The 55,730-nt window shown below is 70.0% G+C and carries 53 protein-coding genes, 2 tRNA genes and 1 pseudogene (1 of these 56 running past the window's edge); 24 read left to right on the forward strand and 32 right to left on the reverse strand.

Features of this window, described 5'->3' with window-relative positions:
* Positions 1-279 precede the first annotated feature (279 nt).
* The 3 genes from AB0472_RS12515 to ugpC all read right to left on the reverse strand — a co-directional run bounded on the left by AB0472_RS12515 (position 280) and on the right by ugpC (position 2,884).
* The gene (locus tag AB0472_RS12515) at positions 280-1,011 is read right to left on the reverse strand and encodes a nucleotidyltransferase family protein (protein ID WP_366355852.1); all 732 of its coding nucleotides are present in this window, start codon (positions 1,009-1,011) and stop codon (positions 280-282) included.
* A gap of 50 nt (positions 1,012-1,061) precedes the next feature.
* On the reverse strand, positions 1,062-1,523 hold the full coding sequence (locus AB0472_RS12520) for a hypothetical protein (protein WP_366355853.1): 462 nt from the start codon (positions 1,521-1,523) through the stop codon (positions 1,062-1,064).
* A 224-nt stretch (positions 1,524-1,747) separates the two neighbouring features.
* Positions 1,748-2,884, reverse strand: coding sequence for a sn-glycerol-3-phosphate ABC transporter ATP-binding protein UgpC (ugpC, locus tag AB0472_RS12525; RefSeq protein ID WP_362324672.1), 1,137 nt, complete (start codon positions 2,882-2,884; stop codon positions 1,748-1,750).
* A gap of 230 nt (positions 2,885-3,114) precedes the next feature.
* On the opposite strand from ugpC, the gene AB0472_RS12530 reads away from it, so the two are divergent.
* Positions 3,115-3,188, forward strand: a tRNA-Thr gene (locus AB0472_RS12530).
* Between the two features lie 79 nt (positions 3,189-3,267).
* Here AB0472_RS12530 and AB0472_RS12535 read toward each other — a convergent pair.
* The 5 genes from AB0472_RS12535 to AB0472_RS12555 form a co-directional block, all read right to left on the reverse strand.
* Entirely contained in the window at positions 3,268-4,407 is a 1,140-nt protein-coding gene (locus AB0472_RS12535) for a site-specific integrase (protein WP_366355854.1), read from the reverse strand.
* Entirely contained in the window at positions 4,407-4,607 is a 201-nt protein-coding gene (locus tag AB0472_RS12540; RefSeq protein ID WP_365176762.1) for a helix-turn-helix domain-containing protein, read from the reverse strand. The genes AB0472_RS12535 and AB0472_RS12540 overlap by 1 nt, the downstream gene beginning before the upstream one ends.
* A 470-nt stretch (positions 4,608-5,077) precedes the next feature.
* Positions 5,078-6,550 (reverse strand): ATP-binding protein, encoded by a 1,473-nt coding sequence (locus tag AB0472_RS12545; protein WP_366356129.1) that lies wholly within the window; start codon positions 6,548-6,550, stop codon positions 5,078-5,080.
* Between the two features lie 2 nt (positions 6,551-6,552).
* Positions 6,553-7,392, reverse strand: a complete 840-nt coding sequence (locus AB0472_RS12550) for a bifunctional DNA primase/polymerase (protein ID WP_366355856.1) — start codon at positions 7,390-7,392, stop codon at positions 6,553-6,555.
* Positions 7,389-8,084 carry an SAM-dependent methyltransferase gene (locus AB0472_RS12555; RefSeq protein ID WP_366355858.1) on the reverse strand — a complete coding sequence of 232 codons (696 nt, stop codon included), beginning with the start codon at positions 8,082-8,084 and terminating at the stop codon, positions 7,389-7,391. The genes AB0472_RS12550 and AB0472_RS12555 overlap by 4 nt, the downstream gene beginning before the upstream one ends.
* Positions 8,085-8,218: 134 nt before the next feature.
* Here AB0472_RS12555 and AB0472_RS12560 point away from each other — a divergent pair, with 134 nt between their 5' ends.
* Positions 8,219-8,815 (forward strand): restriction endonuclease, encoded by a 597-nt coding sequence (locus AB0472_RS12560; RefSeq protein ID WP_366355860.1) that lies wholly within the window; start codon positions 8,219-8,221, stop codon positions 8,813-8,815.
* Positions 8,816-8,821: 6 nt separating this feature from the next.
* Here AB0472_RS12560 and AB0472_RS12565 read toward each other — a convergent pair whose 3' ends face one another.
* Together AB0472_RS12565 and AB0472_RS12570 are read right to left on the reverse strand one after the other, a co-directional pair.
* Entirely contained in the window at positions 8,822-9,292 is a 471-nt protein-coding gene (locus AB0472_RS12565; protein WP_366355862.1) for a hypothetical protein, read from the reverse strand.
* 203 nt (positions 9,293-9,495) lie between these two features.
* Positions 9,496-11,619, reverse strand: a complete 2,124-nt coding sequence (locus AB0472_RS12570; RefSeq protein WP_366355863.1) for an FtsK/SpoIIIE domain-containing protein — start codon at positions 11,617-11,619, stop codon at positions 9,496-9,498.
* A gap of 181 nt (positions 11,620-11,800) precedes the next feature.
* On the opposite strand from AB0472_RS12570, the gene AB0472_RS12575 reads away from it, so the two are divergent.
* Complete coding sequence (locus AB0472_RS12575) at positions 11,801-12,163, forward strand: hypothetical protein (RefSeq protein ID WP_366355864.1); 363 nt, start codon at positions 11,801-11,803, stop codon at positions 12,161-12,163.
* Positions 12,164-12,233: 70 nt separating this feature from the next.
* On the opposite strand, the gene AB0472_RS12580 is transcribed toward AB0472_RS12575, so the two are convergent.
* The 5 genes from AB0472_RS12580 to AB0472_RS12600 are packed head-to-tail and all read right to left on the reverse strand — an operon-like array spanning position 12,234 to position 14,302.
* A complete protein-coding gene (locus AB0472_RS12580; protein ID WP_366355866.1) occupies positions 12,234-12,551 on the reverse strand; it encodes a hypothetical protein in 318 nt (105 codons plus the stop codon).
* 1 nt (position 12,552) lies between these two features.
* Positions 12,553-12,792, reverse strand: coding sequence for a hypothetical protein (locus AB0472_RS12585; protein ID WP_366355868.1), 240 nt, complete (start codon positions 12,790-12,792; stop codon positions 12,553-12,555).
* A gap of 33 nt (positions 12,793-12,825) precedes the next feature.
* The gene (locus AB0472_RS12590) at positions 12,826-13,164 is read right to left on the reverse strand and encodes an RRQRL motif-containing zinc-binding protein (RefSeq protein WP_366355869.1); all 339 of its coding nucleotides are present in this window, start codon (positions 13,162-13,164) and stop codon (positions 12,826-12,828) included.
* Positions 13,164-14,036 carry a protein spdB gene (locus AB0472_RS12595; RefSeq protein ID WP_366355870.1) on the reverse strand — a complete coding sequence of 291 codons (873 nt, stop codon included), beginning with the start codon at positions 14,034-14,036 and terminating at the stop codon, positions 13,164-13,166. The genes AB0472_RS12590 and AB0472_RS12595 overlap by 1 nt, the downstream gene beginning before the upstream one ends.
* The gene (locus tag AB0472_RS12600; protein ID WP_366355871.1) at positions 14,033-14,302 is read right to left on the reverse strand and encodes a DUF6284 family protein; all 270 of its coding nucleotides are present in this window, start codon (positions 14,300-14,302) and stop codon (positions 14,033-14,035) included. Before AB0472_RS12600 ends, AB0472_RS12595 begins: the two co-directional genes overlap by 4 nt.
* A gap of 484 nt (positions 14,303-14,786) precedes the next feature.
* Here AB0472_RS12600 and AB0472_RS12605 point away from each other — a divergent pair, with 484 nt between their 5' ends.
* From AB0472_RS12605 to AB0472_RS12635, 7 genes are all read left to right on the forward strand, one after another.
* Positions 14,787-15,545 carry a GntR family transcriptional regulator gene (locus AB0472_RS12605; protein ID WP_366355873.1) on the forward strand — a complete coding sequence of 253 codons (759 nt, stop codon included), beginning with the start codon at positions 14,787-14,789 and terminating at the stop codon, positions 15,543-15,545.
* Complete coding sequence (locus AB0472_RS12610; protein ID WP_366355875.1) at positions 15,542-16,219, forward strand: AAA family ATPase; 678 nt, start codon at positions 15,542-15,544, stop codon at positions 16,217-16,219. The genes AB0472_RS12605 and AB0472_RS12610 overlap by 4 nt, the downstream gene beginning before the upstream one ends.
* A 1,004-nt stretch (positions 16,220-17,223) precedes the next feature.
* Entirely contained in the window at positions 17,224-17,493 is a 270-nt protein-coding gene (locus AB0472_RS12615; protein ID WP_366355877.1) for a hypothetical protein, read from the forward strand.
* Positions 17,494-18,678: 1,185 nt separating this feature from the next.
* Positions 18,679-18,754 (forward strand) — tRNA-OTHER (locus tag AB0472_RS12620).
* 188 nt (positions 18,755-18,942) lie between these two features.
* The gene (locus tag AB0472_RS12625; protein ID WP_366355878.1) at positions 18,943-19,359 is read left to right on the forward strand and encodes a DUF2637 domain-containing protein; all 417 of its coding nucleotides are present in this window, start codon (positions 18,943-18,945) and stop codon (positions 19,357-19,359) included.
* A 993-nt stretch (positions 19,360-20,352) separates the two neighbouring features.
* A complete protein-coding gene (locus tag AB0472_RS12630) occupies positions 20,353-20,991 on the forward strand; it encodes an RNA polymerase sigma factor (protein WP_366355880.1) in 639 nt (212 codons plus the stop codon).
* Positions 20,988-22,049, forward strand: a complete 1,062-nt coding sequence (locus AB0472_RS12635; protein ID WP_366355882.1) for a CU044_5270 family protein — start codon at positions 20,988-20,990, stop codon at positions 22,047-22,049. Before AB0472_RS12630 ends, AB0472_RS12635 begins: the two co-directional genes overlap by 4 nt.
* Before the next feature lie 444 nt (positions 22,050-22,493).
* Here the strand turns inward: AB0472_RS12635 and AB0472_RS12640 are convergent, their stop codons facing one another.
* Positions 22,494-22,787 carry a hypothetical protein gene (locus AB0472_RS12640; protein ID WP_366355883.1) on the reverse strand — a complete coding sequence of 98 codons (294 nt, stop codon included), beginning with the start codon at positions 22,785-22,787 and terminating at the stop codon, positions 22,494-22,496.
* Between the two features lie 574 nt (positions 22,788-23,361).
* On the opposite strand from AB0472_RS12640, the gene AB0472_RS12645 reads away from it, so the two are divergent.
* From AB0472_RS12645 to AB0472_RS12655, 3 genes are all read left to right on the forward strand, one after another.
* Positions 23,362-23,748, forward strand: coding sequence for a hypothetical protein (locus AB0472_RS12645; protein WP_366355885.1), 387 nt, complete (start codon positions 23,362-23,364; stop codon positions 23,746-23,748).
* A gap of 183 nt (positions 23,749-23,931) precedes the next feature.
* Entirely contained in the window at positions 23,932-24,666 is a 735-nt protein-coding gene (locus AB0472_RS12650) for a beta-phosphoglucomutase family hydrolase (RefSeq protein WP_366355887.1), read from the forward strand.
* Positions 24,663-27,026, forward strand: a complete 2,364-nt coding sequence (locus tag AB0472_RS12655; protein ID WP_366355888.1) for a glycosyl hydrolase family 65 protein — start codon at positions 24,663-24,665, stop codon at positions 27,024-27,026. The genes AB0472_RS12650 and AB0472_RS12655 overlap by 4 nt, the downstream gene beginning before the upstream one ends.
* Positions 27,027-27,081: 55 nt before the next feature.
* On the opposite strand, the gene AB0472_RS12660 is transcribed toward AB0472_RS12655, so the two are convergent.
* Together AB0472_RS12660 and AB0472_RS12665 are read right to left on the reverse strand one after the other, a co-directional pair.
* The gene (locus AB0472_RS12660; RefSeq protein ID WP_366355890.1) at positions 27,082-28,491 is read right to left on the reverse strand and encodes an FAD-dependent oxidoreductase; all 1,410 of its coding nucleotides are present in this window, start codon (positions 28,489-28,491) and stop codon (positions 27,082-27,084) included.
* Positions 28,492-28,629: 138 nt separating this feature from the next.
* A complete protein-coding gene (locus AB0472_RS12665) occupies positions 28,630-30,393 on the reverse strand; it encodes an MOSC and FAD-binding oxidoreductase domain-containing protein (protein ID WP_366355891.1) in 1,764 nt (587 codons plus the stop codon).
* Between the two features lie 800 nt (positions 30,394-31,193).
* Here AB0472_RS12665 and AB0472_RS12670 point away from each other — a divergent pair.
* Both AB0472_RS12670 and AB0472_RS12675 read left to right on the forward strand, forming a co-directional pair.
* Entirely contained in the window at positions 31,194-31,841 is a 648-nt protein-coding gene (locus AB0472_RS12670) for a cysteine hydrolase (protein WP_366355892.1), read from the forward strand.
* Positions 31,842-32,076: 235 nt separating this feature from the next.
* The gene (locus tag AB0472_RS12675; RefSeq protein ID WP_366356131.1) at positions 32,077-32,367 is read left to right on the forward strand and encodes a DUF1622 domain-containing protein; all 291 of its coding nucleotides are present in this window, start codon (positions 32,077-32,079) and stop codon (positions 32,365-32,367) included.
* Here AB0472_RS12675 and AB0472_RS12680 read toward each other — a convergent pair.
* The 3 genes from AB0472_RS12680 to AB0472_RS12690 form a co-directional block, all read right to left on the reverse strand.
* Positions 32,263-32,820 (reverse strand): hypothetical protein, encoded by a 558-nt coding sequence (locus AB0472_RS12680; RefSeq protein WP_366355894.1) that lies wholly within the window; start codon positions 32,818-32,820, stop codon positions 32,263-32,265. The two genes, AB0472_RS12675 and AB0472_RS12680, sit on opposite strands and share 105 nt — an antisense overlap.
* Before the next feature lie 173 nt (positions 32,821-32,993).
* Complete coding sequence (locus tag AB0472_RS12685) at positions 32,994-34,400, reverse strand: FAD-dependent oxidoreductase (protein WP_366355896.1); 1,407 nt, start codon at positions 34,398-34,400, stop codon at positions 32,994-32,996.
* 10 nt (positions 34,401-34,410) lie between these two features.
* Positions 34,411-35,067, reverse strand: a complete 657-nt coding sequence (locus AB0472_RS12690) for a rhomboid-like protein (protein WP_366355897.1) — start codon at positions 35,065-35,067, stop codon at positions 34,411-34,413.
* A 121-nt stretch (positions 35,068-35,188) separates the two neighbouring features.
* On the opposite strand from AB0472_RS12690, the gene AB0472_RS12695 reads away from it, so the two are divergent.
* On the forward strand, positions 35,189-35,875 hold the full coding sequence (locus AB0472_RS12695; protein WP_366355898.1) for a pentapeptide repeat-containing protein: 687 nt from the start codon (positions 35,189-35,191) through the stop codon (positions 35,873-35,875).
* Positions 35,876-35,984: 109 nt separating this feature from the next.
* Here the strand turns inward: AB0472_RS12695 and AB0472_RS12700 are convergent, their stop codons facing one another.
* The 5 genes and pseudogenes from AB0472_RS12700 to AB0472_RS12720 all read right to left on the reverse strand — a co-directional run bounded on the left by AB0472_RS12700 (position 35,985) and on the right by AB0472_RS12720 (position 43,470).
* Positions 35,985-41,138 carry a hypothetical protein gene (locus AB0472_RS12700; RefSeq protein WP_366355900.1) on the reverse strand — a complete coding sequence of 1,718 codons (5,154 nt, stop codon included), beginning with the start codon at positions 41,136-41,138 and terminating at the stop codon, positions 35,985-35,987.
* A gap of 117 nt (positions 41,139-41,255) precedes the next feature.
* Positions 41,256-41,756, reverse strand: a complete 501-nt coding sequence (locus AB0472_RS12705; protein ID WP_366355901.1) for a hypothetical protein — start codon at positions 41,754-41,756, stop codon at positions 41,256-41,258.
* Positions 41,757-42,127: 371 nt separating this feature from the next.
* On the reverse strand, positions 42,128-42,652 hold the full coding sequence (locus AB0472_RS12710) for a GNAT family N-acetyltransferase (protein WP_366355903.1): 525 nt from the start codon (positions 42,650-42,652) through the stop codon (positions 42,128-42,130).
* A gap of 17 nt (positions 42,653-42,669) precedes the next feature.
* Positions 42,670-42,841: pseudogene (locus AB0472_RS12715) on the reverse strand (helix-turn-helix domain-containing protein); the annotation flags it as partial.
* A 254-nt stretch (positions 42,842-43,095) separates the two neighbouring features.
* Positions 43,096-43,470 carry an ATP-binding protein gene (locus AB0472_RS12720; protein ID WP_366356133.1) on the reverse strand — a complete coding sequence of 125 codons (375 nt, stop codon included), beginning with the start codon at positions 43,468-43,470 and terminating at the stop codon, positions 43,096-43,098.
* A 190-nt stretch (positions 43,471-43,660) separates the two neighbouring features.
* Between AB0472_RS12720 and AB0472_RS12725 the strand changes: the two genes are divergently transcribed.
* Together AB0472_RS12725 and AB0472_RS12730 are read left to right on the forward strand one after the other, a co-directional pair.
* Positions 43,661-44,518: a helix-turn-helix transcriptional regulator gene (locus tag AB0472_RS12725; RefSeq protein ID WP_366355904.1), complete on the forward strand. Its 858-nt coding sequence runs from the start codon at positions 43,661-43,663 to the stop codon at positions 44,516-44,518.
* The gene (locus AB0472_RS12730) at positions 44,515-44,793 is read left to right on the forward strand and encodes a DUF397 domain-containing protein (protein ID WP_366355906.1); all 279 of its coding nucleotides are present in this window, start codon (positions 44,515-44,517) and stop codon (positions 44,791-44,793) included. The genes AB0472_RS12725 and AB0472_RS12730 overlap by 4 nt, the downstream gene beginning before the upstream one ends.
* A gap of 70 nt (positions 44,794-44,863) precedes the next feature.
* Here AB0472_RS12730 and AB0472_RS12735 read toward each other — a convergent pair whose 3' ends face one another.
* The gene (locus AB0472_RS12735; protein ID WP_366355908.1) at positions 44,864-45,439 is read right to left on the reverse strand and encodes a TerD family protein; all 576 of its coding nucleotides are present in this window, start codon (positions 45,437-45,439) and stop codon (positions 44,864-44,866) included.
* 184 nt (positions 45,440-45,623) lie between these two features.
* Here AB0472_RS12735 and arfB point away from each other — a divergent pair, with 184 nt between their 5' ends.
* Positions 45,624-46,052: an alternative ribosome rescue aminoacyl-tRNA hydrolase ArfB gene (gene arfB, locus AB0472_RS12740; protein ID WP_366355910.1), complete on the forward strand. Its 429-nt coding sequence runs from the start codon at positions 45,624-45,626 to the stop codon at positions 46,050-46,052.
* Positions 46,053-46,090: 38 nt separating this feature from the next.
* On the opposite strand, the gene AB0472_RS12745 is transcribed toward arfB, so the two are convergent.
* Together AB0472_RS12745 and AB0472_RS12750 are read right to left on the reverse strand one after the other, a co-directional pair.
* Positions 46,091-46,555: a GNAT family N-acetyltransferase gene (locus tag AB0472_RS12745; RefSeq protein WP_366355911.1), complete on the reverse strand. Its 465-nt coding sequence runs from the start codon at positions 46,553-46,555 to the stop codon at positions 46,091-46,093.
* A gap of 65 nt (positions 46,556-46,620) precedes the next feature.
* Positions 46,621-47,193, reverse strand: coding sequence for a flavin reductase family protein (locus AB0472_RS12750; protein WP_366355913.1), 573 nt, complete (start codon positions 47,191-47,193; stop codon positions 46,621-46,623).
* 326 nt (positions 47,194-47,519) lie between these two features.
* On the opposite strand from AB0472_RS12750, the gene cdgB reads away from it, so the two are divergent.
* Positions 47,520-49,181, forward strand: a complete 1,662-nt coding sequence (gene cdgB, locus AB0472_RS12755; RefSeq protein WP_366355915.1) for a diguanylate cyclase CdgB — start codon at positions 47,520-47,522, stop codon at positions 49,179-49,181.
* A 118-nt stretch (positions 49,182-49,299) separates the two neighbouring features.
* The gene (locus AB0472_RS12760; protein ID WP_366355916.1) at positions 49,300-50,250 is read left to right on the forward strand and encodes a carbohydrate-binding protein; all 951 of its coding nucleotides are present in this window, start codon (positions 49,300-49,302) and stop codon (positions 50,248-50,250) included.
* Here AB0472_RS12760 and AB0472_RS12765 read toward each other — a convergent pair.
* The 3 genes from AB0472_RS12765 to AB0472_RS12775 all read right to left on the reverse strand — a co-directional run bounded on the left by AB0472_RS12765 (position 50,247) and on the right by AB0472_RS12775 (position 53,444).
* Positions 50,247-51,176 carry a 1-phosphofructokinase family hexose kinase gene (locus tag AB0472_RS12765; protein ID WP_366355917.1) on the reverse strand — a complete coding sequence of 310 codons (930 nt, stop codon included), beginning with the start codon at positions 51,174-51,176 and terminating at the stop codon, positions 50,247-50,249. The two genes, AB0472_RS12760 and AB0472_RS12765, sit on opposite strands and share 4 nt — an antisense overlap.
* A gap of 103 nt (positions 51,177-51,279) precedes the next feature.
* Complete coding sequence (gene nagA, locus AB0472_RS12770; RefSeq protein WP_366355919.1) at positions 51,280-52,506, reverse strand: N-acetylglucosamine-6-phosphate deacetylase; 1,227 nt, start codon at positions 52,504-52,506, stop codon at positions 51,280-51,282.
* Positions 52,506-53,444, reverse strand: coding sequence for an ROK family protein (locus tag AB0472_RS12775; protein WP_366355920.1), 939 nt, complete (start codon positions 53,442-53,444; stop codon positions 52,506-52,508). Before AB0472_RS12775 ends, nagA begins: the two co-directional genes overlap by 1 nt.
* A gap of 137 nt (positions 53,445-53,581) precedes the next feature.
* Between AB0472_RS12775 and AB0472_RS12780 the strand changes: the two genes are divergently transcribed.
* From AB0472_RS12780 to otsB, 3 genes are all read left to right on the forward strand, one after another.
* Positions 53,582-54,841 carry an extracellular solute-binding protein gene (locus tag AB0472_RS12780; protein WP_366355922.1) on the forward strand — a complete coding sequence of 420 codons (1,260 nt, stop codon included), beginning with the start codon at positions 53,582-53,584 and terminating at the stop codon, positions 54,839-54,841.
* A gap of 17 nt (positions 54,842-54,858) precedes the next feature.
* Positions 54,859-55,092, forward strand: a complete 234-nt coding sequence (locus tag AB0472_RS12785) for a DUF3263 domain-containing protein (protein ID WP_366355923.1) — start codon at positions 54,859-54,861, stop codon at positions 55,090-55,092.
* A 386-nt stretch (positions 55,093-55,478) separates the two neighbouring features.
* Positions 55,479-55,730, forward strand: the start of a protein-coding gene (gene otsB, locus AB0472_RS12790) for a trehalose-phosphatase (RefSeq protein WP_366355925.1). Its footprint extends 600 nt past the window's final position; the window shows 252 of its 852 coding nt (coding positions 1-252); the start codon lies at positions 55,479-55,481; the stop codon falls past the right edge of the window.

Genomic DNA, 55,730 nt, shown 5'->3' on the forward strand with positions numbered 1-55,730 from the left:
CGGGGGACTGTGCGATCAACCTCTGTGGACCGGCGGTCGACGGGCTGTCGTTTGCACCCGCTTGAGGGGCGTGGGGGACTGTGCGATCAACCTCTGCGGACCGGCGGTCGACGGGCTGTCGTTTGCACCCGCTTGAGGGGCGTGGGGGACTGTGCGATCAACCTCTGCGGACCGGTAGCCGACGGGCTGTCGTTTGTACTCACTTGAGGGGCGCGGGGGACTGCGCGATCGACCCCCGCTGATCGGCAGTCGACCAGGCGGCCGCACCCCCCTTTTCGGCTAGCGCCCCAGCGAGGCCAGTTCCTTTGCCGCTTCTGTGAGGTCCTTCGCGGTGTCGATCGCCCGCCAGTACGCGCCCTGCGGGATCGGGAAGCCGGCGAGCTGTCGGCTCCGTGCCAGGTGCGGGAACGTGGTGCGCTCGTGGTCCCCCCGCTCCGGCAGCATCGCCGCGAACTCGGGAGAGAAGACGTAGACGCCGGCGTTGATCTCGAACGTCGACGGCGGTGCCTCGATGAAGTCCGTGATGTGACCGAAGCCGTCGGTCTGCACGGCGCCCCACGGAATCCGCGGGCGGGCCAGCGCCAGCGTCGCCACCGCGTCCCGCTCCGTGTGGAAGTCGGCCATGTCGCGCAGCGAGAACCGCGTCCAGATGTCGCCGTTCGTGGCGTACCAGGGCCGGTCGGGGTGGGGAAGGTGCGCGGCCGCGTACCGGAGACCGCCGCCCCGGCCCAGCGGCTCGGTCTCCACCACCGTGGTGACGGAGAGCGGCAGGTCGGCCGATGCCAGCCACTTCTGCAGGACCTCGGCGAGATGGCCGCAGGAGATCACCACGTCGGTGACGCCCTCCTCGGCGAGCCAGGTCAGCTGGTGGCCGATGATCGGCGTGCCGGTACCCGGGATCTCGACCATCGGCTTGGGCCGGTCGTCGGTGTACGGGCGAAGCCGTGAGCCCTGGCCACCGGCCAGGACCACGGCTTGGGTGGGGCGCAACGCGGCGTTCGGATGGGTCATGCCCGAACTGTACGACGCGCCCCGGGGACGGCTGTACGGCGCGTGGGCGTTCAGCTGTGCGCGGCCAGCACACCCGACGCGAAGGACGTGTCGCAGACCGGGCGGGCGTACGACTGCGCGCGCGAGGCGCCGTACATCCGCACCGCGGCCCGGCCCAGCGCGCGGGCGATGGACGTGCAGTGCTTGGCCAGCGACGGGTGGCCGTTGACCGCCTGCTGGAGGTGGGTGAGGACCTGGCCCGGGTTCCGGTCCTGGAGCTCGGTCATCAGCTGCTCGCGCAGCGCGTCCTGCGGGGCCTGGGTGACGGCCTTGGAGGAGACGTGCGCGTCGGTCACGTCGGTCGCGGTGAGCACCGAGCTCCGCGGGGACCCGGTCCAGTTGACGCGGGTGACCGCGAGGGTCCCGGAGAGCACCAGGACGACGGGCAGGACAAGGGCGAGAGTGCGGCCGATACGGCGGGCAGGGCCGCCCCGGTGGCCGCGTCGCGTCTGAGGGGTGGTGGAGTGCTTCACGCGTGTGAGGGTAGCGTGCGGTAATGATTTGGCGACATTTAGTCACCGGTTCGAGGGACGAAGAAGGGCCGCTTTTCGGGTACCGGGTTGACGCACGCGGCTCGAAAACCACCCGCTTGCCGGGGTAAATCGGGGCAACGGAAAGGGCCCCGCAGCAGGCCGCGGGGCCCTTTCCGTCAACCTGGGTGAATTCACCCTGGTCAGAGGTTTCCGGGGTTGATCGCTCAGTCGGAGAGACGCTCGCCCGTGGACGTCGAGAACACGTGGGTCTCGCCCGGCCGCGGCACGACGTGCAGCGTGGCGCCCTTCTCCGGGACCGCGCGGCCGCTGACGCGGACGACCAGGTCCTTGAGGTCGTCGCCGACCTTGGCGCTGCCGTAGACGTAGCCGTCGGCGCCGAGCTCCTCGACGACGTTCACGGAGACCGCGAGACCGGCCGGGGCGTCCTCGGTGTCCTTGGACAGGGCGGAGGCGGCCTCGCCGTTGTGCTCGACGACGTCGAAGTGCTCGGGGCGGACGCCGACGGTGACGGTGCGGTCGCCCTTGTCGGCGGCGGCCTTGAGCGCCTCGCGGTTGACCGGGACGACGCTGTTGCCGAACTTCACGCCGCCGTCGGTGATCGGGACCTCGACCAGGTTCATGGCGGGGGAGCCGATGAAGCCGGCGACGAAGAGGTTGGCCGGGCGGTCGTACATGTTGCGCGGCGAGTCGACCTGCTGGAGCAGACCGTCCTTGAGGACCGCGACCCGGTCGCCCATCGTCATGGCCTCGACCTGGTCGTGGGTGACGTAGACGGTGGTGATGCCGAGGCGGCGCTGGAGCGACGCGATCTGGGTGCGGGTCGAGACACGGAGCTTGGCGTCCAGGTTGGACAGCGGCTCGTCCATGAGGAAGACCTGCGGCTCACGCACGATGGCGCGGCCCATCGCGACACGCTGGCGCTGACCGCCGGAGAGCGCCTTCGGCTTGCGGTCCAGGTACTCGGTGAGGTCGAGGATCTTCGCGGCCTCCTCGACCTTCTGCCGGATCTCCGCCTTGTTGACGCCGGCGATCTTGAGCGCGAAGCCCATGTTGTCGGCGACCGTCATGTGCGGGTACAGGGCGTAGTTCTGGAACACCATGGCGATGTCCCGGTCCTTGGGCGGCAGGTGCGTGACGTCGCGGTCGCCGATGCGGATGGCGCCGCCGTTGACGTCCTCCAGGCCCGCGAGCATCCGCAGGGAGGTGGACTTGCCGCAACCCGACGGGCCGACCAGGACGAGGAACTCGCCGTCCTCGATCGCGATGTCGAGGCCGTCGACGGCGGGCTTGGTGGAGCCCGGGTAGATCCGGGTCGCCTTGTCGAACGTGACAGTGGCCATGGCTCAGAGGCCCCCTTCTACCGGCAGGAACGTGCCGGACGATCCGTTGTAGGAAGGTGGTTGGTGTAGTCCACTCGGGTAGTCCACGCGAGTGAACCGGATCAGGACGGTACCTGGCGTTCACCCTGTATGTCAGTACCTGGAGCCCTGTGAACTTCGCGGAAATTTTCGACGGGCCCCGCTCGGGACCTGGGTACACTGCACTGGCACGCACCCCAGGGTGCGCGTGCGCCTCCTTAGCTCAGCTGGTCAGAGCGCCGCTCTTGTAAAGCGAAGGTCGTCGGTTCGAATCCGACAGGGGGCTCTTTGATCTAGCTGGGACAACGCCCCCGCGACCTTCCGGCCATGGGGGCGCTGACGGCAGAACTTGACGGCAGTCCCGCTTAACGGCGCCGCTTGAGCAGGCGATCCATGTGACCCATCGCTTCCCGCCGGTGGTCATCGCTCACGTGGGTGTAGACGTTCATGGTCACGGCGATCTGCGAGTGACCGAGGATCTCCATGACGGTGCGGGGCGCGACGCCAGCCGCGAAGAGCAGGGACGCGCACCCGTGGCGGGTGTCGTGCAGCCGGACCTTGGGCAGCTTTGCGGCCTCCGAGATCCGCAGGAACGACCGGTACAGGTTGCGAGGCTCGATCGGTCGACCGCTCCTTGTCGTGAACACATGATCGCTCTCGTGCCAGTCCTTGCCGGCCGCCGTCCGCCGTTCCGCCTGCCGCATGCGCTGCCACCGGAGCGGCGCCACGCACATCAACGGAATGGGGATCACCCGCGCCCGCCGGTTCTTGGTCGTGTCCAGGTAGAGCTCCTTGCCACCCCGGTTGAGCGTGGTCCGGACCGTCAGGGTGCGCCGGTCAAGGTCTACGTCCCTCCACTGCAAGCCGAGGATTTCGCCGCGCCGTAGACCGAGGGCGACGGCGAGGACGAACGCGGTGTAGAGCGGATCCGTCCGCGCGGCCTCCAGGAACGTCAGGGTCTCGTCGGGCGACCAGGGCCGCAGTTCCCGCGGCTCCACTCGCGGCGCGGGAACCAACTGGACGACGTTGCGGCTGATCAGTTCGTCGCGACACGCGGCGGTGATCGCCGTCCGCAGCACGCGGTGCGCTTCCTTCGCGGTCGCAGCCGACGACTGCGCGGTGACCTTTGAGATCATCTGCCGGACGTTCGCTGTGGTGAGCGACTCCAGCCGACGACTGCCGAGCAGCGGCACGAGGTAGAGGCGCACGTGCATCTCGTACTTCACGTACGTCGTCCGCTTCCGATTGGGCCGGATGTACTCCTCCAGCCAGTACGGCAGCCACTCGGAGAGCTTTGCCGACCGCGATGGAGTGGGAATTCCCTGACGGTCGCGCCGTACGAGTTCCTGGCGCTTCTCGTCGCACTCCTCCCAGGTGGAGCCGTAGACCGTCTTGCGCTTGCGGGTGCCGTCAGGCTGCGGCACGTAGACACGGGCTTCGAACCGTCCGTCCTTCCGCTGCCAGATGCTGCCGGCGCCGTTGGGGTTCCTCTTTCGCTGGGCCATCAGGCTGCGTTCTCCTCAAGTCGGTCCTGCATGTAGTGGCGTACGGCGTCGACCGGGATGCGGCGGGCGCGGCCGGACGTGTAGCTCGGGAGCTGCTTGGAGCGGATCAGGTCGTAGACCTTGCTGCGGCTCAGCCTCAGAGCGGTCATGACCTCCGGGACAGTGAGTGCTTGGGGGTCGCTCGGGACGACGGTCAGCACGTTGAGACCTCCGGGAAGGGGGCGGGGCCTGCGAGTGGGGGTGGTTCCAGCGGCTCTCAAGAGCCCGCGTATGTCCGAGGTGGGGATTTCTGCGTCACCGCGTCACCTGCGTCATTCAGGCCCTCTGACCTGCGGGTTTTGGGTGACGCAGAGGGTTGGGTCTGCGTCATCGGTGACGCAGGCGGTGCGTCATCGGTGACGCAGGTGACGCAGGGGTGACGCAGGATTCGCCGTCTGCGTCACCGCCGTCCGCGCAGCTCGGAGCGCGTTTTCCGGGGTCTGGTGACGCAGGTGACGCAGGCCTTCCCTACTTAGGAAAAAGAGGGGGGTGTCTGTGGTGGTTGGGTGCGGCTCAGCGCGTGAATGAGGGGCCGCTTCGCGGCGCGACCTTGGGGCGGCGCGAGCGCCGAACAGCAAGAGGAGCACGCCGGCCGGTGGTGCTCCTCTTGCTTGAACAGAGGCGGTGCCGGTCAGAGCGTCTGCTGCTCGTGCGGCGGCGCGGCCTGTGTGCGGGTCATCTCGATGTAGCGGCCCGTTTTGGTGCGGCCGGAGTCGATGAGCACGCCCCGTGCGGCGAGGGTGGGCTGTAGCCGCTTGAGACGGTCGGAGAGCACCTTGCCCGTGGTCGGCCAGCCCTTGGGCAGGGCGCGGAAGTCGTCGCCGGTGTAGACGCGGCTGAGGCAGTGCAGCCACTCCGTGGACGTCATCCGCTGCCCGGTGCCCGGTTCGATGGTCGCGGCGTGCGCGAGCACGGTCTGTGCCATCAGGTCACCCTCAATGACGTCGTCGTTCAGGTCGTCCAGGCTGGCCCGGTACGCGGCGAGAGCTCCCAGACCGGTGGCCGCGTCCAGTTGCGCGCAGAGGTGGGCGAAGTCCGCCATACGCAGGTCGGTCGGGGTTTCCGCGTCCACGGCCCGGACCTGCACGGTCAGGTCCAGGAGGGAGCCGAGGATGACGGGCAGCACGTCCGCGAACTCCGTCCACAGCTCGTGCTCGGTGCGCCGCACGCGGGGCCGCTCCAACCTGAGCGGCAGGAGCCGTTCGGCGAGGTCGGGGCGGATGACTCCGACGTCGATGCCGGTCAGGAGCAGGGGGCGGCGGTAGCCGAGACGGAAGACGTCCCCGTCGGTGAACAAGGAACGCTTGACGTTCTCGGCCCCGGTGACGATGCAGCACATCGCGTCCGACAGGTCCGGGCTCATGTGGGAGAGGTTGTCCAGCGCGGTCACCCACCCGGCCGCCACGGCGGTGATCAGGTTCTCCTCATCCTTCGGGGCACGGCGCAGGTCGCCGCTCATGCCCTCGATGATCCGCACCAGCATCCGGCCGCCGGTCGACTTGCCCGCGCCCTGCGGCCCGGTGAGGAACGGGGCCGGGACGGGAACGGACGGACCGAGGCAGCCGACCAGCCACGCGATGGCCAGGCACTCCGTCTCCGCCGTGGCGAAGTTGCACAGCCGCATCAGCAGATCGATGCCCTTGCCGTCGGTGTCCTTGACCGGCATGGGCAGTTCCCCGGTGAGCTGAGTACGCCGCCAGCACACCTCACGCGGGTCCGGGACGGCGATGTCCCACCCCGTGGGATGGATACGCACCGACTGCCCGTCGGCGCGGCCCAGGTCCAGCCACGTCGCCCCGTCCAACCCAGGCGCGACCCGGATGTACACGGCCTGCGTCTCCTCGGTGAGCGCGAGCGCTTCGATCAGGTCCAACGCCTCCTTCATCGCGGTCCCGTTGAACACGCCGATCCCGTCCCGGAACAGGCCCACCATGAGTTCCTGCCGGTGGCTTCCGGTCGTTCCCTGGGAGCGGATCGGGCGGGCGACGGGGTGGCCGTTGCGCTGCGCGTACACGGTCCCGTCCGCGGTGCGGAAGTACCGGAAGTGCGCCTGCGCGTAGTCGGTGATGACCTTGCGGGCCGGAGTCTGCTCATCCTCTGCCATGGTCACAGCCCCAGCGTGGTCAGGGCGTTGGTCCACGCGTCGGTGCAGTGCCGGACGGTTTCGCCCTTGGCCTGCGCGGCGGTGAACAGCCGGCCGACATGAGCGTCGGTGAGGCAGCCGCACCGGCCGTGCGTCGACAGCACCGCGAGGAACGTCCGGTACACCGTCGCGTGGACCGCGCTGCGGGCCTCGGTGATCCGCTGCACGGCCATCGAGACGCCACGGTCCAAATACGTGAGCGTGCGGTGCGGGCATACGCCCCCACGGGCCCCCAGAGGCCCTGTGAGGCTCTGTGCCGCCCTGCGGAGCGCGGGCGGCTCCTTTACTGCCAGAGCGCGCACAGCGTCCGGCAGAGGCGCCGTGGCGCCTGTGCCGTTTGCGAGCCAACGGGCGTACGCCGCAAGGGACTTGATGTCGACGCCGGACCGTACGGCGTTGGCGGACGGGATGGTGCCCCGGTAGATCCAGTGCTCGCCGCGCGTCGTCGCGACGGTGCGGGTGGGGGGCAGCGTGGCGCGGGCCCATGCGATGGCGGCGGGGTCGTCCAGGTCGACCACGGTGAGGCCGGCGCCGCCGGGGTGGTAAGCCACGGCCGCCGCGTGCTGCCACGTCGGCGCCCACGCGGGCGAGGCGATGGCGGCGGGGTCTGTGGTCGCGGCGGCCCACGCGTGGCACGGCGCCGGGCAGGCGCAGGCCCCCGCCGCCTTCATGTTCGGCCGGCCCCCGCACGCGTTCCGCGCGCAGGCGCGGCAGTTGCCGAACGGCAGCTTCCCCCGGCGCAGCGGAAGCACGGGCAGACCCTCGGCCGCCAGACGCAGGGCGGTGCGCAGGTGCTTGCTCACGCCGCCACCCCCAGCGCGGGAGTGGTCAGGTGGGCGAGTGCGGCGCGGCCGATGTGGTGGGCGTAGGCGGGCGGGATGCATTCGCGGATGCCGTCGCGGTTCATCCACGGCACTCCCAGCACCCTGCGGGCGAGCGGGACGCCGGAGAAGTTGCCGACGAACTGCCCGTAGTGGCCGGGCGGGACGGGGCGGCCCATCTTTGCCTGCGGGACCAGGTGCGCGGGGTGGTCCGGCTGCTCCAGGGCGAAGCCGCCGCCCGGCTCGAAGTACCGGTGCCGGTAGTTCTCCAGCCCGAGCATCTGTCCGCACAGCATCACCGGGCCGCGCAGCTTGGGCAGGGCGCCGCCGACGTTCTCCATCACCCAGGGGCGCCCGGTCGTCTCCAGGGCGGTGCGGGTGGGGGCGATCAGGTCGGGGTGGGTGTTGCCCTGGATGCGCTGGCAGTCGGTGTCGTGCTGGCAGGGCGGTGAGGCGTGGATGAAGTCGAACTCTGTCCCGTGCTCCAGCGCGTAGGCGATGGCGTCCGCCTGCACGAACCGGAACGGGTACCGGGGCTGAGGTGCGATGTCGACGCCGGTCACGTCGAATCCGGCGTCCGCGTAGCCCTTGGCGGCACCGCCCTGGCAGCAGTACAGGTCCAGCAGGCGCGGCCGTGGGCTGCGCACTCGCCGGATGTCGGTGGGTTGAGTCATGCTGGGAGACCTCCAACAGGTCTGTAGAGGCTGGTTGGCAAGGGCGGCCCGGACTTTGGCGAGAGCGGGCCGCCCGCTTTCGTGTGTGGGGAAGCTGCGGACGCCGGATGATCGGCGCGGGCAGAATGTGGCCGGTGAGGACAGTCATGCGGCGAGACAAGTCACCGGGCAAGCAGTTCTGGCGCAAGTTCGAGGAGGAGGTCGAACGCGCCGTAGCCAGCCTGGGCAATGCACGCGTGGAGCGCGACGTGCGCATCCCCGGAGTCGTCAGTGGACGTCCCCGGCAGATCGATGTGCTCGCCAGAGGCGAGGTTGCCGGCTGCCCGATGACAGTCGTCTTCGAAGCCAAGTGCTACGGAGGCATCGTTCAGATCGGCAGGGTTGATGAGCTTGTCGGCAAGGCTCTCGACGTGGCAGCTCAAAGTGCCGTCCTGTACTCACCCAAGGGGTTCTCTTCGGGGGCGCGGGCGCGTGCCGCTGGTACGAAGAGCAGCCCGCTTCGGGTCGGTGCTGTCAAACTGGAGGTCGACTGGCTGGAGGCCGGGTCGGCGGCTGAGGAGACGGTGCGGACCGGGTACCGCCTTCCCGGCCAGATCTTGCGGGAGGACAGCGTCGTGTACGACGTCATCAGCAGAATCCCCGACCTCGGGTCGTATCCTGCCGGTCCGGCGGAGACGGACGACTACGGCCGGTTCTTCCGGGGCGAGGCTCCTTTGTTCGTCTCGCGCTAGCTGCGCTCAGCCGTTGAAGTGGTTGCGCTTGAAGACCGCTTTGCGGATGTGGAAGGTGTTGCCGCCCTTGCTTCCGTGGTCGTTGCCGCGGAAGACCTGGATGGCGATGAACCCGCCGAAGATCACAGCGGCGAAGATGATGAGCTGCTGGATGAGCGCGGCGAGCGCGGCGATGAACGATGTGAGCAGCAGGAGTCCGCCGCACACGGCGAGGAATCCCACCCCCCCCAAGGCGATGTTCACGGCCGCGCGGGAGATGGCCGGCTTCGCCGCGATGGGTTCGGGCTGCACGGAAGCGACCGCGTAGCCGGTGACGATCCGCCCGTCGGGGAGCACGATGCTCGCCACGGCCGGGATGCCGTTGGGCTGGACGACGACCGGGGTCGGCGCCGGGACGGCGAGCGGGGTGATGGGGGTGGGCTGGTGGACTTCCACGGCCCCGATGGTCGGGGCGTGGTTGGCGGTGTCGGGGTACATGCGGAATCCCTTCCGGTCACGGTTCAGGGAGGCGGGGACACCCCCTGCCGGGGGCGCTGTGAGGGGGGTTTCGGGGGTCTGACCTGGGGCGCCTCCCTGCCTCCCTGACGATCAATTACGCAGGTCAGGGAGAGGGAGGCGGGTCAGGGAGGGGGTCAGGGAGTTCTCCCTGCCTCCCTGACCCGGCACGGGTCGGCTCCCTGTCACTCGGAAGCGGAAGTGGAACCCTCGTTGTCGCGGTCGGCGAGTGCGCGGGCGAGCCGGTCGCGGCCGATGACCATGCGCCCGTCGGACTTGTACGGTTCGGCTCCGGTGCCGTCCAGTTCGCGCTTGAGGTCGATGAAGGACCACTTGCCGTAGGCGCTGGCGTCGAGGACGGCGAGGCGCTTGAGGACGTCCTGGGTGAGCACCCGCGCGTCCGTCCCGAGTACCGAGGCGATGTCCGCGAGCGCGTCGCGCTGCTCGCCCTGCTCGATCAGGCGCAGGGTCGGGACGCCGGAGCGCAGTGCTTTGGCGCGGTCGGCGATGGCGGTTGCTTCGTCGTGGCCGATGAAGTGTGTGCGCACCGTGATGGACGACTGGCCCTTCGGGATGTCGATCCCACTGGAGGCGACGACGAGGGTTCCTTGGTCCAGGCCCGGACGCAGCAGGTTTGGGGCGGCGCCGCCGTCGACGGCCTTGTCCCCCAGCGCCATGCGGGCCTGGGACTCGGTGCCCAGGGCGAGAGCGGCGCGGGTGTGGGCGCCCTCGCGGACCAGCTTGGGAAGGTTCTGGTCGGTGGGGTCCTGGGTGCCCTGCCACATGAGCACGTTCACGGCACGGCCCTGGTTGTGGACCTTGCGGACGGCCATGAAGTAGCGGGAGGTGGCCCTGGACCCGCCGTAGGGGTTGCCGTCGTCGTCCTTGACCGGGCACATGAACGCCACCTGCGCTTCGTCCACGATGCACAGCAGCGCCGGGAACTCGATGTTCGGGTCGGACTGGCGGGCCTCGATCCGCCGGTTCATCTCGTCCACGACGCCTTCGACCATCTCGGTCGCCTTGATGACGTGGTCGTCGGTCGGACCCTGGATCAGGACCGTGGCCAAGCCGTGGAACATGACCCAGTCACCGCCCTTGAGGTCGGCGAGGCGGAACTCAACCGTCTTGTCGAGCGCGGCCCACAGGGCGAGCGCGCGCAGGCTGGCGGTCTTGCCCTGGTTCGACAGACCCGTGATGAGCAGGTGGCGCTGGTACAGGCTCAAGGCCGCCGCGTCGCCGCGCAGGTCCTGGCCCCACGGGGCTCGGCCCTTCTTGTAGTCGGCGGTCATGGTCTCGTCGGTGACCAGCGGCGATGGGCCGATCGGCTGGTCCAGCGCGCCGGAGTCGGCGACCCACAGGCGGACCGTGCGCGCGGCCTCGGGGATCGTGATGAACACCTCGTGCTCGTGCCGGGTCAGGTTCTCCGCCAGCTTCCGGCGGCGCTGCTGCACCTCGATCGTGGACACCCCGGACGGCAGGGTGACGTCGACCTCTACGCCGCATCCGGCGATCCGGATCGGCCCGAGCATCGACGCGCCGGCGTCCCCCATCTCCTTGATGGCGTTGCGCAGCGCCGGGACCCCGAGGTCACGCAAGGCCTTGACCACGATGGACGGGGTGATGGGCTCCCCCTCGCCCGATCGCTGGTGCTCCGGCATCGACCAGGCTGGCGCGGCTTTCTGGTGCGCGCCGACCGACCACAGGGCGAGCAGGGCGAGGAACGGGCCGATCGTGAGCGCGGGCCCCCACACGACCTGAACAATCGTGATCATCAGGTTGATGAACTTGATGACGGCCATGAGCGGCGTGACGACCTCGGTCGCGTCCTTGGTGGCAATCGCCATGCACACCCCGAGGGCGACCAGGACCCCGACGCCGGTGCCGGCGGAGACGGCGGCGCCCCTGGCGGCATCGAGGGGGGAGTGGAGCAGGTCCATGCGGCGGCGGTGGCGTGCCTCGCGGAAGCGCTGCCCGCGCTCTTCCCACTCGCGTGCCTCGTCCAGGTTCCCCGCGGCTTCGGCCGCCCGCATCATCCGCTCGTACCGGGCCGGCGTGCGGGCCTCCCAGGTACGGCGGGCGACGATCCGGCCGCCGCCGTAGACGTAGAGGGCGTGCCGGGCGACCGCGCGGGCCGACGTCTTGGTGACGTCGTGCGTCAGGGCCGTACGGATGGCCCGTCCGGAGCGCACCCACAACGGCAGCCGCGGGGCCGGTGCCGGGTCGGGGACGACCGTGAGCACGGTCGGGGCGTTCGCCCCGGTGGGCGGGTCGGTGGTCTTGTGGAGGTTGATGACGTTCTCGGTCATGCTGGCAGTGCTCCTGTCTGCCCCGGATCGGGGTGGGAGTTGAGGGAGAGAGCCGGGGCGGGCGGATCCGTGGAAGAGCGGCCCGCCCCGGTGATGTGGCCAGGCGGCCCCGCGTGTCGGCTGATCGCTCCGGCCGTGCACACTGCTGGGCGAATCCAGTGGCACGGGGAGGGGAATCCGGATGGGACTTCGCAGTTGGTGGGGCAGCCGCAGGGCCAATGCTCAGATCGAGCGGATCGTGGATGCCGTGAACTCCGGGCAGGCGCTGATGGCTGACGCGACCGCCCTTGAAGCATCCGGCTCCCACCAGGAGATCGCTGGTGTCGTGGAGGTCTGCGACGTCCACCTTCACTTCAAATCGAACGCGGACCTCAAGGCCAGGGCCGACGGCTGGCGCATCGACCGGTCAGATATCGCAGGCGTCCAGGACGGAGACGAACCAGGTGAAGTGGTGATCACCTTCCGCACTTCAGAGCGCTTCCACGCCATCGTCGTGACGCCTGTGATGCACGCAGACAAGTGGCGTTCACTGGCCACCGGGTGACTCACCACGACCGGACCGAAACAGCCGGACGGGTCCTCCGGGTGAGCGGCGGGGCAACGAGCGGCCACGGTCACCACCACCCCGACGACTTCCTGGTGGCCTTGTCGCGAGCGGCCTCGGTGAGCTGCCGGCGCCGCTCGATGTACAGGGCCTGAAGCTCAGCGTTCAGCCGGGTCTCGGCAGCGGACCCGATGGAGTCCATCCGGTCCTCGGCACCGCCGGCGCTCCGGCCGCGGTAGACGTTGCGGGCGCCGCCGGCCATGGCACGGGTCATGGCGAGCCGTTCGCGGCTGGTCAGCGGCCACCACTCGCCCCGGCGGACCGCTTCCAGCTTGCTGGTGGTCTTGCGGATCTCGCGGTCGATACGGCGGATCTCGGAGTTGCCCATGTCAACGCCCCTTGGGGTGGTCGTCGGTGGTGAAGGTTGCGTAGGGGCCGTCGGTGGCCTGAGGGGCGTGCATGACGGTGTTGACAGCCGCGAAGAGAGCGGCCCCGGCGGCGGCTGCCACGGCGAGCCCCGGGTGTCCGGTGTTGGTGGCAAGGCGTGCCGCGCCCTGCGCGGCGGAGTTGACCCTGAGAGCGTTGGTCGGGTCGTTGGTGGCGCTCATGATCCGGTCGTACAGGCCCATGACCTGGGTCCTTTCGGCGGAAGAAGCGAATGATCAGGCGGCGTGCTGCTCTTCGGTGGCCAGGCAGATGCCGCAGATGCCGTGAGAGCGGGGGATGCAGTAGCCGGCGTCGCGCCGGCAGGCGGGGCAGGTGCGGCGGGCGGCATTGGCCTTGGCGAGCGCCGCCCACCTGGCCGGCGTCATAGGGCGGACCGGTTTGGCCAGGTCGACGCGGTAGAGGTAGGCGACCAGCGGGGGGCGCCGGCGGCGGGGGCGTTCGAGCTGCGCGGCCACCTGCTGGCCACCGGGTCGGAGGTTGCGGGCCCGGAGTTGGCGGCGGGTGGCGTAGCCATCCGGTGCCAGGTGCCACCGGAACACCGGCAGCGCGGCCATCAGATGACGCGCTTCCAGGCGGCCCTGAGGCGGACCTCGGAGGCGGAGTGGCCGGCGGTGCGGAAGCGGGTGGCCATCTCCCGGTACGAGAGCGGCGGTTGCTCGCTGTGCCGGATCTCATCGACCAGCGTGTCGAGTGCCGCGTCACTGAGCGCGGGCGCCTGCTCCAGCGCCGCAACCGGCTCGGAGAGGCCCCACACCGGGAGCTCCCACGAGGGTGTGACGTCGGGTGTGACGCGGCTCGTCACGCTGGTCAGGGCCCGTCCGGTGCTCTCACCCTTGCGGGCCGTCTCCAGCGTCGACCACGCCCCGGCCAGGGTCTCTGCGGTCTTGGCCTGGACGCGTGCGACGCGGGCGCCCGCCTCGGTCACGGCCGTCAGCCGCGTCTCCTCGGTGGATGCTTCGGCCCGCAGACGGGCGCGGGCTACGGCCGCGTCGTCGCGGGCTTCCTGCTGAATGCCCCGGATCGTGTCCAGCGCGGCCGGGGTGAGCGCCGTGCGCTCCCACAGTCCGTGGACCAGCCACAGCATCTTGGCGGCGATCGGCAGCCACGCCACCGCCAGCCACGCCCCCATCGACGTCTCGGCAGTCACGGCGTGGGTGACCAGGACACCGGAGGCGACCGCGCCGAACGACCAGCCGACGGCGGTCACGGCGTTGCTGTGGTCGCCCTGCGCGGCCAGGCGGCGCTCATAGGCGAGGGTGGCGAGCCATCCGCCGTCGATACCCAACCCGACGACCAGGGCGACGTACCAGGGCACGGCCGCACCCAGCCACATCATGACCACGGCCAGGGTGAGCACCATGGACACGGCGGTCATCGCGACCGCCGGCAGCACGGTCAACAGGGTCTTGGCGTTGAGGTTCCTCATGCGGCACCGCCGGGCAGGGTCTCGCTCGCGGTGCGGTTGATCAGGGCGACGCGGGCGGCGAGCGCGCGGTGACGGGCCCGGCGGATCCGGCGCGCGTCCAGCTCGGTCGGGGTGCGGTCCAGGGTGATGATGTAGGCGTCCAACAGGTCGACGTCCGCCAGGATGACGGGCATCTCCTGCTCGATCGCGTCCAGTTCCGCGTCCGTCGGCTCGCCCCAGTCGGCGAACTCGGTAACAGCGTCCTGAACTGTGACGATGTGCTTCATTGGGTCGTGTTCCTCTCCGATAGGAACGGCCCGAACAGCGGCCCCGGTGTTCCCGCACCGGGGCCGCGCGCCGTTGAAGTCGGTAGATCCGGCTCCCCTCAACGCCGCACGTACGAGACGTGCAGCGGAGGCAACCGGCCGCAGCGCTGAGCTGCGGAAAGGTCGGATAGCGCTGTACTCGCACGCAGGGACAAAACCCGCGAGCGCCGCCCTCTTGCTCGCAGAGGCGGGGCGGTCTTCCTCATCAGCTCTCTGTTGAGTTCTCAAACGGCTGTCGCTTCCTTCGAGCCCGTTTCACGGAGCCCTCCGGGCGTTTGCGCAACCCTCGGTTCACGTCCGTTTTGCACATAGGTGTGCCGAGGTTCAGCGACCGCCGTTCCCCGAAGTGACCGGCGGGCACATCCCTAAGGTTCCCTAGGGTTCCCTGCGGTGTCAAGCGGTAAGGTAGGGAACCTCAGGGAAGTAACGAAAGGGAGCAAGCGATATGGCAGGCCAGGCCGACAATCGGGCGCCGTACGCGAAGATTGCCGCCCACTACACGGAGCTGATTACGTCTGGTCAGCTAGAGCCAGGAACCCTCTTGCCCAGCATCAAGAACCTCGCGGAAGAGTGGAAAGTGAGCACCGCGACGGCCGAGAAAGCGCTGCGCAAGCTGCGCAACGAGGGACTGGTGCGCGGGATCCACGGCATCGGAACGGAGGTCTTGGACCAGCCGGCCCCGATGTCTTCGGGGGCCCAGCGTCAGGACCGAGGACACCGCACCGGGTCTAGCTGGGGATCAGGCGAAAGGTCTGACTCGCATCAGGCAGCCGTCGTGTCCGCGCCCGCCGAAGTGGCGCAAGCCTTGGACATTCAGCCTGGCTCCGACGTGATCCGCCGAAGCCGGGTCTACCGAGACCGGCACGGCATCGTCGCCCACAGCACGTCGTGGATTCCCGCTCGATACGGGAAGCTGATCCCCCAGCTCGCGGCGAGTGAGCGCCTAACCGGAGGTACCTCACTTCAGCTCATCGCCCAAGCAACCGGTCACCCCATCAGCCACCGCATCGACACAGCCTCGGCCCGCCTGCTGACGCGGGAGTACGCACAGCTCTTGGAGTTGGACCCCGAACACCCGCCGACCGACCCAGTCGTCGTCATGACGGCGAAGTTCGTGAACAGCGAGGGGGACATCGTGGAGTACGGCGTAGACCTCGGGGGCCCCGGCCGAACATGGCGCACGGAATCCGAGGTGGCCTCATGACCGTGATGGATGACACGCTCGCGAGCGTGCTCGAAGATCGCCTAGGGGCACTGCTTGCGGCCCGCAGGGCTGGCACAATCACGCTCGAAGGCGAAGCGGAGATGGCCACCATCTCCCAGACCATGGCGAGACCGATGCCACCACATCCACCGTTCTGCGTCCTGATGACCGGCCTTCCCGGCTCCGGCAAGACCACGCTCTCGCGCGCGCTCACGGCTCGTGGGTTCGTTCGGCTGTGCCCGGACGAAGAGATGTACCGGCGACACGGCGTGTACGGCGTGGACTTTCCGCGCGGCGTCTTCCCTGTTCTTGAACGTCCGGTGCTCGAAGACGTGGCAGTCGAACTCAGGGAGCACCTAAAGGCCGGCGACGACGTCGTCGTTGACCACGGCTTTTGGACCCCGGAAGTCCGTGCCGAATGGCGAACCATCGCCACCGACGCCGGAGCCACCCCCGTACTGGTCTACCTCCCAGTCGGCCATGACGAGCTCTGGGCAAGGGTCAGCAAGCGCAACGAGTTCCATGCGGACGATCCAAATTCGATCTACTTCTCGGAGAGCGACCTCCAGCGGTACCGGACCCGATTCGTCCCCCCGCAGGCAGACGAACCGCACGTCGTCTACACGGGTGACTCTGCGGCCGTGATCGCGGCCATGGAAGCCTCCCGCCCCTGACTCTCTACGGGCCTAACGCGCAGGTCAGCCCTGCGGCTCTCCGTCTCAGTTTCCGTCTCATTCACCCCGTCCGGAGTCGTCCACGACGGTTCAGGCGTCGGACCGGAGTACGGCAATGAACGGGGCTGAACGGGTCTGGATCATGCCCTGACCAGCACGAACAGATCTCGAAAGCGAGTACGGAAGCCTTCTTGCCTCGGCGAGAGCCTCCCTACTTCATCAAGCCCCGGCTGCGCTCCGCTCCGCCGGGCGCGCTTCCCGGCTCCGCTCCGGGCGCCGCTCCTGCCTTCGGCCCGCTCCGCCCGCGCTGCGCCGACGCGCGCCCACATGTGGATAGGGCCGGAAGCCATGAGTCGATCACCGCATAGAGCGGCCCGCGGTCAAGACAATGCCTCCGGCGGGGGATCGGCCGGCACCGGGATGGAGGGGGCGCCGTCGCCGACCGCGGGTCCGTAGGGGCGTGCGTGGGATGCTCCCATCCCGACCACCGTCGACCCAGGCAGAGCCGAGCAGACGCGGCCCAGGGCGTCCAGGTCGTTCGTACAGTGGCGCGCTCCACCTGGACGCCCTGAACCACGCCCGCTCCACGGTGTGTGGGTCGACGGCGGACGGGATGGGAGCTGGGGTGAGTGGTGGGCGAGGATACGGGGCCGCCGGACCCCTCGATTATTTTTGTGATCCCAGTCACTCAAAAAATACGGACATGTTGCGCAATTGGGTGTGTGACACGAGATTTGCAGGTCGTTTGGGCGCCGTCATTGTCAGTAGGGTGTGATATGGCGGTGCGTTTCCGCAGGTCACTGCGAACCCGGGCAAGCGGTCCGTGGGACATCGGGCACGACATCCTGTACGTGGACGACAAGTTCCTCGACATTAGCGAGAAGAGGACTGAGCGGGCCAACGTGTCAGCGTCGTGCCATACCGTTGGAGCATCAACACCGAAGGACGCGCCCGCCTTTGGGAAGAGGATCCGGGCGCGCCCTTCTGACAACCAAGGAGGACGTATGCCCATCCCGGGCCTTGGTGGACTGTCGGTGCTCGACACCCACCTGCTTGAAACTGTCGCACGTGGGACTGACAGCTGCAAGAAAATCATGATCCCGCTGGCTGTGATCATGGCGTGCGTGATCAACGGCGACACGATGACAGGTGCTCTGCGTCAGGCGACATGGCTGGTCATCGCGGTGACCGTTCTGGTCGTCGTGCAAGCGCTCGTCGATTGGCTTCCGCAGCGGCGTGTCAAGCCCGTCGGCGCGCCTGACACCAGTAGCTGACACCAACAGCGGCGAACGCCAAGGAACGCGAACGGCCCCCAGCGGTCGATAGACCGTCGCCCGGCTTGGATCTCTCCACCTACCCGGGGGCCGTGATCGACCTGATACGGATGAGGTCAGATCTCAAACTCTGTGGCCAGTGCGGGCGCCGTTCTTCAGCCGATGAACGGCGCCCGCCGGCTTCACTCGGTGAGTGGGGCTTCGCCGGGCTCGGTTACTGTCTGGTGGCCCCAAGAGTCGGGCGCCAGCGAACGGGAGGCCGCCGCCGTGTCGATACGCGAGAACTTCGCCAAGCTCTTCAAGAGCACGGCCAAGGCCCCTGACGGCGAGCCGTTCGCGGTAGAGCGCCCGTGCCAATGTTCGCCGGAGTGGCCCGGCTTGGAGACGACGGCAAACGGGCACATGCTCCCGGCTCACCCATCCAGCCACTACAGCGTTCTTACGAACCCCGAGGTCGGGCCGTTCGTCGCGCGCTGCACCCATTGCCGGGCTCGCTACCCCCACCCTTGGGCGATCCCGCAGGGCGCGCCGATGCCCTTCGACTGGGCTCGTGAGACTCCGCCGACCGTGTAGGCCCTGGGCCGTCTGTGGGCCGTCCGAGGGTGGCCGACGACGACAGATGACGACAGACGACGACCGCTCCGCCCCTGCTCAGCGGTGGCGCGTGCTTCAGCGGCGCAGGCGCCCATCGGCGAAGCACAGTTGAGGAACTCCAGGGGTTCTGTCTCCGTACTTACACCTACAGCAGGCGCCGCCGTATTCTCGCCAAGTGGTCAACGATGAAGCCCGAGGAAGTATCAGGCGAGACGGAACACGGAAGCGGGCCACTCTGACAACGGGAGAGAGGCCGCGCGACAAGGCGGCCGGCAGTGAGTCCAGGGACGCCACTGTGTCACCGGCCGAGCTGTTGCAGATGGTCAGCCGCCGACACGGAAGCGCCGGCGCGTGGGAACTACGGAGCCTCAAACGCTTGCGCAGGGACGACCCGGATGAGTTCGCTCGGCTCCTGAACGATGTACGCAGCCGCCCACAGTAGGCCGCTCCTCCCGCTTCGCGACAGACCCTCTTCCGCCGACGAAACCTCAGCTCAAGCCCAGTGGTCTGACGGCGCTTCTTGACGGCAACACCGGCGCACGATGCCGTACTGGACGAACCAGCCATGGACCATGTCGAGCAGGCGGGCGAGCCAGATCCATGGCTGGTGTGTCGCTGGGGGGAACTTGTAAAGCGAAGGTCGTCGGTTCGAATCCGACAGGGGGCTCCGACGAAATAGGCAACCTGCCCGCAGGGCCCGTGACTCGTGGTCTCGGCTACGGTTGCGGTCCCACGGCCGCGCCGCAGGGGCGGTGGGCCTCGACGAGGGCCGCCGACGAGCCCCGACGGGACAGTTCTCGCGCGGTTGACCTTGAGACCCGGGTACGACGAGGCTGCGCCCTGGTGGTGGCATCGGTGGCCGCGTATGCCTCCTACGTTCATCAGCGGTCGTTCGCTCTTCGGGGCGGGGCAGACGGGGCGAGCGCCGCGCTGTGGCCGTTGTCGGTCCACGGATTGTTGTTCCTGGCTACGGTCGGCCTGCTCAAGCCTCCTCGGCACGCGAGCCGCCGGGCGCGTCATGTGGTGTGGATGGCGTTCCTGCTCGGCATCGGGGTGTCCCCCTTGCGGCCATCATCGCGGCAGCGCCCGCTCTCGCTCGGCAGCCGGTGCTGGTCGCGGGATGGCCGCCGGTCGCCCTGTTGTTCTCGGTTGAGCTTCTCGCGCACCGGTCCGGTGATCGAGAGTCGAGCGAGAGCGCGGTGCGAGCCCCGGCTGTCAGTCGCCTCACGCACAGCGGGCCAGGACGGAAGCCATGCGAGACCTGCCTGCTGAGCAGCAGCGAGACACTCTCGCTGGGAACGAGGACGTGACCAGCAACTCTCGGCCCTCGACGGCCGTACAGCCCAAGGCCGAGCCGAATGCTGAGCAGGCTATGCGGGAGCACTTCCAGCAACAGCACGCCGACGGGCGCCGAGCTGGATCGGGTTGCGGCTTGGATGGACAGGACCCACCAGGAGCACCCGCTGCCCGACTGCTTCGACCAGGCCACCAGCAGTGCGCCGGACGGCGTTGCCTCGCTCTGCGCCACGGCCTTCGAGAACATCGTCGAGGTCCTGGGTGAAGGCACAGCCCCGGCGGATCGACAGCCTGCGCGGCGACTTCCGCCGGATCCGCACCCGGGCGTGCGGGCCGAAGTCGTCTCCGGCGCCCAGTGCTGTGACCGCGAACCTTCGCCGGGTCGCTGGGCCGGTGATCAAAAAAGGAGGGGTGGCTCCCTCCGGGCCGCTTGGAGACGTACCGGGCTCAGAGCTATGCCTGATGCTCCAGTCGTGCGCGGGTCGTTGCGGCTGGCCGGTGGTTCGCTCATGGCGCCTGGCTGAGACGCCACCGGGGTGCAGTCGGGCGGACCGCGGTTTCGGTGAGCCGAGCAGTACGGACGGCTGGTTCGAAAGCCACGGAACCGATGACAGCCCGCGTCCAGCGCGTGGGCGAGTGCTGCTTGGTCGCGAGGGGGGCCTGCTCGGCAACTCCGCCGGCGGCCGGGCCGAGTTCCACTCCAGCGTCGGCTCCACCGAGCGACCGTGCCCGGTGACGGCTTGACGCGGTCGGCACACACCGCTCGTGCAGGCCGCACGGGAGCGGACACCAAGGCAGATAGTTTACACTTCAACAACATATCGTGGCGCTGCCACCGAGGTCGGCGGCAATGGGGCGCGTGAGGCCTCTGATCGAGCAGAGCCACCGGGATGCCGACATCCTGCTGTGCCTCATCCGACTGTGATCCACCTCACGGGAACTGGCCCCGTGTATTCGACAGGTACCTGCGTGAAGCAATCCTTGCGAGCTCGTCTGCGAGCCGGCGATCCAGAAGCCTTCCGCCAGCTGTACCAGGAACTGGGCCGGGCGATCTACGCGCACGCCTACCGTGCCACGGGCGACTGGTCGGCCGCCGAGGACGCGATGTCGCTGACGTTCCTGGAGGTGTGGCGTCTGCGGGAGCGGCTGGAGCAGGGCGACGAGAGCCTCCGCCCCTGGGTCTACGGCATCGCCACCAACGTCCTGCGTAACCGCGGCCGCGCAGCGCGCAAACACCAGCAGACCCTGACCCGCTTCCCCGCACCCGAGACCGTCCCGGATATTGCCGACGAGGTCGCCGATCGCATCGACGACAGCGAAAGGCTCGCGGCCGCCAGAGCGGCGGTGGCCAGGCTGCGCCGCGGGGACCGCGATGTGTTCATGCTGTGCGTCTGGTCCGACCTCAGCTACGCCGCGGCGGCCCAGGCCCTGGGCGTCCCGGTCGGCACCGTCCGCTCCCGCCTGTCACGCGCACGGGGGCGTCTGCTCAAACTGACCGAGCAGGAACTGAAGCACGTGAAAAAAAGAGTGGAACCCCCTGCGCCCGTCCGACAGATACAGGGCGACCGCACACCCGCGGTCCGGTCGATACAGGAGAAAGCCCGATGAACGCTCCGAAGCATGGTGACGAGGCCGAGCGCCAGGAGCTGTCGCACCTGCTGCCGCGCCCCGGCACACCAGGTCTCTCTCCCGCCCGGTCTCAACGTCTTGAGGAATATCTGATGCAGGAAGTCACCCAGACCGGCGCGCGGACGCAGCCGTCTCCCGCAGCGAAGCGCGGTATGCCGCGCTGGAGCCTGGTAGCCGCGCCGGTCGCGGCCCTGGCTGTCGCCGCAGCCGTCGCCGTCAGCGTCACCGGCTCCGGCGCGACCCCCGCCGACGACAGTGTGGCCATGGCCTCGGTCATCACCGTGCAGCCCGCCTCCGCCCGCGGTGCCACCGCCTTCCTCAGCCAGGTCGCGGACGCGGCCGGCAAGCAGAAGACCCCGACCGTCGGCGCCCACCAGTTCATCTACGTCAAGAGCGAGGTCGGCTTCACCCACCAGGTCAAGCAGCGCACCATCGGCGGCGCGGCCAAGCTCGACGCCGTCCACCAGCGCGAAGTGTGGCTGGCCGCCGACCCCTCCAAGGACGGCCTCATCCACGAGGGCGGCCAGAACATCACCATCCACAACAGCGGCAAGGGTGTGGTCAATCCCGGCGCACAGTCGCAGCCCGCCAGGCCGGGCACCGTCCCGCAGATCGCGTCGCTGTCGACGAACCCCGACGCGCTGCTGAAGCAGATCTACTCCGCCACCCGCGGCGAGGCTCCGGGCAAGGACGCCGCCGCGTTCAACTGGATCGGCGAGACCGTATCCGAGTCGATCGTCCCCGGTGAGACGGCCTCCGCAATCTGGCGGGCCGCCGCGAAGATCCCCGGCGTCGTCCTCGTCGAGGACGCCACGGACGCGGCCGGCCGCCATGGCGAAGCCATCGCCCACGTCTCCAACGGCGAACGCACCGAGTACATCTTCGACCGCAACACCCACCTGTTCCTCGGCGAGCGCAGCTACCTCATCAAGGACACCTCGATGGGCAAGGCAGGCATGCTCACCGGCACCAGCGCGATCCTCTCCCGCGCCGTCGTGAACAAGATGGGTGACCTGCCCGCAGGCGCCCGCGCCTGACCCGCACACCACCCCACGCCCGGCTGCTGACCATCAGTCAGCGGTCGGGCGGACCCATCTCACCACCGGCCTGGCACCCATACGGCCTGGCCTGAGCGGAGGCAACATCGTCTGACAGGGCGGCAAGGGCTCGTCCGCCGGCAGATGCTCGACCTCACCTTCAGCCGGATCAATATCCCTTGCACCACCGGTGGTTCACCGTCGTGGTCGGGCATGAGGAGCGGTGGGTGAGCCGGGCCCGGTGGTCATGCCCCACATGAGCGGTCTGTCAGTGCCTTCGGAGTTGGTGACACCCCCCGGGCCATGCACTCGACAAGGGGAGGTAGTCATGCCAACTCCGAAGGCCGGTAACCGCGTTGCGCGGCCACGAAAACAGCAATGGGGGGCGGCCGTGCTGCTGTCCGGGCCGCTGCCGCCGTTCCGGAGTGGGCGGTCCGGGCCGCGTCAGCTGTGGTTCAGGGACCACGCGACCTGGTCTTCGTACCAGCGGGCGGCAGTGACACCGTGCCACGACGCCGCCTCGTCGACCTGGTCCCGGTACCAGCGGGCGGCGCTGACGCCGTGCCACGGGGCCGCTTCGCCCTTGTGGGCCGTGGCCTGTACGGACACGTGCTGCTTGTGCTGCACGGGCACCGAAGTCGTGGCTGCCGACGCCGAGCCGCCGGCCCCGAGAAGGGCTCCGCCGGCCAGTGCGGTGGAGGCGAGGGCGATCGAGAGACGCTTCGTCATGCTGCTCATGGTCATTTCCCTTACAGAACTGCCGCGTCTTCGCCGATCCGGCGGGCGCCGCTTCCATGTGAACCGAGATCCGGAGATCCCGGGTCAGTCGGCTGGCTCAAGGTCATCCGGAGGGGTGCCTCATGTTGACTCCGCCACCGTACCCGAGGGGTGCCTCATATTTGCAGTGAGGCTCGTCACGGCACGTCGGAGGTGTGAGATTGCGATCGGAAACATTGCGACAATCCAAGTGGAGGGGTGCCTCATGTTACTGTCGAGCCGTGAGCCACCACCACGCCCCGTCCCTGAGCGAGTCACCGGCGAAACCTCTGTGCCGTGACGCGCGGCGCAACAGGGGCGCAATCGTGGCCGCAGCCCGCACGGCCTTCTCCGAGCAGGGTCTGGGCCTGGCCTAACGGCGTCCCTGGAGGGTGGCGCCCGCGAGGCCGGTGCGGCGATCGGCACGCTCTACCGCCACTTCCCCACCCGTCTCGCTTTGGTCGAAACGCTTTTCAACGCGAAGAAACACGGAGCTACTCGTCGCTGCGGAAGAAGCCGCGGCCATGACGACGCCGGGGAGGGGTTCTGCCGCTCCATGGAGAATCTCTGCCGGCTGCAGGCCTGCGACCGCGCCTTCAACGACCTGGTCTCGGCACGGCTGCCCCTTCACGCGGACGGCCGCGAGATGCATGACCGCGCCGAGGAACTCCGCAGCCGGATCATGCGCAACGCCCAGGAGCAGGGCGTCCTGCGCGGCGACGTCACCGCGCAGGACATCGCCTTCGTGATCTGGTCCCAGGCCGGGATCATCCAGGCCACCCGCACCATCGCCCCCCGAGCCTGGCGCCGCCACCTCCACCTGATGCTCGACGCCTTCCGCACCGAGGGCGCCCACGAACTGCCCGAACCTGGAAATCGACCGACGGGCAGGCCAACGCCACCATCGACCGCGAGCTGCGTGTGCACTGTGTGGAGAGACTGATACACCCCGGCGGCCCCGGGGCGCTCGTCTGTTGCACCCGACCGGAACCGGGAGGATCGTAATTCATGGGCACGGGCGCAGCCGGGAAGTTGCCGCACGCCGGGCAAGGCCCCCAGCGCAGCGCGGCAGAACATCGCAATGCCCTCTGCCGAGCAGGTCACGTTCTCCGGGAGGGTGTACTCAATGACCCAGTACGGCCTGCCGGAATCGGTTGAAGCGTGCCTGTTCGATCTGGACGGTGTCATCACGAAGACGGCCGTCATACATGCGGCCGCGTGGAAGCAGACGTTCGACGACTTCCTCCTCCGGCACGACGGATCCGGCTTCACGCCGTTCGACGCCGTCCAGGACTATGACGAGTACGTGGACGGAAAGCCGCGCACCGACGGGGTGCGCAGCTTCCTCGCCTCGCGCGGTATCAAGCTCCCCGAGGGATCCCCGGACGACGAGGGGGATACGGTGCAGGGTCTAGGGAATCGCAAGAACGATCTGTTGCTGGAGAAGATCCGCACGAAAGGTGCCGAATCATACCCGGGCACCATGCGCTATATCCGGACGGTCCGGCAGCACGGCCTGAAGACAGGCGTGGTGTCCTCCAGCGCGAATTGCCGGGAGATCCTGGTGTCGGTGGGGGCCGAAGCCCTGTTCGACGTGCGCATCGACGGGCTGGTGGCCGCGGAGCGCGGGCTTCCCGGCAAACCGCATCCCGACACGTTCCTGGCCGCCGCCCATGACCTGGGCGTCACAGCCCGGGTGTCGGCTGTTTTCGAGGACGCACTCGCCGGGATGGACGCCGGCCGGTCGGGCCACTTCGGCTATGTCGTAGGGGTCGACCGGGTCGGCCAGGCGGACGCCCTGCGCGCCCACGGCGCTGACATCGTCGTGCAGGACCTCGCGGAGCTGGAGCGCCTGGGATGATCACAGACACTTGTTTCGCCGTCGATCCCTGGGCCCTGAAGGAAACGCCCCTCAACTTGGATCTGCTGCCACAGAGCGAATCGGTCTTCGCGCTCTCCAACGGTCATGTCGGCTGGCGCGGAAACCTGGACGAGGGCGAGCCTCACGGGCTGCCCGGCTCCTACCTCAACGGCTTTCACGAGTTGCACCCGTTGCCCTACGCGGAAGGAGGGTACGGCTACCCCGAGTCCGGCCAGACCGCGATCAACGTCACCAACGGAAAAATTCTGCGGTTGCTGGTCGACGACGAGCCCTTCGACCTGCGCTACGGCAGGCTCCGCGCTCACGAGCGTGTGCTGGACCTGCGTGCCGGTCTTCTCCACCGCAGCTGTACGTGGACCTCGCCGGCGGGCCACACGGTCCGGGTGCGCTCCACTCGGATGGTCTCCTTCACCCAGCGCTCCATAGCCGCCGTCGCCTACGAAGTCGAAGCCGTCGACACCCCAGTGCGCATCGTGGTGCAGTCCGAACTCGTCGCCAACGAACAACTTCCCGCGGTCGCGGGCGATCCCCGCGCCGCTGCGGCCCTGGAGTCGCCACTCGATGCGGAAGAGAACCAAGCGCTGGGAAACCGTCTGAGCCTGATCCACTGCACGCGCAACAGCAAGCTCCGGGTCGCGGCCGCAGCCGACCACACCGTGCGGGGGCCCGTGCAGACGCAGACCAGTGTCGAGAGCAACGACGATGTCGCGCGCCTGACGGTCACCTCGCTGCTGGCCCCCGGCCAGCAGCTGAGGATCAACAAGCTGGTCGCCTACGGCTGGTCACGCATCCGTTCCTTGCCCGCGGTACGGGACCAGGTGGAAGCCGCGCTCGCAGCAGCCGGCAGCACCGGCTGGCAAGGACTGGTGGACGAGCAGCGGCACTACCTCGACGAGTTCTGGGCACGCTCCGATGTCGAAGTTGACGGAGACGAGGAAATCCAGCAAGCCGTGCGGTTCGCACTGTTCCACGTGCTGCAAGCCGGCGCACGCGCCGAGCAGCGGGCCATCCCCGCCAAGGGGCTGACCGGCACCGGCTACGACGGCCACTCGTTCTGGGACACCGAGACCTTCGTCCTGCCGCTGCTCACCTACACCTCGCCCGGAGCCGTAGCCGAGGCGCTGCGCTGGCGGCAAAGCACCCTGCCGGCGGCCCGGGACCGGGCGCGGCAGCTCGGGCTGCGCGGAGCAGCATTCCCATGGCGGACTATCGAGGGTTCGGAGTGCACCGCCTACTGGCCGGCCGGCACCGCCGCGTTCCATGTCAACGCCGATATCGCGGACGCCGTCATCCGCTACGTCTCCGCCACCGGCGACCAGGACTTCGAGCAGACCAGTGGGGTGGAACTCCTCGTGGAGACGGCCCGGCTGTGGATGTCGCTGGGCCATCACGACCACCGTGGCACCTTCCACATCGACGGCGTGACCGGTCCGGACGAGTACAGCGCGGTCACCGACGACAACGTCTACACCAACCTCATGGCCGCCAGGAACCTGCGCGGAGCGGCCGGCAGCGCCGAACGCAATCCCCACCAGGCGGCGGCTCTTGGCGTGGACGACGAGGAGACAGCAGCTTGGCGCGACGCCGCGGAGGCCATGCACCTGCCCTACAACGACGAACTGCAGGTGCACGAGCAGCATGCCGGGTTCACCCGCCACCAGCCATGGGATTTCGCCGCCACCCGGCCCGACCAGTACCCCTTGCTGCTGCACTTCCCCTACTTTGACATCTACCGCAAGCAGGTGGTGAAGCAGGCGGACCTGGTACTGGCCATGTACACGTGCGACCAGTCTTTCGACACCGAGCAAAAGGCCCGCAACTTCGCCTACTACGAACCGCTGACGGTCCGCGACTCGTCACTGTCCGCATGCTGCCAAGCGGTCATAGCAGCGGAGGTCTGCCATGAGCGCCTTGCCTACGACTACGTCGTAGAAGCGGCACTGATGGACCTGACTGACCTGGAGAACAACACTCGGGACGGGCTGCACATCGCCTCACTGGCCGGAACCTGGATGGCCCTGGTCTGCGGCTTCGGAGGCATGCGCCACAACGGCGACACGCTGTCGTTCATGCCCCGGCTACCCGAGAATCTCAGCCGGCTCACCTTCCACATGGGGATCTGGGGCCGCCGCCTGCGCGTGGAGATCAGGACAGGGACCGTCACCTACACCCTGCTGACCGGCACGACGATGACGGTCCGGCACCACGGCGAAGCACTCACCCTCACCGTCGGCTCCCCTGTGAGCCGCCCCGTCCCCGACTCGACCGTGCGCCCAACCCCCGAACAGCCGCAGGGCCGCCGCCCTGGTCACCCTCGGCAGCAACGCGGAGGGCAGTGACAGCCGGGCGCCGACACACCTCCAGACGACTCCTACCCACAACGCGGTCACCTCGTCAGTCCTGGAGTACGGCGAAGAGAAGATTCAGTCCTTCGGTCATGGTGGGGTGCGTGATAATCATGTCGCGGAGGGCGGTGTAGGGGAGATCGGCGAGCATGGCGGTCTGCACTGTGGTGAGGGTCTCGCCACTCTCCGGGCCCAGGAGGGCCACGCCCAGGATGCGGTCGGTGCGGGCGTCGACCACGGCCTTCCAGAGGCCGTCCGTATCCCGCATCGTACGCGCCCGCGGGATGGCGGCCACCGGCAGTCGGGCGACGCGCACCTGGTGTCCGGCGGCACGGGCCTGGGACTCCGTGAGCCCGATGCGGGCCAGTTCCGGGGTGAGGAAAGTGGTGTGGGGAACAAGCCGGTCCTTTGTGGAGCGGGAACCGCCGGCAAGGTTGGCCTTGAGGATCCGGTAGTCGTCCAGGGAGATGTGCGTGTACTGCGGGCTGCCGGCGACGTCTCCAGCGGCCCATGTGTGCGGGGCCGAGGTGGCCAGGCGGTCGTCGACGGCGACGAAGCCGGCTGCTGTGGTCCGGACCCCGGCGGCAGGGAGGTCAAGTCCGGCAGTGACGGGCCGGCGGCCGACTGCGACAAGCACCTCGTCGCCGCTCAGCACCGTGCCGTCGGACAGTGCCACAGTGACCCGTCCGTCCGCGCCCCGTCGGACGGAGGTGGCGGAACGGTGGGTGAGTACGTCAACGCCACCGGCGGCCAGCAGGCTGGTGACCGCCTGCGCAATGTCCTCGTCCTCCCTCGCCAGCAGCCGCGGGCCCCGGGCCACCAGGGTCACCCGGCTGCCGAAGGCCGCGAACATGTCCGCGAACTCCAGACCGACCGTGCCGCCGCCGATCACGATCAGGTGCTCCGGCAGCCGCTCCAGGTGCAGCAGGGTCTCACTGGTGAGGACACGCGCGTCCGCCAGGCCTGGGATGTCGGGCAGGAGTGGGGTCGTCCCGGTGTTGACGACCGCTTCGGCGCCGCGCAGTCTCCGGGTGCCGCCGCTGTTCAGGGTCACCGCTACCGTGCGTTGCGCAGTGAAGCGGGCCTCTCCGAGGATGAAGTCCATGCCGGAGTCGACGAACTGCTTGTGATTGATGGTGACCATGCCTTCCACCACGCCGGTCTTATGCGCGCGCAGCAGTTCGGCGCTGGCCTCGGGGGTTTCCGTCACAAACCCCAGCTGTCGCGCCCGGGCGAAGGTGCGCATGGCGCGGGCGCTGGCTACCAGAGCTTTGGTGGGGATGCAGGCGACGTTGATGCAGGTGCCGCCGATCATGCCCCGCTCTACCATGGCGACCCGTTTGCCGCTCCTGGCCCAATCCATGGCCAGCGTCTTGCCGGCCTTTCCGCCGCCTACGACGAGCAGGTCGAACTCCTCAACCGGGTCGACCATGTCGACCATCTCCGTCCTGTATGGCATGCCCTCCGCCGCGGTCCGTCGAAGGAAAGGAGGGGCACGTGTCGTCGGGGTAGATCACTCCTGGCTCCTGGGGCGTCCTCGGTGGGGACTGACATGCCGGACGGCGGACTACCTGCGTGCACCGGCATCCCGGTCGACTCACAGATCCAGAACGACGCCGTCGGTGGGCTTGGAGCAGCAGATGAGGATGTTGCCTTCGGCTGGTGGTTCGACCGGATCAGGTGAGTAGTCGACGGTGCCGGACATCAGGGCGAGTTCGCAGGTGTGGCAGACGCCGGTGCGGCACGACCACTGGACGGGTACGTCGCAGGCTTCGGCGAGTTCGAGCAGGGAGTCCTGACTGTCGTTCCAGGGGACAGTGAGGCCGCTACGGGCGAAGGAGACGGGAGGACCGGTGCCGACGGGGCCTGCGGGCTCGTGGGGCGCAAGTGCGGTCGAGGAACCCTTCACTCCCGGGGTGAGGGAGGGCCCGGCGCCGAAGATCTCGGTGTGCACTCGCGACGTTTCCAGCCCGGCGTCGACGAGCGCGGTGGTGACACTGTTCATGAAGCCCACGGGCCCGCAAAGGTAGGCGTCGGCGTCCGTCGGCAGGCCTAGATCCAAGATGCGGTTGGTCGAGAGCCGGCCGGCCTCTGTGTAGTCGACGCCCTTGCGGTCGGCGTCGCCCGGTTTGCTGTAATAGATGCTTGACCGGGCGTTCGCCAGGCCGTCGATCAGGTCGTGGCTCTCCTGAGCAAAGGGATGCTCGGTGCTGTCACGGGCTACGTGCAGCCACCACACCTGGCGCGGGGAGCGGTCACGCGCGAGCGCGTGGAGCATGGCCAGCACGGGAGTCACCCCCACCCCCGCGGACAGCAGCACCACCGGGTTGTCGCCTTTGGACAGGCAGAACGTTCCGCGGGGCGCGGCGGCCTCCAGGGTGTCGCCGACGCGTATGTGGGCGCGTAGCTCGTTGCTGGCAGCGCCGTGCGGTTCGACTTTGACGCTGATGCGGTACGTGCCGGTGCCGGGCTCGCCGGACAGGGAGTAGCTGCGGATCAAAGGCGGCACGTGTCCCTCGAGCGGGACCTTCACGGTGAGAAACTGACCGGGCAGAGCAGTGGGCAGTGCTGAACCGTCGGCTGCGGCCAGGGACAGCGAGAACACACTCCGGCTCTCGGGCTGTATGCGCGTGACAGTCAGCGGCCGGAAGCCGGGCCAGCTGGGCGGCGGGGCCGTGGCGGCCTTGTTCAGCCCTGCGCTGCCCGAGGAGCCGTCGGCCGCCTCGCTGTCGGCCTGGTCCAGGAGAGTCTGCATGGAGCCCTGCCAGCCGGGACTGAGGGCCGGGATCCGCAGGGCCCGTTCGACCTGCTCGCGTGTGTGTCCCGGCAGGTAGAGCACCCGGTCGATCTCCTCGACGGTCATCGCCTCGGGGCCGGTGGATACCTTGACGATCTCCTGCCCGGCCTCGACCTGGCCCTCCTCGATCACCCGCAGGTAGAAGCCGGGGCGGTGGTGGGCCACGAGCAGGGCCGCCATCTGCGGCTCTCCCATACGCAAGCCCACTCGGTAGCAGGTCACCCGGGGCTGGGTGACTTCGAAGAGCGCGCCGCCGATGCGGTAGCGGTCGCCGATGCAGACCTCGTCGTCCGGCAGGCCGTCGACGGTGAAGTTCTCCCCGAACTGGCCGGGCGCCAGGTCGTCGCGGCCCAGCTCCTTCGCCCAGAACAGGTAGGAATCGGTCTGGTAGACCAGTACCGCCCGCTGTTCGCCGCCATGCCCGCCCAGATCACCCTGGCCGTCGCCATCGATGTTGAGGCGCCGTACCATCTGCGGCCCGGCGACGGTTTGCTTGTACACGCCGGTGTGCACCGTCTTGCCGTGCCAGGGCACGTCGCGGGGCATCCCGACGTTCACTGCCATCAACGTGGCCACCATGCCACCTCTCTTGTGGCCGCCGTCTCAGTCGCTTGCAGTCACGGCCCTGGCGACCAGGTCGGTGTCCTCGTACAGGCGCAGCCGGACCAAGTACCCAACTCGACGGTGAAGTGGAAGGCGACGAGCATGTGCGGAATATGCGTCAAATCCGCCCGCAGGCAACCCCTTTCGCTGCGATGATCGGGAGGGGTGGTCACCTGCTCGGGCTCGGGAGGCTTTCCCCTCGGCGGCGTGGCGCCTCGAGACAGATGGCGTTGGGCACAACGTCTTCACGCTAGACCCGCCCTCCGGGGACAGCAACACAGAGACGAATATATGCGACCTTTTAGATTTTCTTTGCAGATGGCGAAACGGGAATCGCGGATGCATTAAGGCGCAAGGGGGTCGCGGAGGGTCACCGTCCCGCTCCGCGGAGCGCAACTTGTCTGCACAGCGCCAAATGCTCGGGCAGGCCCGAATTTCACATATGCGTCTTCACCCACCATCACTGTGCCGCCTCGCGATGGCTGCGGATCCACGCTGGAATGAACCGTCCGTTCCGCTGGGCCGATGCAGAACGCCCCGTGATGGGGCAAAGTGGAGAAGAAGGCCGAATGATCGGGACGGCGCCCCTCAGGTCACACACCCCGAAGGTGAGCACGGCACTTGAGTGATGTCGCTTGGGGTCGGCAGAGTCCGCACCGGAAGAGACCTCGCGTCACCGGACCGGAATGCCCTTCGGAAGGGCATCCGCTATACCGAATATTTGTCATACCGATGGTGCGGCAGCGCGTGAGGAGCGTCAGGTGGAAATCAAGAAGATCGACACGGCGGTTGTGTTCATTGACCCACAGAACGACGTGCTGAGCGAAGACGGAGCGAACTGGGACGTGGTGGGAGCGAGCGTCACAGAGAACAGGACCGTCGAGAATATGGAGAGAATCTTCGAGGCGGCGAAGGCAGGCGGATATGAGGTCTTCATCTCGCCTCACTACTTCTACCCGACTGACAGCGGATGGCGAATGAACGGGCCGCTCGAGACAAGCGAGCTCGAGACCCACACCTTCGCACGGACCGGACAACTCGATCTGACCGGGTTTCGAAACTCCGGGGCAGACTGGCTGGACCGATTCAAGCCGTATATCGAAGACGGCAGAACGGTGGTCGCCAGCCCGCACAAGGTATTCGGTCCGGAAACCAACGACTTGGTACTGCAACTGCGCAAGCGGGGAATGCAAAGGATCATTCTCGGCGGGATGCTGGCGAACATGTGCGTCGAGTCCCATATGCGTCACCTCATTGAGGAGGGATTTGAGGTCGCTGTGGTCAGGGATGCAACAGCTGGACCCCGACACCCGGTCTGGGGCGACGGGTATCAGGCGGCGATCATCAACTACCGCTTTTTCGCGCATGCGTTGCTGTCGACCGACGAAGTACTCGATGGAATACGCTGAGGAGATCGCGGCCTGGACATAGCGATCGCGTCCGTCCGATAGTTACGCTTTCAGTAGGCGCCGTTCGCGGTGCCGGTTTGCAAGGGGTAACCGGTGCTCGGAACGGAGTGCGGACAGCAACAGAGTTGCGGACCACAAAGGAGCGGATTCGGGTCGGCGCGAGAGGGATACTGTGGAGTTCCAACCCGTCGTGGAGCTGGTCGGTCGGGGTGTTGACGCCGCGGGCGTAGCCATTATGGTCGTGGGGACGTTCTTGGCGACCGTTATCGCGGGTATCCGACTCAATCGCCGACAGGCGGGTGTGTACCGCGGCTATCGCCGTCGCGTAGGGCGGTCGATCCTGCTGGGGCTGGAGTTTCTCGTAGCCGGCGATATCATCCGTACAGTCGCCGTCGCACCGACGTATAAAAGCGTCGGAGTGCTAGCCGTGATCGTAGGCATCCGCACCTTCCTCAGCTTTTCTCTCGAACTCGAGATCACCGGGCGGTGGCCATGGCAGAAGCCAGCGGCCGAAGCCGAAGACTGACCCCGCGAGCACAAGCAGCGTCAGACGGCCGCCACCCCCATGGGGCGCCTGGCACACCCCGCCGACGTAGTGGACGGTGTGGGGGCCGGCCTTGCCGGTGGTGAAGGTGTAGCAGCCGTCGGCGGTGAGGTCCTGCGGGGCCAGGGCGCCGTAGGGGCGGACCGGGGCGGTGGCGCAGCCCTGCGGGTCGGTCAGGCGGCGGGCGGTGACGGCGTTTCCGGCCGGGAAGCCGTTCTCCGAGTAGGTGACCTGGCAGATCACCCGGTAGGGGCCGCTGCCGGTCAGTACGCAGCTGTCCTCGCCGTCCTCCGGGAAGCGCGGGCAGACGCGGGCTCCGGTCGCGTCGGTGAGCCATGCGGCGGTGCTGCCGTAGACCGGGGTGGCGGCGGTGAGGCGGATGCGTTCGCCGGGCTGCCCGGTGAAGGGCCGGCAGTCGACCTCGGCCGGGCTCACGCTGGTGCGGGTGCCGGGCGGCCGGCCCCAGCCCGTGCCGACCGGATCGAAGCAGCCAGGGGTGGCCGAGTCGAGCGGGACGACGGTGAGCGTCGAGGCGGCGGGGTCCCAGCCGGTGTTGACGACCTTGAGGGTGTAGTCGCCGGCCGGGGGCGCTCGCGCGGGGCGTGGCCTCAGTGCCGGCCGGCCACCCGGTCCGCCACCCGCGCCAGCCGTGACGACTCCGTGCTCGGCCGGAGGCGTTCGCGCTGGTCGGCCGCGCGGTAGGTGGCGTACATACCCTGGACGCCGAGCCAGCGGAACGGCTCCGGCTCCCACTTGCGGACCTTGTGGTCCACCCACGGCAGCTCGGTCAGGTCGGTGCGCCCGGCCTGCCCGGAGTCGAGCTGGACGAGGTCGCGGAGGGTCCGGGCCGCGAGATTCGTGGTGGCGACTCCGGAGCCGACGTAACCGCCCGCCCAGCCGAGCCCCGTCGAGCGGTCCAGGGTGACGGTCGCGCACCAGTCCCGCGGTACCCCGAGCACCCCGGACCAGGCGTGTTCGACCGCGACGCCGGCCAGCGACGGGAAGAACCGCACGAGGATCTCGCGCAGCGCCTCGACCGTCGCCTCCTGCGTGCGGCCGTCGTTGTCCGTCCGCGAACCGAAGCGGTACGGCACCCCGCGCCCGCCGAGCGCGATCCGCCCGTCGGCCGTGCGCTGCGCGTACATGTAGGCGTGCGCCATGTCGCCCAGGGTCTCCCGGCCCTCCCAGCCCACCGACGCCCACTGCTCCGCCGTCAGCGGCTCGGTCGCGATCATCGAGGAGTTCATCGGCAGCCAGGTGCGCTTCTGGCCCTTGAGGTTCGCGGTGAAGCCCTCGGTGCAGCGCAGGACGTAGGGGGCGCGGACCGTGCCGTACGGCGTGACGGCGTGCTGGGGGCGGATCTCGGTCACCGGGGTCGACTCGTGGATGTCGACGCCGAGTGCCGTCACGGCCGCCACCAGGCCCTTCACCAGCTTCACCGGGTGCAGCCGGGCGCCGTGCGGGGTCCAGGTGCCGCCCACCGCGTCGGCGACGCGGATCCGCTCCCGGGTCTCCCCGGCGCCGTACAGCTCGCGGTCCTTCTCGCCGTACGACAGCTCGTGCTCGTGGAAGGCCTTCAGGCGGGCCAGCTGGGCCGGGGTGGTGGCGACCTCCAGCACCCCGCCCTTGTGCAGGTCGGCGTCGATGCCCTCGGCGGCGGCGACGGCCACCACCTCGTCGACGGTCTGGTTCATGGCCTTCTGCAGGCGGACGGCGGCCTCGTGGCCGTGCAGGGCGGCGTACCGGTCGCGGCCGGCGATGCCGTTGTAGAGCCAGCCGCCGTTGCGGCCGGAGGCGCCGTAGCCGCAGAACTTCTGCTCCAGGACGGTGACCCGGAGGAAGGGCGCGGCCTTCTTCAGGTAGTACGCGGTCCACAGACCGGTGTACCCGCCGCCCACGATCACCACGTCCGCCGAGGCGTCCCCGGAGAGCGGCTCCCGCACCGCCGGGAGGCCGTCGTCCGCGTACCAGAAGGAGATGCCGCCGTTGACGACACCGCTCGCCGATCTGCTCATGACCTGGACGCTAACCCTTGAGGGCGGCCAGTGTCTCCTTCGGATTCCATGCTTTTCCGCGCCCTCTGACCAGCGGATAGCAGCCGAGACCGATCAGCGCGGCGACGAAGTGCCCCAGGTCGGTGAAGGTGGGCGACTCGGTCAGCGGCAGCCCGTAGACGAGGAGGACGGCCACGAGGTACGGGTACCGCCAGGGCGTCGCGATCCGGTACGCCAGCACCGCGATCACCCCGGCCAGCGCGTAACTCACCCCGATGTCCAGGGTGTTGACCGCGGAGTGCGGGACGATCCCGTCGTGGATGCCCTTCAGCAGCGCGCCCTCGCTGATCAGGGTGGCCAGCACGTGCGCGATCACGCACACCGCGAGCCAGCGGACCGTACCCAGCCAGCGCTCCGCCGGGGCGTGGAAGACGGTGTAGAGGAAGGCGTACGGCACCCAGTGCCCGCCCTCGATCCACATCGCGCTGGCGACCAGTACCCGTACCGGGTTGTCCGACAGCTCGCGGATGTTGGTGGACCGCTGCCGCAGGAACTGCTGTTCGAACTCCGGTGACATGTGGTGCACCGCCACGGCCGTCACGAAGAGAATCGCCAGCCAGACGTACGTACCGGGGGTGCTGCGGACGTACGTCCACACCGTGCCGCCGAGTCCCCGGAGAAATGCCATGAGGCGATTCATGCACGACGGCAACGCCGGGTGTGTGATTGACATTCCGGATGGGGCGATCGCGGCGGGACCGGAGGCGTGCGGAGCGGTGGTTGTCAGTGGCGCCCTGCACCATGGGGGCATGGCGAGGACTGGGGCCGGTGGGGCCGGCGGAGGCAGGGTGAAGGGTGCGCGGCGGCCGGAGGTACGGCTGCCCGAGCTGGAGCAGTGGGGCGGGGGTGAGCTGGAGCCGGACGGGGACTACGACGGGCAGGCGTTCCGGGAGGCGGACTTCGTGGGGCAGGACGCGGCGGGCGCCCGCTTCATGGACTGCGCGCTGACCGACTGCGCCTTCGACGAGACGGGGCTGCGGCACGCGCGCGTGCTGGACACGGTCCTCACCGGGGCAAGAGGCGTCGGCACCGATCTGGCCGACGCGACCCTGCGCGATGTCGAGCTGGTCGACGCCCGGCTGGGCGGCACCCAGCTGCACGGCTCCGTCCTGGAGCGCGTGGTGATCCGCGGCGGCAAGATCGACTACCTCAACCTGCGCACCGCGAAGCTCCGGGACGTGGTCTTCGAGGGCTGCGTCCTGGTGGAACCGGACTTCGGCAACGCGGTGCTGGAGCGGGTCGAGTTCATCGGCTGCACGGTGAAGGCGGCCGACTTCACGGGGGTCACGATGAAGGACGTCGACCTGCGGGGCGCCGCGTCCCTGGAGATCGCGACCGGCGTGGAGCGCCTGTCCGGCGCCGTGATCAGCATGTCCCAACTGCTGGACCTGGCCCCGGTACTGGCGGCACAGCTGGGCATCCGCGTGGAGGGATGACGGACCCGTGAACAGCACCGCGTAAGGGGCTCTGGGGGTACCCCCGGCCGAAGGCCGGGGGAGGAACCGCGCGACCAGCCCCCACCCACCCGCAGCCGCGAACCGGCCCTCAGCTCGCGGGCGGCACCGGCGCCGCCTTCTTCCGCAGCCCCAGATGGTCGTCCGGGTCCTGGAGCCGGTCCGGCTGCGCGGCAAGCATGCGGCGGACCGCCGGCTCCGGCATACGGACCACCACCGGCCGGGGCAGGGTCAGTTCCCGTACGGCGGTGCCGGTACGGCCGGACCGGACCCGGTTGGTCACCCGCGCCACCACCCGCACGTCCAGCGTGAACTGCACGAGGACCGCGGCGGACTTGGGCTTGTGCAGCGGCATCGACCCGGACGCGTTCACCGCGGTGTCGGCGGCGCCGCCCGCGCCACCGGCGTTGCCCATCAGCTGGTTGAGGCGGAACTCCTCGGCGTTCAGCAGCCCCGCGCCCGCGAGGCCACGGGCCGACCGGCCGTGGTCGGCGGCGCTGAGGCCGTCCGTCTGGGTGGGCCGGGGCGCGTCCAGACGGCTCTGCCCCACCGTCTCGAAGGTCATCTTGTCGCCGACGCCCAGGACCCGGCCGTCCCGCAGCCGCGCGTGCACGGACGCCCGCAGGTCCTGGCCCTCCACCCCGGTGGCGTGCACCGGGGGCAGCTCCGCCCCGGCCGAGGTCAGCAGCGGCAGCGCCGCGATCAGCCACTCGGTGGAGACGGCCTCCTGGAGGGTGTACGCGGCGGCCTGGCCCTTGGACCGGAAGCGGTCGCCGCCGCCCGCCTCCCGGACCGCCGAGTTCACCAGCTCCCGTACCTGCGGTGCCCCCTGGAAGCCGTTCACCTGTGCCTCCATCGGCAGCCGCACACCGCCGGAGCGCCAGTTGCCGAGCGCGGCCGGGCGGCCGTCCCCGGGTCCTGGCGCCGGCGCCACCGGCGGCCGGCGGGGCGCGGTCAGCCGGCCGAGGGCGGCGAGGTCGTTGTCCAGGACGCGGTGGGTCACCGACTGGCGGCCCAGCGAGGCCAGCGCCAGCCGGCGGTCGCCGCGGTGCAGTTCGAGGGTCGCCTCGACCGGGACCCGCATCTTCGACGACTTCGCGGTCTTCGCCTCGGCCACCGTCTTCATGCCGAGCTGGCCGCGGCTCGCCGTGCCGGAGCGCCGTGAGCCGCCCGAGCCGACGCCGAGGCCCGCCGCGCCACCGGTGCTCTTCAGCTGCCCGGCCCCGCCGTCCGGTTTGCCGGAGCCGGCGAAGATCCCCTCCAGGCCGGACGACGTGCCCTCGTCGTGGGTGGCGGCCTGCTGGGCGACGGCCGCGGTGATGTACTCCATGTCCCGGCCGTCGTCCGCCGCACCGTCGTAGGTGCCGTCGGCGAGCCGGTTGACCTTGAACACCGCCCAGTACGGGGTCCTGCGGCCGTCGAACAGCTCGACGGTGACCCCGCCGTCCATCGCGCCGGACAGCAGTCCCGCGCTGCCGTCGCGGTCCAGGAGGCGCAGCAGCCGCTGCACGTTGTCGTTGCGGTCCGCCAGTTGCCGGCGGGGCAGCAGGTCGTCGGCGAGGCTCTGCTGCCCGCTCTCCGCGAGGCGGGTACGCAGCCGGGCCAGCAGCGGCACGAAGTTCGGCAGGTCCTCGACCATGCCGAAGCCGAGGGGGAGTGTGCGGGCGAAGGACGGGTTCGTGGTGCGCGGCGGCGCGGAGGTCGAGGACCCGGCGGTGTCCGTGGCGCGCGCCTGCTCCCGGCCCTCGCGCTCGGCACCCGCCCGGGAGCTCTCCGCCGGCCGTTGGCCCGGCTGCCGGGGCGAGGTCATCAGGGCCGGTTCGGGGTCGAGCTTCAGCTGTCTGCGGATCGCCGCCGGCAGCTGCGCCTCCGTCAGCCACACCGCCGCCTCGGCCGGCAGGGTGCGGGCGGCCGTCGCCACGTAGGGGCCGCCGCCGGTGACCTCGACCTCGGCGACCATGGTGACGAGCAGGTCGCACTGGACCAGGTAGAGCGGCGCCTTCTTCGGGGTGTGGGCGTTGCGCTCGACGGTGCCGGACAGCGCCGCGGACCGGGCGTCGCCCTGGCCGGTGGTGCGGTTGCCCGACAGGCCCTGGCCGAGCCGCCACTCGGCGTCGTTCTCCGAGCCGGTGGCGCCGAACTGCCACGTGCTGGTGGTGCCCTGCCCTTCCTGGCCGGCCGCCTGGTGGCCGCCGAGCACGAAGGTCTCCGTGCCGGGGCCCGCGCCCCGGTGCAGGAACTTCGGGTTGGCCAGGGTCAGCCGGGTGCCGACGGCCCCGTTCAGCGCGGCGAGCCGGCGCGGGTAGCGCAGGTTCTTCACCACCCACCCGGAGGACGCGGCCTGCCGCAGCGACGCCGTGATGGCCTGCGGCCCGAACCGCTCCTCGATCGCCAGCCGCGGTGCGAGCCCCTCCGTCTGCAGCGCCGGATCCTCGCGGACGTCCTTGTTGCGGGCGGCGGCCCTGGACAGCAGCTGGAAGGCGAGGTCCCGGACGGCCTGTCCGTCGCCGACCGTCTCCACCAGCTGCCAGTCCCGCAGCGCGTGCCCGACCGTCGGCCGGGGCACGAGGCCGGCCAGGTCGCCGATGCCCTCGGCGGTGACGGCGTACTCGGGGCGCGGGGTCCGGGCCCGGCGCCGGCCGCCCACCGCGTCCTGGCGCCGCTTGCCCTCCTCGTCGAGGGTGAACTCGGTCGGCGTGACCAGCCGTACGTCCTGCTCGTCCAGGTGCAGGCCCGCCAGCTGCCGTGCCTCGGGCGCCTGCTGCCCCGGGGAGCCGGGGGTGAGGGCGCGGCCCAGTTTGCGCTGCCGGGAGGTCATGGTGACGTCCACGTCGAGGCGCAGGGCCGCCCCGAAGGTGCTGGCCTTCTCGGAGCCGTTGGTGAGGACGTCGGTGCGGGTGGTGGGGCCGGCCTGGTTGCGGCGGGTGCCGGTGCTGTGTCTCTCGTAGCGGGCCGAGGCGGTCAGGACACCGGGGACGATCCTGGCCTGCCCGAGCACCAGACCGCCGATCGAGCGTGAACTGCCGCGTCCGCTCTGCATGTTGCCGGTGACACCGGAGTGGCTGCGGACCAGCCAGTCGTCGGTGTCGCCGAGGTAGCCGGTCTCGCGGAGCTGTCCGCGGACGCGGATCTGCACGTCGTGGGAGTGCAGGGTGGTCTTGCGGCGCAGCCGCACCCGGATGCCGGTCGTGGTCAGCTGGTCCTTGTTGACCCGCAGATTGGTCTCGGACAGGGCGGCCATCAGCTCGCGGTGGTTGCGCCGCTGCAGCGCGGCCTCCTCCTTGGACGACGGCGTGGGCCGCGTGTCGGTGCCGAAGGAGGGCAGGTAGCCGGCCAGCCGGGGGTCGGTCGCGAACAGCTCCTGCACGGCCCGGACCATGGGGCGGGTGTCGAGCCGGCTGAGGGTGACGCTGGAGCCCATGGCGCCGAACGGGAGGTGCCGTTCGACGTCGGTCTCCGCGCCGTTCTCGTCGGTCCGCTTCGGCTTCCTGACGAACTCCCCGGCCTCGGTCCCGGACGGCAGCGGCAGCCCGAGCGACTGTGCCTCGTCGGCCCGCAGGCTCATCCACACCCGCATCGAGTGCCGGGCGACCCGGGTCCCGGGGCGCAGGACCATCTCGGCCGAGCGCGGGCCCGTGCCCTCCGCGGTGAACCGGACGGTCGCCAGGTAGAGCACCTTGTCGCCGCGCACCTCCGCGCCCTGGCGGCTGGAGACGGTCTGCTCGGCGACGGTGAACCGAGCCTTGCGGGCCGCCGCGACCGGCATGGCCGTACCCCGTACGACGGCGGCGTTGCCGGCCGCGCCGACGCCGATGGCCGGGCCCAGGCCGCCGGTGAGGGCGCGTCCCTTGCCCGCGCTCTCGGTGACCGTGTGCTGGGTCTGCTGGTGGGTGCGCAGCTGGGTCCCGCCGGTGCCCCAGGCGGGGGACATGCCGGTGATCTCGGCGTGCAGGCGGTAGCTGCCCACGCTGCTGCCGTCCTTGGAGGCGAGGTCCTCGCCGGTGACACCGTCACGCAGCAGGCGTGGCAGGTCCTCCAGGACCGTCGCGGTGGAGGTGGCCTCGTAGAGGCGGGAGCGGCCGGGGGCGCCGGGGGCGGTGAGCGAGGGGTGCAGGACGGTGGCGACCGCGTCGAAGAGGCCGCCGCCGCCCTGGTGCGGGGCGGCGGTGTCGGTGACGGCGACCGGGGCCATGGAGTCGGCGAGCGAGACGCGCCGGGCGGTGTCCGCGCCGACGGCCCGCGGAGCGGCGGGGGCCTCGGTGCCGGCCGCGACCAGATGCTCGGTGGGCACGCGCTGGGTGAGGGCGCCCGAGCCGTGGAAGGTCTGCGCGTGCTCGGCCCCCTGCTTCTTGACCCGTACGCCGTACCGCACCTTGCGCGGTGCCTCGACCGAGCCCTTCTCGCTGCGCAGCACCCGGGGTTCGGCCACGTTGCGCTGGCTGCGCGACTCCCGGGAGGACTGCCAGGGCTGCGCGTTCACCAGGCCGGCGCCGCCCAGCCAGAGCCCCGGGGCGACGGGCGCGAGCCCGAAGGCCATGCCGCCGGCTCCCTTGCTGGAGCTGCCGCTCGCGGTGGTGGCGACGGTGGTGGCGGTGTTGTGCTGGACGTCGACCTTGGTGTCCTTGCCCACGGCGTCGTCCACCGCGGCGAGCGGCGCCCCGTCCGGGTCCGGGACGGTGTTCGCGAGCAGGTCCCCCGGGTGGAAGACGGGCGGCCGGTCGTCGGGGGCGCGGGAGACGGTGACGGTGACGTCGTACCACTCCTTGCCGGTCCTGCCCCTGACGGCGAAGGCGCGGCCCTGCCCGTAGAACGACTCGGGGCGGCCGGCGAGTTCGGCGCCGATCTCGGCGACCGTGCCGTCGCCGTGGCCGACGACGGCGGCCACCGCGTTCCGGACGAACTCGTGCCCGGTGAGTCCGTAGGCCGTGGACAGCCCGGCGGCCTGGAAGTCCATCAGGTACGGGGGCAGTACGAGGCCGGGTGCGCTGTTCTCCTCCTCGACGGTCGCCACGGGTGCCACCGGCCGGCCGCGTACCGCGGGGGGCCGGGCGACGCCCTTGCCCTTCGCGTCCTGCAGGGCCAGCGTGGCGGCCGCGTTCCCCGCCCGCCCCTGCAGGGCGCGCATCGCGTGCGCCGAGCGCGGGACAGGCACCGGGGAGTCGACGGGCGCGGCGGTGGCCGGTGCCCGGGAGACCTCGGAAGAGGCGTCCTTGCCGCTGTCGCCTGCCTTTCGCTGCGTCCGCACGGAGTCAACGTAGGCGCGGCCGGTGCGGGCGGAACGCCTTCCGCACCACTTGTCATCCCCGCCTCGGCAGGTGGTCAACCTCCGTACACCGCAAGGTCGTTCAACCGTCCGGGACGGCTACGGCACCCTCGGGAAACGGGCCTGGAGCGTCCAGATCGCCGGGTTGTCGGCCAGGCCCTCGTGCAGGTCGGTGAGGTCGGCGATCAGGTCGTGCAGGAAGTCCCGTGCCTCACGACGCAGTGCGGTGTGGGAGAAGGTGAGGGGCGGTTCCTCGGCCGGCATCCAGTCCGCCTCGATGTCCACCCAGCCGAAGCGGCGCTCGAAGAGCATGCGGTCGGTGGACTCGGTGAAGTCGAGTTCCGCGTGCTGGGGCCGGGCGGCCCGGGACCCCGCCGGATCCCGGTCCAGCCGCTCCACGATGTCGCACAGCGCCCATGCGAAGTCCAGCACCGGCACCCATCCCCAGGCTGTGGACAGTTCCCGGTCCGCCTTGGTGTCGGCGAGGTAGACGTCCCCGCAGAACAGGTCGTGACGCAGCGCGTGGACGTCCACGCGGCGGTAGTCCGTCTGGGGCGGGTCGGGAAAGCGGGTGGAAAGGGCATAGCCGATGTCGAGCACACGCCGATGGTGTCACGGCCCCGCACCCCGTCTCTCCGCCGCGCCCCTTCTCCCTGCTGCGCTGTCCTCCTTCGTTCCGCCGCGAGGGTGCTCGGCCGCGACGGTGGGGTTCGGTGGTGCCGGGCGGCCGGTGGCCGTTGTCGGTCCGGTGGTCGGTTGCGGGGTGCGGCGCCGTGGGGGCTGGCCGCGCAGTTCCCCGCGCCCCTGCTTTTGACCGCGCCTCCCTTTTCCGCCGCGAGGGTGCTCGGCCGCGACGGTGGGGTTCGGTGGCGCCGGGCTGCCGGTGGCGGCCGTTGGTCCGGTGGTCGGTTGCGGGGTGCGGCGCCGTGGGGGCTGGCCGCGCAGTTCCCCGCGCCCCTGCGGGGGTGTGGCTAGCGGGGGCTGTCCAGTCGCTTGCGGAGTACGGCGCACGGTCGGCCGTGTTCGCGGTCCGGGCGGTGGGCGGTCACCTCGTAGCCGAGGGCGGTCCAGAAGGCGAGTCCCTTCGGGTTGTTCTCCAGCACCGCGAGCCGCACGGCGTCCCGGCCCGCCTTTCGGAACCGCTGCTCGACCTCCCCCGCGATCCGCCGCCCGTACCCCTTCCCGTGCTCCCCGGCGTCCACCATCAGCAGTCCGATCCACGGATCCGGGTCGGCCGGATCCGGATGCCGCGCCAGGGTGACGACCACTCCGACCAGCCGGCCTTCGGCCCGCGCCAGCAGCACCTCCACGTCCGGATTCGCCAACTCGTCGGCCAGCTCGGCGGCCACCTGCTCCGGCCGGATGTCGTCCGGGTCCGGGAAGTCGCCGCTCAGCGCCTGGAACTCACGGTTGGAGGCGTACAGGGCGGTGAGCTCGGAGAGGACCGGGGCAGGGATGTCGTGGTCGGGGGTGAGGGGGACGCGGGCGAGGATCATGCCCGCAACCTATCCGGCGAGAGCGCCGAGAGGGTGGGGTGCTGGGCGAGGTGGTTGCCGATCACCACGAAGTGGGAGGTGTGGCGGGCGTTGTCGTGCGTGAGTCCGCCGGACCCCCGGATCGGGTGCTTCCTGGCGGCAAGCACGGGACTCGGCGCACGGGGGCGCGCTAGGGTTTTCGGTATCCATCGGGAAGGTGTTCTCTTCCTGGGTGGTCAGGCCCTCGCACTGGGATTGCCGTCCCGGCGGGGGCCGAAGTTTTTGCGGTTGGTGCGCTGAGCGTAGGGCACGCAACCCGCCTCAAAGCCAGCCGAGTTGGGCATATTCACTCGCGGGAGTGACGCTGCGCGACGGGCGGGAGGGGTGGGCTTGGTGGGGTTCTTTCTCCCTGATTCGTTCCTTGAGTGGTGACGTCCCTCGGGACCGAAGTCCGCGTTCCCGGACTACGGCGACACCCCGATCTCGGCCCACACCGTCTTGCGCGGCGAGAGCCCCGGTGCCACGCCCCACTTGTCGGCGAGCGCCCCCACGAGGACGAGGCCCCGGCCCGACTCCGCCTCCGGTGCGAGGGGTTGGGCGTGCGGCAGCCGGTCACCGCGGGTGTCCGTGACCTCGATCCGCAGGGTGTCCCCGACGACGTACAGCAGGAGCCCGAAGTCGCGTCCCGACACCCGCCCGTGCGTTGCCGCGTTCGCCGCCAGTTCGGCCACGATCTGCCGCGCCGGATCCAACGGCAGCCCCCAGGTCCGGAGTTGCTCGGCGGCCAGCAGACGTGCCAGGCGGGCACCACGTGGCGTGGGCGAGAGTCGCAGGCTCATGTTGCGGACGGGGGTGGAGATTTCATCGTTCACATCACTCAGAGTGGCCGGGCATGCATACCGTGAACAGTGACGAAGCCCTTGCGTACGGTGACTGTCCGGCGCTTGTCCGGTGCTGTCCTGGCTGTCTGGAGCGTTCGTACGGGTAAGGGCGCCGCGGGTACGGGCGTACGGCAAAAGGGGGCGTGGGATGAGCGTGGACGGCGGCGAGGTGACCGAGCCGGGCTGGGAGGTCGACCCGGACGACGACTGGGGCGTGGCGGTCATCGCCACCGTGGGGCGTCAGCTGAAACTGCGGCGCGAGGCGGTGGGGATGCGGGCCGCAGAGTTCGGGGAGGCGGTCGGCTACGGGGAGGACATGGTCTACAAAGTGGAGGGCGGCAAGCGGATCCCCCGTCAGGAGTACCTGACCCGGGCGGACGAGGTCCTGGGCGCGGGTGGGCTGATCTCGGCGACCTGGGAGGACGTGAAGAGGGTCCGGTACCCGAAGAAGGTGCGCGAGCTTGCCAAGTTGGAGGGACAGGCGGTTGAGATCGGGGTGTATGAGTGCAACAGCGTCAACGGACTCTTGCAGACACCCGAGCATGCGAGGGCCGTCATCTCGGCGGCCCAGCCGCCCTACTCACCGGATGACGTGGAACGCATGGTGACGGCCCGTCTGGCTCGGCAGTCGGTCTTCGAGCGCGACCCGGCTCCGTCCATCCACTTCGTGCTGGAAGAGGCTGCACTGCGCCGTCCCATCGGAGGCACAATGGTGTGGCGAGGGCAGCTCGATCATTTGCTGGCGGTGGGCCGCCTACACAACGTCATGCTTCAGGTGATGCCGTTGAACTCCGAGGTCCACTCCGGTTTGGACGGCACCATCGAGCTGCTGAAGTTCCCGGATGGTACGGCGGTGGGACGCTCCTATGGCGCGTTCAACGGCCGTCCGACAACGGACCCGAAACAGCTCCGCATTCTTGAGCTGCGGTATGGCACCATCCGGGCGCAGGCTCTCTCACCAGGGGAGTCACTGGCCCTCATCGAGCAACTGCTGGGAGAAACATGATTCGCAAGGCACCCTCCGGGGACGCCTCCGAACTGGCGTGGTTCAAGAGCAGCTACAGCAGCGGCAATGACGGCGAGTCCTGCGTAGAAGTCGCCCTGACCTGGTTCAAGAGCAGCTACAGCGACGGCAACAACGGCGAATCCTGCCTCGAAATAGCCCCCACCCCCACCACCATCCACATCCGCGACTCCAAGTACCGCTCAGCGCCTGGCCCCCAGCTCGCCCTCGCCCCCTCCGCCTGGGCGGCCTTCGTGCCGTACGCGTCCGCGGACTGAGCGAACGCCGGAGCCCCCGGCCGCACCCACACGGCCAGGGGCTCCCGCACGGCGCAGCGTGCCGCGTCTGTCAGACGTTGACGCCGAAGTCCTGGGCGATGCCGACCAGGCCCGAGGCGTAGCCCTGGCCGACCGCGCGGAACTTCCACTCGGCGCCGTTGCGGTACAGCTCGCCGAAGACCATCGCCGTCTCCGTCGCCGCGTCCTCGGAGAGGTCGTAGCGGGCGATCTCGGCGCCGCCGGCCTGGTTGACGATGCGGATGTAGGCGTTGCGGACCTGGCCGAAGTTCTGCGAGCGGGTCTCCGCGTCGTAGATCGAGACCGGGAAGACGATCTTGTCGATGTCGGCGGGGAGGCCGGCGAGGTTGACGTTGATCGCCTCGTCGTCGCCGGCGCCCTCGCCGGTGCGGTTGTCGCCGGTGTGGACGATCGTGTTGTCCGGGGTCTGCTTGTTGTTGAAGAAGACGAAGTGGGCGTCCGAGTACACCTTGCCCTGCGCGTTCACCGCGATGGCCGAGGCGTCCAGGTCGAAGTCCGTGCCGGTGGTGGTGCGGACGTCCCAGCCGAGGCCCACGGTGACGGCAGTCAGGCCCGGAGCCTCCTTGGTGAGCGAGACGTTGCCACCCTTGGAGAGGCTTACAGCCATGGTCGGGAGTCCTTTCCCTCGTGTCGCGTACGGCCGTGCGGCGCGTACGGGCTTGAAGCTACAGCTACCCGTATGAACGCCACGAGGGGTACCGAAGGTTCCACCTCGCTTTACTTTCTTTGCCAAAGAGATGGTGAACGTTATTCGCGTGACGTGTGCCGGTCAGGCGCGCGACCATAGGGGCATGTCCGGTCCTTACGTCATCCGCGGCTCCGTCTCGCTCCCCGAGGCCGAGCTCAACTGGCGTTTCTCGCGGTCGTCCGGGCCGGGTGGCCAGCACGTCAACACCAGCGACTCGCAGGTGGAGCTCCGCTTCGACCTCGCCAGCACCGGGGCGCTGCCGCCGGTGTGGAAGCAGCGGGCGCTGGAGCGGCTGGCGGGACGGCTCGTCGACGGGGTGATCGTCGTACGGGCGTCCGAGCACCGTTCGCAGTGGCGCAACCGCGAGACCGCCGCCGTACGCCTCGCCGCGCTCCTCGCGGAGGCCACCGCGCCGCCGCCCAAGCCGCGCACGCCGACCCGGATCCCGCGCGGGATCAACGAGCGCCGGCTGCGGGAGAAGAAGCAGCGCTCGGAGACCAAGCGGGGGCGGACCGGCCGCGACTGGTCCTGACGGCGCCCGGCCCGTGCCTCCCGTCCCGCGCGGCGCCGCTAGAGCTCCAGCACGCCCACCGCCTGGTCCCCGCTCGTCTCGTCGGTCTTCCGGAAGCCCAGCCGCAGGTAGAACTCCTCGGGGCCGTCCGGTCCCGCGTGCCAGGTGACGTACATCTCCTTGCCGCCCCGGCGGCGGATCTCCGCGGCCACCGCCTCGACGGCGAACCGGCCGTAGCCCCTGCCCTGTTCCGCCGCGTCGATGTTGAGGCGCCACAGGCCGGAGCGGAGGAGGGTGCCGTCGGTGCGCCAGTCGATGTCGAGGAAGGCCATCAGAAAGCCGACCGCGCGGTCCCCGTCGACGATCAGGCGCGGCCAGGCGACCCCCGCCGGACGGACGTACGCCTCGGCGAGGGACTCGGCGACCGGTTCCACGTTCTGTTCCTGGTCGGGCCGGACCCGAATGCGGAGTGCCGCCGTCACATTTGCGGTCGTCACTTCTTCGAGGCGGAGTGCGGGAGACATCCGGGCACTCTAGAAGGGGGGTTCGGTAACCGCCCACCGAATTATTGGAAACGGACCGCGCGGTTTCATCCCAGCTGCCGGTAGCGCCCCCGGAAATACATCAGGGGTCCGCCTTCCGCGCTCGGCAGTTCGGCGGTGAGGACGCGGCCGATGACGAGGGTGTGGTCGCCGGCCGGGACACGCTGCTCGGTGCGGCACTCCAGGGTCGCGAGGGCGCCGCCGACCAGCGGGGCGCCGCTGGCCGGGCCGCGGACGTACGGGATGTCCTCGAAGAGCAGGCGGTCGCTGATGCGGCCCTTCATCGCGAAGCGGCCGGCGATGTGGCGCTGGCTCTCGGTGAGCACGGAGACCGCCCAGCGCGGCTGCTCGTCCAGCAGGTCGTCCATCCGGGACCCCTCACGCAGGCTGACCAGCACCAACGGCGGGTCGAGCGACACCGACATGAACGCGGTGGCGGTCATGCCGACGTCCTCGCCGGCCGGCGCCAGCGGGTCGTCCGGGTCCAGCGACGGCTCCTGCGCGGTCACCAGGACCACGCCGGCGGCGAGCCGGGAGAGGGCGGCCTTGAACGCTTCGTTGCTCACCCCCACAGCATGCCCGGTGGCTTCTGCGGCGGTGGGGGAGGGAGTCTTCAGCACGCCGGAAACGCTAGTGTCGGACCCGGCGCGGCCGCATCGGCCATCGGCCCGAGCCGGGTCCTAGGACCAACGGCGGGGTGCGGTGCGATGAAAGGCCGTAACGTGCATCGTATGCGCACATCCGCAAAGGCTGTGTTCAGTAAGCACACAGGGAAAACGCGGAAACTCCACGCAATTGTTCACGTTCTCCTGTGACTTGAGTCACAAGGGACGTTAATTGTTGACCCTGTGTACCGAGTGGGCAGCGCGCTGTGATTCAGTGGCGGGGAAAAGTAGCGCCGAAGCAGACCCTTGATTCGCTGCGAGGTCTCGGGGGGAGGGCGAGCATGGAGACAGAGTCCGAGCCCTACGTCCGTCTTGCGTCCCTGCGACAGCTGCACCAGGTCATGGCCGACATGAACACGGCCCGCAGCCTGGCGGACACACTGCAGACGGTCGCCGACGGCGTGATCACCGCTCTCGGTTACGAGATGGCGTGCGTCAACCTCGTACGCCCCGACGGCGACCTCGTGGTCGCCGCCTTCTCCGGAAACTCCGCCGCCGAGGCCCTGATCACCGGCCGGGTCGGCTCCCGTGAGTCCTGGGAGCGGCGGCTGAGCATGGGCGAGAACTGGGGCGACCTCGTCTTCATACCGCACACCGAGGGCTGGGTCCTCGACGACGACGACGTCCCGCAGTGGTACACCGACGGCCCCGCGCCGCGCTTCGAGGACGAGTGGCACCCCTCCGACCGGCTCTTCGCCCCGATGTACACGCCCGGCATATCGGGCAGCTCCTGTGGCGAGCTGCTCGGCGTGATCTCCGTCGACCGTCCGCGCAACGGCCGCCACCCGGGCGCCTGGGGCCGCGAGGCCCTGCAGATGTACGCCTTCCAGGCCGCGATCGCGATCAGCAACGCCCGGCTGCGCGCCAACATGCAGCGCGCCCTGGTCCGCCTGGAGCGCGAGCAGCAGGCGCTGCGGGCCAGCGAGGAGAGCTTCCGACAGGCCTTCGAGTACGCCCCCTCCGGTATGGCGATAGCCGAGATGGGCGGCGACCAGCACGGCCGCATACTGCGCAGTAACGACGCCCTGTGCCGCCTGCTGGGCCGCCCCGCCTCCGCGATGCGCCGCTACTCCTTCTCCGACCTGGTCCACCCCGAGGACATCGGCACCCTGCTCCGCACCTCCGCGGAGGGCGGCCGCGCCGAGCTCCGCCTGGGCCGCCGTGACGGCAGCTACGTCTGGGTCTCGCTCCGCAACTCCGTCGTCGCCGACGCGGCCGACGGCCCGCGCTTCCTCCTCACCCACGTCGAGGACATAGAGGAGCGCAAGCGCCGTGAGCTCCAGCTCGCCCACCGCGCCTCCCACGACTCCCTGACCGGCCTCCCGAACTCCGCGGAGCTGCGCTCCCGGCTCTCCTCCCGGCTCTGCCGGCGCGCCGGTCACGCCGGGGAGCTGGAGTCCCTGGACGCGGCCTACGGCCACCCCGCCTACGACGTCAACGGGCACGGCTTCGACTTCGCCGGCTCGGCGGGCGGTACACCGTCGTACGACGGCTACGACCACCACGTGCACACCGTCGCCCCCGAGGAGGGCCGCGACGACGGCACCAAGGGGCTCGCGGTGCTCTTCTGCGACCTCGACGGCTTCAAGTCGATCAACGACCGGTTCGGCCACAACGCGGGCGACGCCGTTCTCATCGAGGTCGCCCGCAGGCTCACCCGGGGTGTCCGGGACGGTGACACCGTGGCCCGCCTCGGCGGCGACGAGTTCGTGATCCTCGCCGACGGGCTCGGCAGTGCCGACGCCCAGGACCTCGCGGTACGCCTGCGCAACGAGATCATCCAGCCGATCCGTGCCGAGGGCCGGGCCGTCCGGGTGGGCGCCAGTTTCGGCATCGGATGGGCGCACTGCGGCATGACGGCGGACGAAGTCCTGAAATCCGCGGACGAGCGGATGTACGTAGAGAAACGATCTCGTCCCAAAGCACATCGCCGTGCCGGATGATCCGCAGGTCATCGTGCTGATGCGATCCGAGTCACCTGTTTGGCTCAGTCGGACCGGGTAGGCTCGACTCTCAATACCTGTACCGCATCCGCCCGCACCTGTTGAGGAGTACCAAGGGATGACGCCCGGCGACAACGGCGCGAGCACGCCCGAGGACGACGACCCGTTCGGCTACCTGTACGCCGATGGCCAGGCCAGAGGCGCCCAGCCGCCGTCCGGCGGCGGTGGCTACGGCTACCCGCATCAGGTCAGCAGGGTGCGCTCGGTCGGCGAGCGTACGTACGGTGGTCAGCAGCAGGCACCGCAGCCGCAGTACGGCGGCCAGACCATCCCCCAGCAGCCCGGCACCGGCTACGGCCAGCAGCCGAACGCGGCCTACCAGGCCCCGGAGACCTTCCCGGGCGGCGCCCCGACCACCCGTACGCCGACGCCCGCGGGCCGGGGCCGCGGTCCCAACACCAAGGGCCTCCTCATCGGCGCCGTCGCGGTCGTCGCCGCCGTCGTCATCGGCATCAGCGTCGCGATGATGAACGGCAACGGCGACGACAACAAGGCAAACGGCGGCGCCTCCACGCCCCCGGCCCAGTCCCAGACCGCGTCGGCTTCACCGTCGAGCACCAGCTCGGCGTCGTCCACGGGCGACATCCCGCCGATCGACGCGAAGGCCCTCCGCCTGGACGGCGGCGCCTCGCTCGCGTCGGACGTGAAGGGCGCGCAGGCCGAGGGCGGCATCTATGTGACGAATTTCAACCAGACCGGTGCGGGCGTCACCTGGACCGTCGACGGCATCCCGTCGGACGGCCTCTACACCGTCTTCGCGCACTACAGCGCGACACAGGACGAGAGCATGACGCTCACCATCAACGGCAAAGAGTTCGGCAGCAAGTTCCCGCTGAACAACTACACGCACCAGAGCGACCCGGCCAACGCCTGGACGACCAGCTACACGTACCCCACCCTCACCAAGGGCACCAACACGATCTCCCTGTCCTGCCAGAGCGGGGACAGCTGCGACATCCTGCTGGACCAGCTGTGGGTGAAGCAGGGCAAGCACACGAACAAGAGCTAGGCGGCCGTCGTCCCGCCGGTCACCGTGACCTGACCGAGCAGCTTCTCGTAGGTTCCCCGGTCGAACTCGCCCGCGGCCGGGGACCGTACCGTTGCCGCCGACAGGGCCACCGCCCGGGTGAGGCGGTCCGGCCAGGGGAGTTGGTCGGCCAGCCCCGACAGCAGGCCGGCGACCGCTGAGTCGCCGGCGCCGGTCGGGTTGCCGTGTTCGCGGGTGGGCGGGGTGGCGTGCCAGCGGCCCTCCGGGGTGAGGGCGAGCAGGCCCCGGGGGCCGAGTGAGGCGACCACTGTACGGGCGCCGCGTCGGCGGGCGTCCTGGGTCGCGCGCAACGGCTCATGGGAACCGGTGAGTTCGGCGAGTTCGTCGGCGTTGGGCTTGAGCAGGTCCGGGCGGGCCGCGACCCCGCGCCGCAGCGGCTCCCCGCTGGTGTCGAGGAGGACGGGGACGCCGACCGAGCGGGCCGCCTTGATCAGGCCGGTGTACGCGCCCACCGGGACTCCAGGCGGCAGGCTGCCGCACAGCGCCACCGCCGAGGCGGCGGTGAGGAGTTCCGCGTAGTGGTCCAGGAAGGCGCCCCACTCGGCCGGCGCTATCTGCGGGCCAGGTTCGTTCAGCTGGGTCGTGTCGCCCGTCAGTTCGTCCACGACGGCGATGGTCCGGCGGGTCGACCCGGCGACCGGGAGCAGCGCGTCCCGCACGCCCGGGGTGTCCGCGAGGCGCTCTCGTACCGCCCGCCCGGTGGTCCCGCCCGCGAAGCCGGTCACCGTCGTCTCGTGGCCGAGCGCGGCCAGCACCCGGGCCACGTTGACCCCCTTGCCGCCCGGCCGTTCGGTCACGGCCGAGACGCGGTGCGAGGCGTGCGGGCGCAGGGCGCCGACCCGGTAGGTGATGTCGAGAGCGGTGTTCAGGGTGACGGTGAGGATCACCGGGCGACCTCCCTCGTGCATGTCCGTGCCATCGGTGGGGGCACGATCATGCCAAAGAGACGGCGACCGGCCTAGGTCGCCGTCTCCCAAGAGATGGTCGCGGTCAGGCCAGTTCGGGTGCGACCACCCAAGTACCCCGCCGCATCACGCCCTTCAGTGTGAAGTCCGCGTCCAGGACGAGCAGGTCGGCGTCCTTGCCGGGCTCCAGGGAGCCGACGCGGTCGTAGAGGCCCAGCAGTCGCGCCGGGTTGGCGGACAGGGCGGCGACGGCGTGCTCGACGGGCAGCCTGTCGACGGTCACCGCCCGCCGCAGTGCGCGGTCCAGTGTCAGCGTGGAGCCGGCGATGGCACCGCCGTCCACCAGCCGGGCCACCCCGTCGCTGACCTCGACCTCCAGCGGGCCGAGGAGGAAGCGGCCGTCACCGCTGCCGGCCGCGTCCATCGCGTCCGTGATGAACGCGACCCGGTCCGGACCCGCGTGGTGGAAGGCCAGCTGGAGCGCCGCGGGGTGCAGGTGGGTGCCGTCGTTGATCAGCTCCACCGTCACCCGCTCGTCCTCCAGGAGGGCCGCGATCGGGCCGGGCGCGCGGTGGCCGATCTGCGGCATCGCGTTGTACAGGTGGGTGGCGACCGTGGCGCCCGCGTCGATCGCCGTCACCGTCTGCTCGTACGTGGCGTCCGTGTGGCCGATGGCGGCGATCACGCCGCGCTCCGCGAGCAGCCGTACCGACTCGATGCCGCCGGGGAGTTCGGCGGCGAGCGTGACCATCTTCGCGTGCCCGCGCGCCGCGTCCACCAGCTTGCGCACCTCGGCCGGGTCCGGGTGCCGCAGCAGCGCCTCGGAGTGCGCGCCCTTGCGGCACGGGGAGATGAAGGGGCCCTCGAAGTGGATGCCGGCGATGTCGCCCTGCTCGGCGAGCTCGGAGAGGAGACCGGCCTGGCGGGCCAGGACGTCCATGTCGTCGGTGACGGTGGAGGCGACGAGCGTGGTGGTGCCGTGCGCGCGGTGCGTGCGGACGCCGGTGAGGACCTGCTCGGCGGTGCCGGAGCTGAAGGAGGCCCCGCCGCCGCCGTGGTTGTGGATGTCCACGAAGCCGGGCAGGAGCCAGTGGCCGGTGAGGTCGATGAGGTCGGCGTTCTCGGGAGCTTCGGCGGCGATCTTCGTGCCGTCGACGACCAGGCGTCCCCTGTCCACCACTCCGGTCGGGAGGACTGTCCGGGCACCGTCGAGGATCAGGCGGTGCGTTCCGGGCTGCGGGAGCGTCGTGGTTGATCGCGCAGTTTCCCGCGCCCCTGACGGGGCGCTGTCGTGCGGCTCGTTCGCAGCCATCAGGGCTTTACCTCCGGAGTGGTCGTCGTTAGTAGGTCCTGGGCCAGCAGGCCCGCGCCCAGGCAGCCCGCCGTGTCCCCCAGTTCGGCCGGGACGATGGACGGCAGTTTCTGGAAGGTCACCCTGGCCTCCACGGCCTCCCGCAGCGGCTCGAACAGCACGCTCCCCGCCTCCGCCAGACCGCCGCCGACGATGACGACCCGTGGGTCGAGCAGGGTGAGGGCGGTGACCAGGCCGTCGGCCAGGGCGGCCACCGCCTCGCCCCACACCCGGACGGCGTTCGGGTCGCCGGACGTGACGGCCTCGGCGCAGTCCGCCGCGTCCGCGTCCGGGTCCCCGGCGGCCTTCGCCCACGCCTCGCTCACCGCGGCCGCCGAGGCGTACCGCTCCAGGCAGCCGCGCTGCCCGCACGGGCAGGGGACACCGTGCGGCCGTACGACGACATGGCCGATCTCGCCCGCGAAGCCGTGCGCGCCCGGTTCCACCCGGCCGTCCAGGCCGAAGCCGCCCGCGATCCCGGTGCCGAGGGCCATGAAGAAGAAGCGGTCCGCGCCCCGGCCCGCGCCGAGCCTGCCCTCGGCCAGGCCGCCGGTGCGCACGTCGTGGCCGAGGGCGACCGGGACGCCGAGGCGGTCGGCGAGCAGGGCGCGCAGCGGGACGTCGCGCCAGCCGAGGTTGGCCGAGTAGACGGCGACTCCGGCCTCTTCGTCCACTATTCCGGGGACCGCGAGGCCGGCCGCGGACGCCGGCTCGCCGAGGTGCCGCTCGCCGTACGTCCGCAGCTCGGCGGCGAAGTCGAGGATGGCGGTGACGACGACGTCGGGGCCGCGGTCCCGGCCGGTCGCCCGGCGGTCCCGGTGGAGCAGCTCGCCGTCCGGGCCGACCAGCGCGGCCTTCATTCCGGTGCCGCCCACGTCCAGGGCGATGACATGTCTCACGGGAACAGTGTGGCCCGTCGACCCGCAAGAGGTCTAGTCCACTTGCGTGGTGTAGACCTTATGGGTCCACATATTGAACGGCGAGACAGTAGACAGGGGCAGTACACGTGCGGCGGCGTAGGGCAGGAATGATCGCGGTGGTGTCCGCAACGGGCATGACGGCGGTCCTCGGTGGGTGCGGGACGACGGGCTCCTCGGACGTCACCCTCAGACTCGTCGCCGCCGACTACGGGGACTCCGCCGCCAACAGCTCCCAGAAGTACTGGTCCAAGCTGGCCAGGGCGTACGAGGCCCAGCACTCCGACGTGAAGATCGACGTCACCGTCTACTCGTGGAACGACGTCGACCGCAAGGTCAAGGACATGGTCGACGCCGGCAACGCCCCCGACCTGGCGCAGATCGGCGCGTACGCCGACTACGCGGCCGCGGGCAAGCTGTACGAGGCCGGCGACCTGCTCTCCATCCCGGTGCAGGCCGACTTCCCCTCCCAGCTCGCCGAGGCGGGCCAGTGGAACCACGCGCAGTACGGCATACCCTTCGCCGCCTCCACGCGCGTCCTCTTCTACAACAAGACCCTCTTCGCCCAGGCCGGCATCACCACCCCGCCCACCACCTGGAACGAGCTCGAAGCCGACGCGAAGGCGCTCAGGGCGGACGGCGTGAAGTACCCGTACGCCCTGCCCCTCGGCCCCGAGGAGGCGCAGGCGGAGACCATGCAGTGGCTGCTCAGCGGCGGCAGCGGCTACACCGACGACACCGGCACGTACACGATCGACTCCTCGCAGAACATCGACACCCTCAGCTGGCTCAAGGACGACCTGGTCGGCAAGGGCCTGACCGGCCCGGTGGCCCCCGGCAAGCTGAACCGCGCGGCCGCGTTCTCCGCCTTCGCCGACGGCCAGGTCGGCATGCTCAACGGCCACCCCACGCTGATCAAGCAGGCCGAGAAGAAGGGCGTGAAGTTCGGCACGGTCCCGATGCCGGCCCGCGCCGGGCAGAGCACCAGCACCGCGTCCATGGGCGTCGCGGACTGGATGGCGGCGTTCAAGCAGAACGGCCACGCCGAGCAGGTCGGTGACTTCCTGAACTACGTCTACAGCGAGAAGAACGTCCTCGCGTTCTCCCGCGAGTACGGCCTGCTGCCCGTCACCACCTCCGCCTCCCAGGCGATGACCGACTCCACCCGGGCCGAGGACGAGCAGCTGCGCCCCTTCCTGGAGCAGCTGCCCACCTCGGAGCTCTACCCCGCGGGCAAGACCTCCTGGGCCGCGATCAGCGCCGACATCAAGAAGCAGATCGGTACGGCGGTGAGCCCGGCCGGTGATCCCACCGGTGTCCTCACCCGGATCCAGGCCGAGGCGGCGACGGCCGACAGCCGTACGAGCGGGAGCCGCTGAGCGTTACGGTTCTCGCCATGGACCGGCACGAACTGGGCGCGCGCGAACAGGCCATCCTCGCCGTCGAACGCCGGGGCTTTCCCAGCCCCGGCGCGAAGGAACGCGCGATCCGCGAGGAACTGGACCTGGCTCCGGTGCGCTACTACCAGCTCCTGAACGCCCTGCTGGACGACGAGCGGGCGCTGGCCCATGATCCGGTGACGGTGAACCGGCTGCGCCGGGTACGGGACGCGCGGCGCGGGGAGCGCTGAGCCGGGCATTCGCGCCCCCGCCGCCCCTACCCGTCCCGTCCTCCAGGGGGCTGCGCCCCCTTCGACCCCCATCGGCGGTCTGGACCCGCACGCCGGTGGGGGCTGGCCGCGCAGTTCCTCCCCCAGCCTTCGGCCGGGGGGACCCCCAGCGCCCCTGAAGGGTGCGTTTGGGTTTGTGCGCCGGTGGGGGCTGGCCGCGCAGTTCCTCCCCCAGCCTTCGGCCGGGGGGACCCCCAGCGCCCCTGAAGGGTGCGTTTGGGTTTGTGCGCTGGTGGGGGCTGGCCGCGCAGTTCCTCCCCCAGCCTTCGGCCGGGGGTACCCCCAGCGCCCCTTGCGGGGCGCTTCACGGGGCGTTTCACGGGGCGTTGCTCGGATAGTGTCGGCCTATGGGAACCCACATCACGGAACCCCTCCCGACGCCGCGGACCCCGGCCGGGCGTGACGGCCTTGCCGCGCTTGTCTCGCGGCCCGGCTCCGCCCTGGTCGGTCTCGACTTCGACGGGACGCTCGCGCCGATCGTCGCCGACCCCGAGCAGGCGCGGGCCCACCCGGACGCCGTACCGGTGCTGGCCGCGCTCGCCCCGAAGGTGGCCGCCGTCGCCGTCGTCACCGGCCGCCCGGCCGAGGTGGCGGTCCGC

The organism is Streptomyces sp. NPDC086777, from assembly GCF_040702065.1.
Lineage (GTDB): Bacteria > Actinomycetota > Actinomycetes > Streptomycetales > Streptomycetaceae > Streptomyces.

Bases quoted from the DNA above. Each gene is read 5' to 3' on its own strand.
- AB0472_RS12635 (WP_366355882.1), top strand. From the start codon at position 20,988: ATGAACGCTCCGAAGCATGGTGACGAGGCCGAGCGCCAGGAGCTGTCG.
- AB0472_RS12665 (WP_366355891.1), bottom strand. From the start codon at position 30,393: ATGGCAGTGAACGTCGGGATGCCCCGCGACGTGCCCTGGCACGGCAAG.
- AB0472_RS12605 (WP_366355873.1), top strand. From the start codon at position 14,787: ATGGCAGGCCAGGCCGACAATCGGGCGCCGTACGCGAAGATTGCCGCC.
- AB0472_RS12650 (WP_366355887.1), top strand. From the start codon at position 23,932: ATGACCCAGTACGGCCTGCCGGAATCGGTTGAAGCGTGCCTGTTCGAT.
- AB0472_RS12660 (WP_366355890.1), bottom strand. From the start codon at position 28,491: ATGCCATACAGGACGGAGATGGTCGACATGGTCGACCCGGTTGAGGAG.
- AB0472_RS12690 (WP_366355897.1), bottom strand. From the start codon at position 35,067: ATGGCATTTCTCCGGGGACTCGGCGGCACGGTGTGGACGTACGTCCGC.
- AB0472_RS12580 (WP_366355866.1), bottom strand. From the start codon at position 12,551: ATGGGCAACTCCGAGATCCGCCGTATCGACCGCGAGATCCGCAAGACC.
- AB0472_RS12545 (WP_366356129.1), bottom strand. From the start codon at position 6,550: ATGGCAGAGGATGAGCAGACTCCGGCCCGCAAGGTCATCACCGACTAC.
- AB0472_RS12575 (WP_366355864.1), top strand. From the start codon at position 11,801: ATGGGACTTCGCAGTTGGTGGGGCAGCCGCAGGGCCAATGCTCAGATC.
- AB0472_RS12600 (WP_366355871.1), bottom strand. From the start codon at position 14,302: ATGAAGCACATCGTCACAGTTCAGGACGCTGTTACCGAGTTCGCCGAC.
- AB0472_RS12515 (WP_366355852.1), bottom strand. From the start codon at position 1,011: ATGACCCATCCGAACGCCGCGTTGCGCCCCACCCAAGCCGTGGTCCTG.
- AB0472_RS12730 (WP_366355906.1), top strand. From the start codon at position 44,515: ATGATTCGCAAGGCACCCTCCGGGGACGCCTCCGAACTGGCGTGGTTC.
- ugpC (WP_362324672.1), bottom strand. From the start codon at position 2,884: ATGGCCACTGTCACGTTCGACAAGGCGACCCGGATCTACCCGGGCTCC.
- arfB (WP_366355910.1), top strand. From the start codon at position 45,624: ATGTCCGGTCCTTACGTCATCCGCGGCTCCGTCTCGCTCCCCGAGGCC.
- AB0472_RS12535 (WP_366355854.1), bottom strand. From the start codon at position 4,407: ATGGCCCAGCGAAAGAGGAACCCCAACGGCGCCGGCAGCATCTGGCAG.
- AB0472_RS12590 (WP_366355869.1), bottom strand. From the start codon at position 13,164: ATGGCCGCGCTGCCGGTGTTCCGGTGGCACCTGGCACCGGATGGCTAC.
- AB0472_RS12710 (WP_366355903.1), bottom strand. From the start codon at position 42,652: ATGATCCTCGCCCGCGTCCCCCTCACCCCCGACCACGACATCCCTGCC.
- AB0472_RS12645 (WP_366355885.1), top strand. From the start codon at position 23,362: ATGGAGAATCTCTGCCGGCTGCAGGCCTGCGACCGCGCCTTCAACGAC.
- AB0472_RS12585 (WP_366355868.1), bottom strand. From the start codon at position 12,792: ATGGGCCTGTACGACCGGATCATGAGCGCCACCAACGACCCGACCAAC.
- AB0472_RS12685 (WP_366355896.1), bottom strand. From the start codon at position 34,400: ATGAGCAGATCGGCGAGCGGTGTCGTCAACGGCGGCATCTCCTTCTGG.
- AB0472_RS12675 (WP_366356131.1), top strand. From the start codon at position 32,077: ATGGTCGTGGGGACGTTCTTGGCGACCGTTATCGCGGGTATCCGACTC.
- AB0472_RS12595 (WP_366355870.1), bottom strand. From the start codon at position 14,036: ATGAGGAACCTCAACGCCAAGACCCTGTTGACCGTGCTGCCGGCGGTC.
- AB0472_RS12655 (WP_366355888.1), top strand. From the start codon at position 24,663: ATGATCACAGACACTTGTTTCGCCGTCGATCCCTGGGCCCTGAAGGAA.
- AB0472_RS12570 (WP_366355863.1), bottom strand. From the start codon at position 11,619: ATGACCGAGAACGTCATCAACCTCCACAAGACCACCGACCCGCCCACC.
- AB0472_RS12720 (WP_366356133.1), bottom strand. From the start codon at position 43,470: ATGAGCCTGCGACTCTCGCCCACGCCACGTGGTGCCCGCCTGGCACGT.
- nagA (WP_366355919.1), bottom strand. From the start codon at position 52,506: ATGGCTGCGAACGAGCCGCACGACAGCGCCCCGTCAGGGGCGCGGGAA.
- AB0472_RS12785 (WP_366355923.1), top strand. From the start codon at position 54,859: ATGGACCGGCACGAACTGGGCGCGCGCGAACAGGCCATCCTCGCCGTC.
- AB0472_RS12555 (WP_366355858.1), bottom strand. From the start codon at position 8,084: ATGACTCAACCCACCGACATCCGGCGAGTGCGCAGCCCACGGCCGCGC.
- AB0472_RS12735 (WP_366355908.1), bottom strand. From the start codon at position 45,439: ATGGCTGTAAGCCTCTCCAAGGGTGGCAACGTCTCGCTCACCAAGGAG.
- AB0472_RS12610 (WP_366355875.1), top strand. From the start codon at position 15,542: ATGACCGTGATGGATGACACGCTCGCGAGCGTGCTCGAAGATCGCCTA.
- AB0472_RS12695 (WP_366355898.1), top strand. From the start codon at position 35,189: ATGGCGAGGACTGGGGCCGGTGGGGCCGGCGGAGGCAGGGTGAAGGGT.
- AB0472_RS12725 (WP_366355904.1), top strand. From the start codon at position 43,661: ATGAGCGTGGACGGCGGCGAGGTGACCGAGCCGGGCTGGGAGGTCGAC.
- AB0472_RS12565 (WP_366355862.1), bottom strand. From the start codon at position 9,292: ATGTACCCCGACACCGCCAACCACGCCCCGACCATCGGGGCCGTGGAA.
- AB0472_RS12615 (WP_366355877.1), top strand. From the start codon at position 17,224: ATGCCCATCCCGGGCCTTGGTGGACTGTCGGTGCTCGACACCCACCTG.
- AB0472_RS12640 (WP_366355883.1), bottom strand. From the start codon at position 22,787: ATGAGCAGCATGACGAAGCGTCTCTCGATCGCCCTCGCCTCCACCGCA.
- cdgB (WP_366355915.1), top strand. From the start codon at position 47,520: ATGGAGACAGAGTCCGAGCCCTACGTCCGTCTTGCGTCCCTGCGACAG.
- AB0472_RS12745 (WP_366355911.1), bottom strand. From the start codon at position 46,555: ATGTCTCCCGCACTCCGCCTCGAAGAAGTGACGACCGCAAATGTGACG.
- AB0472_RS12760 (WP_366355916.1), top strand. From the start codon at position 49,300: ATGACGCCCGGCGACAACGGCGCGAGCACGCCCGAGGACGACGACCCG.